Origin of the sequence: Chitinophaga sp. CCNWYY40 (genome assembly GCF_037483205.1) — a bacterium.
Classification (GTDB): domain Bacteria; phylum Bacteroidota; class Bacteroidia; order Chitinophagales; family Chitinophagaceae; genus Chitinophaga; species Chitinophaga ginsengisegetis.
On the sequence record NZ_JBBHLF010000006.1, the window covers coordinates 115,344 to 173,014 of the forward strand.

The window sequence follows — 57,671 nt, forward strand, 5'->3', positions numbered from 1 at the left end:
ACTAATAATAACAGGAACAATAAAAAATTTCTTAAAACTATAACAACCAGATGTATCAAGACACGCGACTACTTTCGCCTTTTCCTTAAACAGCTGTCTTTTGTCAAAAAAATCAACTCTTTGTCCATTCTTTAATACGTGGATTCCTTTGGGTCCTTCCAACTTATTCAAGCCAAGTGTGTCTGAGGGATAGAAAAAATCATGAAAACCCAGGAGTTTAATTTCATTCCTAGTTCCACCATAATCATACATATAGTTATATGCAGATAAGAATAAAAAGCCTTGCTGCTCTTTTACAACTACAGTGTCTATTTGTGCTGAACACTTTATAGAAACAAGTAAATTAAATAGTATTAAAAACACTTTGCTGCTTCTCATGTTTAGAATTATTATTTCATAGGTATTGTCAATAATCCAAAGATTCTGTTATTGGATTGGAGATCTCCAAAAATCTATTCTGATTTGCCTTATAATGTAATTCTAAAACTCCGACTTTCCTCCCCTAATAGAAAACCGTAACCCTTAAATAGCTCACTCTATTAACATCCGTTGTTGTGTAATCAAAAAAGCCAATAGCCTTCCCGGAAAATCTTTTCCGTAAATTCTTACTTAAAAGATGGGTAGTTCTATTTTCTGCATGAGCCAAATCTATATGCCAATTTAGTGGCAAGTCAATATTAAATCGGTTTTGCTCCACTGATTTAAATTCGTAGCTTTTATACAAAAAAATGATTTGTCATTGTATAATTCTGTAGTGATTTTTTTGTATTGCCCTTTACAACTGCCCATTATTATTAGTATATCATTAAGAAGAATTCCTTCTTCGGCAATATTATTCATGATCAAAGCTGCCTTAAACGGTTTCCAACTAGTTTAAATTTTCGCTTGTTCATAACGACATAATTCCTGATGGGAATATCAGTCAGTACTGTAAGTGCTACTTTCTTTTCATTGAATTTAACTGGAATCCATTCTGAAGACATACCATTCTCAAAAACAATTTTTACTCTATCTATCTTCTCAAATGAGCTATTACATTTTCCAATCATTGGAAGACATTTTATAGTGTCATTGTTAACTACTACAAAAGCATCCGTCAGAAGTTCATGTTTGATATTTTCCACAACGGCAATATCACAACTATCAACAAATCTTCTATCCCCTCCGTAATTTACCTCTGCCGGAATATTATCCATTTGAAATGCACTTTCCAATATTAAAAGACCTTTACTCATTTTCCATTTACCCTCACTTATTTCATGAGTTGCAAGAGTATTTGCACGATAAGAAAAAGTGCTATCCCTTTTCAGTATTAAGCTAATAACACTATGACTGTCTTTAGCTGAAAAGTTGAACTTAAGGAAAACACCATTCATCCTATCACTTTTAGCAACAGGTTCTTTTTTTAGTGTTTGGCAGTTGCCATATATTGAAAAGAGGATTATAATGACAACTATAAAAATTGTTCTCATATTATATGCTTAAACGCCTGAACGATATTGCTGGTTTCCCGGAAGAAGACAAACAACATATTTTATATACACCGGATGCTCTTATTAAAAGTGATAAACTTAACAGATGTAAATAATCCGTAGGCAATGCCTGCGGATTATTTACATCTGTTTTTATATTTTTATATCAAATCTATTTTTTTTATTATTCTTATAGCTATATCAATAATCTAAAGATTCTGTTATTAGATTAGCTATCTTCAAAAACATATCCTGATTAACTCTATGATGCAATTCCAAAACTCCGATTTTCTTTCTCTGAAAAAAAACCAGGAACCTTGAATAATCCAGCCTATTAGCATTCTTTGTTGTAAAGTCAAAATAACCAATAACCTTCCCTGAAGACCGCTTGTTTACATTCTTACTTAAAAGATGGGTAGCTTTATTTTCTGTTTGAGCTAAGTTTATCTGCCAGCTTAGTATTGAATCAATATTAAATCTGCTTTGCTCCACCGATTTAAATTCATAGACACGTAATACCATCCATGATGAAGTGTCTTTTGCCCCTTTATATTTTGGAATATAAAATCTTCATCTAAAAACGCACGTATTCCTTTATAGTCCGACCATTCTTCAGGGAGCTGGGCTTTTATGCAAAAACCCGATTTGTCATTAAATAATTCTCTAGCAACCTTTTCTTTTTGCCCTGTGCAACCTGCTATTGCTATTAATATACTTATTAGAATACTTTTTTTTCATAGGATTAATCTTATTCTGTAGATTAATTCAGGAGCAGGTGTGTTATTACCAAATCTTCGAATTTCAACGAATAACTACCCCCTTTAAAGCATTCAAAGATATCCCGCTCATGGTAAGTCCAAACGGATGATAATAATGCGTCTCTTCCAAAAATATTCGATGCCCCAAATTACTGCCCGACAATTATTCTCCTCCTATCCACTTCACTTTTCAACCATCCATTCATAGTTCCCTTATAATGAATTATATAATTGATAAAAAGTGAATCATTACGTCGAAAGAATGAATCCGCTGCTTGCGAAGTAACAGGTTTATCATAAGTAAAATTCCCACCAATAGTATAGCGTACCCTCCCATCCACTGTAGCGATTCCAATATAGTCATCTGGCTCTATCAAATATATTTCGGAGGGCTCTCTGCTATAACTTAAAAAGTAATATTCAGAGGTATCTTTTATTCTCACAATTTTCCGTAATCGAAGGTCACATTCAATCGACTTCAATTTAGAATTACTGTGAATATAATGTCTGGCGTTATATTCATAATTCAAACTATAAAATATCCATTTTAATGAGTCTATAACCTCTTTTCTCTCAGTTTTACCAAATTCATCACTCACATAAGCCTGGGGAGTTCTTTGGGAATCCGAATCAATTTTATGTTTTTCATTAGCTATATTACATCCACTGAGGCAAGTCAGTATAACTAAAATCCATTTCATTCTTTAGTCTTTTTAAAAATATGACCATTTCTGTTTATAATTATTTTAACGCCGCTACTATTATATAACCTAACCTGACCCTGAGTTACAACAATATTGAAATAGCCTGATCCTGGTTTTTGAGTTGTCTTCCATAGATCAGTTTCCATTCCACTTTCACCCACTCCGTAAGATCCAACACCTGAATTCTTTCTAACTCGTCGGCCTTCATTGGGGTGAGTATGTAGGGTTGCCGCGGCATCACCTTGATCCACGATGCTAAGACCAGGAGTACCATCATTATCAGAATTCCCACGCGCTGTCATATCTCCGTTATCATCAAATACTTGAATCTTGAATTCCTTATACAAAGGTCCTTTCCCATCAACTGGCACTTCGTCTTTCCCATTATACTTATCCTGATGCTCATCATATAATTTGAAATATTGATCGGCTGAATAACTCTTCCCAGTTTTTCTTAAAACTTCATTTAAACTATTATTATTCTTATACTTTGCTCCATGCTTTGTGTTTAAAAAAGCTAAGATTAAGGCAAAACCTCCACTATTTTGTTCAGGTATAACTGTTAGTGCATTAGGAAGATTATCATTTGATACGTAAAGTGAGTTCCCATTATGATCCATGTACTGGGTCGTATCTCCTAACGGATCTACCATTCCAATCGGATTATTACTCATTGACGCATATGGGCTTTCAACATGATTGGGCTTACTATCTATTTGCCACCATTTACCTATCTGTGGATCAAGGTTCCTATAAAACGCATCATATTGATTCAAATCTAGATCTGTTGTGTGCTCCATCCCGTTAAACTCTTTTCTATTTTTCGGATAATTCGATCCCTTCAACGCATTGGAACTAATCCCCGCCATCGTCAACCCAAACGGATAATAATGCGTTTCCTCCAGCAACGGCCCACTCGCCTGCGCTACTACTACATTATCAAAGAACACCTCCTGCGGACTTTCATTACTTGTGTAAACATACAGGAACCCACTCTTCTCCATCACCATTTTATCCTGGGCTAATGTTTGTAACTGATCCGGTTCTGCTTTTACCTGCTTTACTCCACTATTCCCCTCTACTAATTTAAACTGATCATCAAACAAAACAAAATTAAGATAGGCCTTGGGCCTGTCGGGGTTCTGCTGATCAGGTTCCTTTTCCTTTAAACGTTGGTAATCATTGTTGTAAAAACTGCTGTTAAACGGCGTTGCCTGCTCAGAGGATGCCACACCGTGAGTACCGTCTGCTGAAGTGCTGCCATTAAATACCTGCACCAGGTCCGCCAGCATACTTTCCGCAGGCGCTGTTGGGGTATTCTTATTCTGAGGCCCCGTGGATTTATAGAAGGCTTTTGCTCCAATCTGGATCGTATCTCCAGCCATGACCCTGAGTACAAGGGAAGGACCTATTTTCTTACCACCATTGGCTGCTGTCAATTTAGATACAGAAGCATTACTGCCAGCACTTTCGTCTGATGGATACCCTGCAGGTTTAGCTGAACGGGTGTTATCAATATTACTGAACAAAGCGGTTTCTGTTGCCGCCGCGGATGTTTCCATTGTGGCTGCGTACATCGAAAGATCTGTTTGCTCTGTCAACACCATCCGTACATTTCCGAGATGATCCTTTACGAAGTAATCGTATGCAAATGCAGGTGGTTGGCCTGATTCAAAAACGGCACGCACCCGCCCCTCCTCATGAGCCAAAAACTGCAGGGTATCATTCTGGTAAACAAATCCGTTAATATAATCCGTCGTGGTAGTTTTGACCGGGGTAAGGGTATTATCTACAACTATCTTTCTTAGTTTATTTCCAGCGGCATCGTATTGATATTTAATGAGGCCCTTACCTGTGATAGCTATGCTATCCGGCAGATTGAGATGGTTATAGCGAATAGCGGCTATATTCTTATTGGCGTCTTTAGTGAGATTACCATTGACATCATAAATATAATCCGCTGTTTCATTGTTATTGATCTCTTTAAAATCGCCCAGCTGGCTTTGCGTATTGTTTTTCCTGTCTGTTACAAATGATAGTTTATTACTTCCTGCAACATAACCATATTTTAAGCTGTCAATGGTTTGCACTACGGCGCCATTCAACCCTTTCTGGTTCATGTACAGGATATTGCCGTTGGCATCATATGATAATCCGCTTACAGAGAAATTTGCCAGATTATCAGTCCAGTTGGTACTGCCCGTATTCTGTTGGGTAAACTGTGCCTCCGTCAGGCGATTACCCTTATCATAACTGTATCCATAGGCCCGTGCAATCCCATTACTACGGCTTTTCCATTTCGCGCCTGCAATGTTTCCATTGAATTGAGCTGTGGTGAAACCGTAATCATAACTAAGCTCCTGCCCAAACCAGTTTGTTATGCTACCGGCTGCAGGAATAAAATCCTTATTAATTCCCTTCAGCCAGCCCCGGATATTGTAGTCGTAATTTAACGTTTCCACCGGAGCGCCGGTTCCGTTTATACCTAAACGCTTTTTCTTTAGCTGACCAAGCTCATCATACTCATTTACGGCTATCGTCCTTTCCAGATCTGCGTCATTATTCAGCTTCTTTTTGATGTTAAGCAGACGCCCGCCGGCATCGTATGTCAACATGGTTAGTACGTCCGTTTGAGGACGGGTACCACTGCGCTGATTCCTGTGACTGAGATAAGTGCTTAACAGCTTTCCATTAAAATCATACAGGTTAGTGGTCACGTCCTGCCCTCTGCTGACATTGTCCGATATCGTCTGGATCAGTCGTCCTTTGTCGTTGTAATAGTTGGTGGTGGTCAGCCATTGGTCGGTATCCAGCACTTTTACTTTAGTGCCTGTAACCAGCCCTTTTATCATAGTGCTGGCAGTGGCAGGTAGCGCTTCTGCATTTAAGTTACTACCGGCTTGCGGTTTAGTAATATCTGTACTAGCGTAGTTTTGCTTACCGGCAAATCCATAACTCTCGTAAAAGGTGTAAGTCAGCGGTGTTAGTGCACCGATGGGTATATTAGGCAGCGGATTAGTAACAGTAACACTGGCGGTACCATTACTGGCTGCGGTATTGATCTCTGCGATCACCTCCGTTCCTGTTCCGGTGTCAAAACCATCTGTAAGAGTAATACTGTTGGTAGCCACGTAGGAGTTACTCCCATTATGAAACGCCAGTACCAGGTCCGCTGTTCCCGGAAAGTTATACGACAGGCTTTGCGTATTGCTGGTTGCCGTATTCATAGTTGCCTGCAATATGGCCCGGTCGGTGGCAACGTTGTAGAGGGCTGTCATTGTAGGACGATTCAGCCCATCATAGAAAGTCACCAGCCAGCTTTCACCCTTCATATTGCCATCCCGGGAAAAAGTCAGCCTATCCCGCACATCATAGACCATCTCTGTAGAGTCGGCGCCGGGTACTTTTTTTACGATCATACGGTTGCGACCATCATAACGATAGATAAAACAAAGTTCGGCTGCGATGGCTGTACTGATTGTCCAGTTACTGATAATGGCTTCCACTGCTTTGGGAGGTATTACAAAACGCAGGTTACCCAGATCATCATAGGCATAATAAGTGCATAACCAGCCCATATGACCAGTGCCTGGACTCGTACCCAGTTGTACTTTTTTAAGCAGAACCTTACCTTCTTTATCCTTGTATTCAACTACCTGGCTACCTGCTTCATCGATTGATATATTTTTATACAGCTGGCCGGCGGCATATATGCGCCCAGCTGCACTCGTAGGAATGATGGCTCCGGCAGCGAAGTCCCAGATGCGCACTGAATCTGTCACGGCATTTATCAGGTATTGGTTTTCCACCGGGTGGTTTCCTCCCCTTTCCACCGTGGCAGGATCATTCTTTGCCCAGCTGTTACCAGGGGCATAAGTTTTCAGCACCCGGTTCAAAGGCGATGCTTCATAATCAACACGACTATAATACACACTATCTCCGCTAGCGCCAGGCACCTGTGTCTTGTAGAAACTCTTCTGTGCGTTAAATGGATCTGTTTTAAACTTGCCATCTTTCACACCCTGCGGAACATAGGGCAAATATTTAGTCTGTTCTCTTCCAAATTGATCATAAACTACAGGAGATACAATATCGTTACCACCAAAGCTCATTGCTTTTGCTACCGTTTGTAACGGCCGGCCAAGTCCATCTATGTAGGCTGTTGTTTGCCTCACCTCAGTAACCGATCGACTGGCTGATGCCACATATGCGGTATCGGTAGTTGGTAACGCTGGTTCCCAGGTACGGACGTAGTTGATGAGTGGGTTGGTATAGGCAGAAGGCAAGCCGACAGGGGTGGCTGTTGGCAATTGTGTTCCGCCGGGTATTTGAGCTTGAAGGTCAGCCACAGTTAGAAACAGGGATATATAAGGTATTATTTTCAACGTACGGGTTGACAGATGAACCATGAAAATTATTTTACTCGTAATTATTGAAATCAATGACAAAAATCAATCAGGTTGAACCAAAAGTGCCTGCCGCTATTCTTTCATTTACTGACTACCCAATTTTTGATATTGATAATCGTATTGTTTTAATATTTTGCCATTCTGATCCAGTATCACTTTCAATCTATTTAAATCATCATACTGATAATACGATGTTTTCCCTGTAGGATCAGTGACACTGGTAATACCTATCATGGGCGCATAGGTATAAGTGGTAACCATCACAGATTCCGCCAACAATTTGGTGCGAATCAAATTTAACTCGTCGCGTAATTGTTGTTCTACCGGATCTTTAAGTAAGGCGGGTCTTATATATGACAAGGCTTTGGTATAATCACAACCCGTAATTTCTGCTACCGGATAATTGTTATTATACCCCCAAATAAAAGAATGGACCACCCCGTCTTTAGCGTAGTATTCCAGTAGATTACCATTTTCATCATATTTTGCATACACGATTTCCGTATCAAGATTATTGGTATACAAAGCCTGCTGAACACTTGACGGAGCTAAAATATCTGCTGAAGTCCGTGTATAATTCGTCTGTTTTCGAAGTAGTATCTTATTGCCAGTGTTATTAAATTGAGTTTGCTGAATAACAGGCGTAATGACATTACGAGCCACCATGGTATCGTATACCGCAGTACCCTTATAATCATTGGGATAAGTATTGAGGGTACTTACCTGCTCATTTTTACTATTAACCATTTTCACCTCTGTTGGTTGTAAACTCAATCCGTTCTTGTATTTATAGGAAGTAGTTGTTTTTAACTGGTCGGCAGAACTGGGTGAAAATTGCGTAACAACCGAGGAATCCAGATGAAGCCAGGCAGAGATATAATGATAGTCATTAAAATCAAAACGTGGTGGCTTTACAGTTACCCCAGTTGACATTTCAGGTACGATTTCACGTACAGTAACACCAATACCCTTTAAATGTGCAGGTGGTTCAGGCACGTTATACATCAAACGCCAGTATACCGAATCCGGTCCTACGCCATATTTATTTTCTGTAGTTTGAAGCAATTTATAAGTACCATCGTTTTTTTTAACAAAGTCGTCCTGTTTCAAAAGGGAGCCACATAGCCAGTCGAAATTGCTGGAAGGGGCAAATGGGTATCCATAGTATCCTCCCACATTGGCCGCATAGGAAAAATTATACACTGTTTTACCATTCGCACCGTTATCCCCATTATATACAGTTACTGATGGGTAGAAAATATGTCCGTGGTCATTCCAGAGTGGCAATAAGCTATTGGCCGATTGTACTGCTACCAGGCAGGACTGTTCTATAATCTCCGGCCCCGAAAACTCCCCTGTTCCTTGAATTATTTTGCGCAAAGTCAGGTTACGGAGATACTCATACTGCGGTTTTGATGTCGGCAATGTGCCACTTGAATGTGACGGAACTAAATCTGGTATTGTATAGGAATAATTATACACCTTATCCCCTGCAGGAGTAAACGGATCTTTATATGCCAGCTTCTTTATCCTCCATCCGCCTACAATTTTATTACCGGTGTAATACGAAGTATCGTACTTCTCATATTTCAGTTCAAAAAAAGATCTTGAATTATCGCCGTAAGTATCTACCACAACTGTGTACTGACCAGGTCCCCAGTTAACAGCTTCTCCATTTGGATTTGAATTACTGCCTAAATAGTCTAAAGGTGGTAATCCATTAGGTCTTATCACTGTTATATTACAAGTCCCTTCGTCTTCCCCGGGCGGATCTTCTATTCCACCACCACCTCCTCCCGTTGAAGGGGGTGAGGCATAAGTGTTATAAAATATTTTCTTTGATTGCGTTCCAGGAGGAATCGTAAAAGTCCGCTCCCTACGCGTAAAAGGCGTACCGTATACACCTTCTGTTACGGCACTATATGTAATCGTTTGCTCATTCTCCACCCAGACGTCATTGGGCTCATAAGTAAAATCAGTACTTCCTCCTGTGGGATATTGCAGCCTTGTCATAATGCCAGCTTTTGATTTACTGGTATCCTGCTCCCTGTTTGCCGATACCGGGTCTAACGGCCAATAAATATCATTTTTCGGTAAGCGGGTACTTCCCCCACCGCTGTTTGCATAACCCCAGTGATCCTGTCCGTTACTAAGTCTTGGGGGTAATGCACTAGGATCATAAAAAAATTTGTATGGTGCTACCTTCATCCCGTTTTTCCCTTCCTCATAAACTTCTGATAACCACAATCTGCACAAGTCCGGTCTAGTTGAATCTCCCCGGTATTCCTGTTTCAGTACAAACTTTTTAATAAAGCCTGTTTTATAATAAAGAGAAATATCCTTTAGAGCATTTGTTCCCGGCAAATCCTTACGGCTAGTTGTGAGGTAAGAAAAATTCACATTCGTACCATTTGTGCAGTTAATCGCCTTAATCCGCCACCCTGTTACCCGTATACTATCATAGCTATTTAGGTGCGCAATCACATCTCCCGCCTGTGCAAGCAATTCCGGACTATTAACCCCGGATATAAATTTCACACGAGACTCACCAAAATAGCTTTTATAGGTATAATTGCTGGCTTCATAAACATAGTCAACTGTGTCTCTTGATGGTGTAATGATACGGGTCAGATAATAATTATCGTTTGCCGACCCGGCCATAGTTGCATAGCTGATTTCACGTTTATTGAAATAATAAACAACCCCTTTTTCGCCGACTATTTTAATTCCATCTCCATCATAAAGTTTCACTTTCACCGGTTGTACAGGAACTACATGAGCAGCTCCTTCTAATCCGAGGAAAAATTTACCGCTGATGCCTGGCGCGTTAAAATTAAACATATCTGGTTCAGGATCCGAAAGCCCTGCAGCAATATCTCTACACCATAGGAATGAAACACCACCCTCGGGTTGGTTTATATCGTACTGCCCATGTCCTGCATAAATCTGATCGGTAATAGGCAAATACCCAGGATAGCCATTACTCAGATCATCGTGCCCACGTATCATGGCGTTTACACTTCCCCCAGCAGATAAGTTCCAGTTCATTCCAACGGTGGATGCTACCTCATCTATCTTTACCCCTCCGGTGTGATATTGCAATGTAACAGGAATCGTCAGGTCTTTTAGCTTTATCTCAAACATGGAGATACTCACATTAGGTAACCCAGTGTACAATGTTACCGGCAATTCACTGAATTTAAACAGTGAAGCCACTTCCGGGGAAGGAGGAACAGGCCTGGGGGGTGTTATTTTAGAATCAGCTGATTGAGCTAATAATGGCATTACGCAAACACAGCGCAGGGCAATCTGTAAACCAATCTGGCGAATGACACTACGCCTGGAAAATGAACACTTCATTCTTGAACAAAAGTATAGGTCTTTAATACTAGTTCTATCTCTAAAAATTATACCCCCGCCTCACCTTCACCGGGTCTATCCGCAGCACGTACTGGTTGTACAAAGTTTAAAACCCGGCATTTCTGCAACTGGCCGGATCTGGTAATTTACTATTCCTCTCCTTTAACTTCTCCAACTCCCTCCGTTGTTCCACACTTTCTTTCTTCAGGTCAATAATATACAACGTCAGCTCTTCAATCTTCTGCAATAACTTCTTATTCATCTCTCCTACATCCAGTCCTTCTTTCTCCACTTCTTTCTCTGAAGGAATCTCCGGCAAATGCTTATTCACCTTAATAAAGCGTTCGACCTCCTGCAATGATGGTAACTCATAATCCGGATGAAATACAAAATCCGCCCAGCCACTCTGTGTAACCTTCACTTTCTGGGCAAAAATATCTCCCTTCACTGCCAGTTTTGCCTGGGGAGCATTCGTACCTATACCTACATTACCATCACCTCTAACATATAATAGTGGTTTACCTCCACCGGTGGCGCCGGATCCATCTGTATTGGCATTATTTAAAACGGCAAATGAATAGTTGGCAGCCGTTGCATTCAAGGTACCTACCGCCACGCCATAGTTTTCTCCCCATAAATAAGCAGATGGCTTTGTATTACCCTGTGCAACTGTATGCAGCGTATATCCCGGCACAGTGCCTATTCCCATTTTCCCCATATTTGTGGTATTTCCCTGCACATCTTCATAGGACAATTGATAGTACTGATTATTATCAAAATCGCATTTCAGGCCATAAGTGCTGGTACTTGCCACAAAACCTACCGGGGCTGTGACGGTCTGATCAAAAGGAGCTGTATTTATAGGGCTCGTAGTCAGATAGTCAATAGTGCGATAATAAATACTTCCCCATTGATAATTGGATCTTACCCATAAAGCATCATTAAAAACATAAAAAGTGGCAGCGGACGGATTACCGGATATAGAGCGAATCTCCAATCCATCGAATCTCCCGGTAGTATTTTCATATTTGTTGATACGGATACGATAGGTACCCTGCATATAATAGGCATTGGCATCTCCCTCTATATCCAACTCAATAGTGGTAGCATAGCGATGTCCATCACTATTAATTTTAGCTACTTTGTAATAGTAAAAGTTGTAGGGAGATACACCGGTATTGGTACTACCTATTGTGAGCCAGTCACCCGGTCCGTTTCCACGGGCGGCTTCTACACTTAAACAGGAAATGATTAAAATGATACTGGTTAACAAGCGGTACAGGCGAAAAAAAGAATGCATTCAGAAATAATTTTTGAGTAATAAAAAAATTAAAAATTATACCCCAGCCTCACCTTCACCGGGTCCGTGCGCGGCACATGCTGGTTATACAAAAAATCAAACAGCACCATCATATTGCCTTTCAGCTTACTATTGATCTTGTACTTCTTACTGATACCAATCAACCCGCTCTGAGTCCACTTCTGCCCTACTCCTTCCGGCACGCCGGCGTAATCTGGCTGATAATTCTGCTCATAGCCGCCATTCAGGAAAAAGGTGCCTTTCAGCTTCCAGTCGATGAACGAGCGGATCCCCATACCCTGACCGGAGAATTGGATATTGTCAAAGCCGGTGCCCATGCCCAGTTTGTAGGAAAGCCCAAGACCGGCGCTTCCATTTTTATGAAACTTATAGGCGGCTTGTCCGGCGAGGTCACCGGTGGTAGGAAAGAATTTATTGCTGCGCTGGAACTGTATATTGCTTCCAAACTCCAATCGTTGCAGGAAACTTTTTGTTTTCATTTCCTTTGGCTTGAAATCCGGCATCTCTGCGGCATTATCAAGATCAGGGAACTTGCTTTTCAGTTCATCAAATTTGCTGCGGGCTTCGGCCATTTGCTGACTTACAGCGGCGCTGGCATTGGGACCGCTACCTAAGCGTTGCTGGATGAGCTGTTCCACCTGGTTGCGGGTTTGCAGTCCTTCGAGGTTTGGGGCTGAGGCAGTGGCGCCTTGTATATTAAACAGGCTGGCGAGCTGGGAATGTTTCTGCATGAAGTCATTGAAAGCAGGTATCTTCTTAATCACTTCCATCGCTTTTTGCTCCGCCTTCTTTTTATCTTTAAAAACCTCTTTATACTCTTTCAGTTGCTGTGCATAATAGTAGGCTTCCTTATTCATTTTCTGCAGATCTTTGGTGAAGCCGGTATACTGACTTAACTGTTCTTTCAGCAGCTGTTTACGCTCACGGATATACGCTTTGATCTGCTCTGCCTGGGCCAGCTTGTCTTTCAGGTTATCGACAGACTTTAACGAACCATTCAATTTGTCGGTAATCCCTTTGGATTGTTCCAGTAAACCTTTGGAGTCTTTCAGAAAGGATAGTGAATTACTGAGGCTATCGAGGTAAGGACCACCGGACTGGGTTAAAGCACCGGAATACTTCCCAAGCTTGCCTTTCATACGGGATTTCAGGCTTCCGAGGGAATCGATCGAATGTGCAAAAAGATTATTGGCTTTCAGGGAGTCGATACGACCCAGCCTGCGTTTCAGCTTCTCTTCCTGCTTCATAAACCGGCTCAGGGCTTTTTCGCTGCGCTGGGTGATTTGCCGTTCCATTTTATCGGACTTTTGTTTTACCTGCGACAGGTATTTACCCGGAATGGCATTCGCTTTTTGCAACAGGCTGTCCTGGGCCTGGGCAGTACACAGGCAGGCGAACAATAGTAAGGTCAGTTGATAAATAGTTTTCATGGCAAATCAGGGGGTTATTTCGTGGCGATCTTCTGTTTAAGCACTTCCACTTCTTTTGAAAGAGTGGCGAGTTGCTTATTCATCTCTATAATATACAACATTTGTTCCTCAACTTTCTGCAATAATTGTTTGTTCATTTCTCCTACATCCACTCCATCTTTTTCTACTTCGCTGGCAGATGGAATACCGGGAAGATGCTGATTCTTTACAACAAACTGCTCCACTTCAGACAGGGTTGGTAATTTGTAATCCGGGTGGAAAACGAAATCGGGCCAATTGGCATAGGATTTCACCACTACTTTTGTAAAGATGCCGCTGCCGTTCACAGCCAGCTTATATCCTTTGGTATCCGTAGTGCCTATGCCCACACTGCCGTTGGCTTTTACCAGCATCAGGTTTACGCCTCCGCTGTTAACCGCCAGAACATTACTGGTTGTCAGCCTCGCCCCTGTTTTACTTCTGCTGTCAAGTATCATCCCACCATAGGCAATATCAGAAGCTGGAAGTACGTCCTCTACATCGGCTATAAGATAAAGACCCAACGAACGACCTGGTATATAACTCCGTCCGTTGATAACGGGAATATAATTCCCTGTGCTACCAGTGCCATTCATAAAACTCAGTGCGCCATCCGCCGCGGAAACATCTGTTTGTGTAAATCTGGCAAATACAGTTCCAGGCGAACCATCAACATGCAGCCTGGCAGACGGTGAGGTTTCTCCAATCCCTACAAATCCATTATTCACAATCCTCATCGTTTCAAATTCACCCCCACTACCCCGCACAAAAAACTTCATGGCGGACATCCTTCCTGAAGCGTCAGTTCTCTCTACTTCCAGTCTTCCCAAGTCGGAACCAGACATATTAAATTTGAGCGCGCCCACCACGCCTAATACGTCCGCGGTATGCGTTAGTTTAATGTTTGAAGAACCGTTGGAAGATATTTCCAGCTTTTCAGTAGGCGCAGTAGTGCCAATACCCGCATTGCCGGTGGCTTCCAGTTTATTCTGGGCATAACTGCTTAACGCAACAAAAGAAAGAAGCAGGGAACAAGAATATTTCATAAATAAAGGATAAAACAATTAAACAAACTTATCAGGTATATGACTATGACTTACTATCAGGGTAAACAGTTACATTCCTACTGGGTTGAACACTACAGTTAATTCTGACGCAAAATAGTAAAAATCAATTAAATCCAAGGCCAAAAGTAATTAACTTATCATTAACCGGATCATCCCACATTCGTGGTATTTTGCCAGGTACTTTAATATTAACTTCACATTAAAATAAATAGTAAATAATGCCCGACCTGAATCTGCTCGTTATAAAAACCAGCCAACTTGCCGAACATGCTGCATTCTATGCTAAGCTTGGTTTTCAGTTTGATTATCACCGGCATGGTACAGGACCTTATCATTATGCAAGCATCAATGGGAACATCGTACTGGAAATCTATCCCTTGCCCAAAGGGATTACCGTTGCAGATAATACCACCAGGTTGGGCTTCAAAATTGCCGATCTTGATAACCTGATAAAAGAACTCCCTGAAGAAAATATCCTCACCGCACCTGCATTAACAGCATGGGGATATACCGCCATTATCCAGGACCCCGACGGAAGAAAGATTGAACTGGTACAACCATAAAAAAAACCGCTCCCACTTACGCAGGAACGGTTCTATATCTCAAACAAAAAACTACAGCGTTTTCACCCTGATATTCCTGAACCTTACAATCGATCCATGTCCCAGGAAGCCGATATGACCGGTTTCCCTGTTCAGACCAGGATGTTTTTTATGATCCAGCGTACCGTTTTTACGGGCGTCTGCAATGTCACCGTCGAGGATAACGGTGCCATTCAGTATTATTTTGATGTGAGTGCCATCTACAATCGCTTCTTCTGTATTCCATTCTCCAACGGGTTTCAGGAAACCACGTTTGGCAGGGATTACACCATATACGGAGCCATGATATTGATACACTTGCAGGTCTTTATAGATATCTGCTTCGTTATCGAGGATCTGTAACTCCATACCTTCGTAGGCAGCATCGCCTTCAAGTGGCGCGCGGATACCCAGACCGTTGTTGGCGCCGGGTGTGAGTTGGAATTCGAAACGGAAAGAGAAGTTTTTGTATTCATCTTTCGTATAGAGGTTACCGTGACCACCATTGGTTGGATAGATAACGAGATTACCGTTATCGATCACATAATCTTTGGTGTTGCCTGTCCATTCGTGCATGTTGGTACCGTCGAACAACATTTTGTAGCCGGCTTTCCTTTCTTCATCGCTCAGTACATAAGGCTTCGGACGCGGAATTTCGCGGATGTAAAGATCGCGGTATGCTACATAGGTGCCATGTGCCTGCAATTCGATCTGCTCTTCGGAGAAGATCGGCAATCCGCGGTTCCAGTAGTTTTCCAGGATGGTGTTATCTGTTACGAGTTCGCCATTGAGATATACCGTTACGCGATCGCCTTGCATGAGGATGCGGAAATGATTCCATTCGCCGATAGCGTTGTCTGCAAGTTTCAGTGGTTTGCTTTCATGTTGCTGGTTATTGTATAAACCACCGGATCCAACCTGTGCGCCCACATCTGTGCGGGAGGTATCCCAGATCTGCACCTGCGGGGAGCCACGGAGGTAAATACCGGCGTCGCCCTGTGAGGTAATTTTCCAGTCTACCAGCATTTCAAAGTCGCCGTATTTCTTTTCGGTGCAGAGGTTATCGCCGCTACCACTAAATACAAGCAAACCATCTTTCGCTGACCAGCCTTTGCGCATGTTGTCGTTTGCTTTGTCTTGCGCTTTGCCGAGTGCTTTGGCATCCATTTTACCGCGTGCTACGGGGTTCTCCACCAATCCTTTCCAGCCGGTAAGGTCTTTACCATTAAAGAGCGGAACGAATCCTTCGCCGGCGGGCATTTCCGCGAGGTACTTGCGGATCGACTGCCGTTGATAATCGGCATCGGGTCCGTTCAGTACTTTGGATGTTTTCTCTAACAGAGAGCGTACGATGGCGCCATTGTAACTTTTATCCGCCAGTGCGATGTTCATTACAGCATTGGCAGCGGCTTGTTGCACCGGTGCATTGTCGAGGTAGTTACCCGCAAATAGTAATGCAGGCAATGTTTTGCAACGCTCCACGCCTTCCAGCACTTTCTGCTGTATAGTGGTTGAGGGCGACAGCTCCATTGCGTTGCGGAACATCAGCAGTTGCTGATCGGCAGGCAAAGCGGAGCGACGGGTAAGCGCTACATAGCCGGCAAGCGCTTCATCACGATAGGTAGCATCTTCACGGGCTATTTTTAAGAGCGCAGGTGTGGCGGCAATATCTTTCCAGGAAGACAATGCCCTTACTGCTGCTTTTTTCGTAGCAGCGTCACCGTTATTAAAGGAGGCCACTACAGGTGACAAGGCATCTTTTTCACCAATACCTGCCAATACAGGAAGGTAGCGGGATTGCTGACCGGCGGGCGCCTGCTTCATCTGTGCAAGCACATCGTTGCTGGTGGCGCCTGCGCTGATGAGCGCTTCCTGTATGCTGGCGATATCCGTTTCGCTGGTGGTGTTATTGAGTAACGTAAATAGTTCAGGAAGATTTGCCTTTGTAGCCACATCCTTCAATGCGGCGATGGCCGCGCTGCGGGTAGCGGCGTCTGTGCTGGCGGTGAGCGGCAATACATCGTTTACGCGGTTGTCTGCTTTACGTGCAGCCAGTACCGTTAGTAAAGCCGTTTGTGCTGCTGCCGGCATAGTTGCCAGCGAGGCGCCCGACTGTGCAGCAACTTCGTCACCCGGCATAATCAGAAGCGCCTCTTTTACCGCTTCCACGGTAGCAGCATCTCCTGTTTTCATGGTTTGCAGCAGGGAAGGCAAGGCAGCGGCGCCGCCGGTTTTGCCGGCCGCTTTGATGGCAGCCAGTTTTACGCGCTCCTCTTTGCTACCCAGTAATTTCTGGATGGCAGGTAAAGCAGCGGCCACTTTATTATCTCCCAACATACCTATTACAGCGGCTTTATTGGCATTATCGGAACCCGACAGTTTCTTCAGCCACAGTGCATTGTTTGCCAGGCCGTATTGACCAGCAAATTTCAGCGCAGCATCACGGTACTCCGCATTCTTATCATCTGCAGCAGCTAACAGCAGCGGCATATTTTTTTCACCACGGATGGCGGTGAGCAGTTTTAATGCTGCTGTACGGGTGTGTACCTGTGCGTCTGTTTTTGTTTGCTTCAGCAGGTTCTCTGCTATTTTTGCAGCAGCTGCTTTATCAGTGATATTGGCGGCGTAGTACAGATAGGAAGCAGTAGCGTCGGTTACATCGTAGGAATAACCGCTGTTGGCGGCAGCAGTGGCTAATACCGGTGCAGAAGCCGGTGCGCCGATCTGCGCCAGTGCATATAACGCTACTTTAGCGAGTTTTTTATCTGCATTGGTTGCCAGTGGCGCAATAGCGGCAGCAGCGGCAGTATAACGGCTATCACCCAACGCTTCTGTAAGGGTGATGCGGTTGTTGCCGGAAGCTGCGCTGAGCGCCTGTAACAGGGCCTGCTGTGCGGCGGGCGTATTAACTTTTACCAGCGCGCGTGCAGCAGGATCACACAAACGGTTATCTGTGAGATATGATTGCAACGTGCTGACAGCATTATCATCTGCCAGTGTTTCCAGCTGGGTGATCAGGAAAAATTTATTTTCCGGTTCCGCTGTTTTTGCCAATGCTTTGCAAAGCGCAGCAGAAGCCTGTTTGCGGGCGGTTTCTTTTCCCGGTTGGGTAACATAATAAGCATATCCTGCCAGCGCATATTCCAACTGCGTGTTATTGCCCTTTCCGGGCGCTGCCAGCATACCGGCAATAGTAGTAAGCCCTTCTTCCCCCAGCGCCGCAATCGACTCCATACTGGTATTAAACTGCGTTTTATTGGGGGCCGGCATCAACGCCAGCACATCGGCTATTTTGGTATGAAACGCACGCTGGTCTGATGGCCCCTGTGCGGAAACCAGGCTACTCCAGCCAACCAGTAATGCAACGAGTAAGTATTGTATCTTTTTCATAATTCGTTTACTTGATTGTTTAGATAGTCCACGGTCCGCGCATTGGCTGATAGATCAGCGCATTAGCGCCTGCATCATCTATAAATTCCTGTTTCACCGGATCGAATTTCAACGAGCGGTTCAGGCGCAGGGCAATCTTACCCATATTCACGAGGGTAGCGGAACGATGACCATTTTCTTCATTCAGCGCAAATTTCCGGCGGTTCTTTACGGCGTCCACAAAATCTGTTTGCTGTGGCGCAGGGTCAGGGAATGCAGCCAGTTTCTTTTCCAGGTCCTGGATATCTGAACGGAAACCGGGGTACAGTTTTCCTTTTGGTCCTTCTATATAAGCGGCCTTTTCATCGGCGCCATCACCATCCAGGATGATCTGGCAACCATCTGCATAAGTGTAAGTAATTCTTCTCCAGGTGCCCACTGCATCAGGGTGTTGTTGTGGTGCATCTACTTCTACACTTACAGGGCTGGTGTCATCTTTCCCCAGGAAATACTGGATAGGATCCAGGTAATGCTGGCCCATATCTCCCAAACCACCACCATCATAATCCCAATAACCACGGAAGGTCTGGTGCACACGGTGCGGGTTATACGGGCGATAAGGCGCAGGCCCCAGCCACATATCATAATCCAGTTCTTTCGGCACCGGCATTGCTTCCAGGTTGGTTTTACCTACCCAGTAAAATTTCCAGTCGAAGCCGGTATGCTTACTCACGGTCACTTTCAGCGGCCAGCCAAGCAGACCGCTGTCTACCAGTTTTTTAATCGGCTTCACCGTGGTGCCCATTCCATAAAAACGGTCTTCAAAGCGGAACCAGGTATTCAGGCGGAAAATCCTTCCATGTTGCTGCACTGCTTCCACGAGGCGTTTGCCTTCGCCAATGGTGGCGGTCATCGGCTTTTCACACCAGATGTCTTTGCCGGCGCGTGCAGCGTCTGCGGCAATGATACCGTGCCAGTGCGGCGGGGTAGCCACGTGTACAATATCTACCTCCGGTAAGGTGATCACTTCGCGGTAGTCGGCAAAGGTTTTTACACCTTTACTTTTATCACCCAGCTGGTCCATCGCCAGTTTCAGGTGACTGCGGTCTACGTCGCAGAGCGCCACTACCCGTGTGCCGGCGTAGCCAAAGTGGCCACGTCCCATGCCACCGGTGCCTATAACGGCTTTGGTCAGCTGGTCGCTGGGCGCCAGGTAACCGCGGCCCAGCACATGCCTGGGCACAATTGTAAATGCAGCAAGCGCTCCCAGGGAATTTTTGAGAAATGCCCGCCTTGAATCGCTGTTTTGTTTCGCCATAATTCAGTTTAATTGAATGCCTGGATTTGTTTTGATTGATAGTATTAGTTCACTGTATGATGATATATTCACTGTTTTGTCACATCGTGGTTCGTCTGGATGGTAAGATATAATCTAACTAGCTGATATGCAAATACAGTAACGGAAATTTGATAAACGGTAAGAAATTAATACCCGGGGTTCTGTGTCATTTCAGGGTTAGATAACATTTCCTTTTCCGGTATAGGCCAGAGATAATCCCGGTCGATATACGAACGGTCCTGCACCTTTACAGCAATACCCGTTTCCGGATTGGTGGCGCCGAATACCTGCCCGTTCATTACCTGCTTAACCAGTCCCCATCTCCGGATATCAAAATAACGCTGTCCTTCAAATGCCAGCTCCGCCTGCCGTTCCCGGCGCACCAGCTGCCGCAGCGTGGCTGCACTGTTATACCGCTGCTGGTCTACTACCGGCATACCTGCCCGGGTACGAACGTCATTCAAATATTGTATGATCAGTGGATCCTGCCAGTTGCCCAGCTCAATCACGGCTTCTGCATAGGATAACAATATCTCACTGTAACGGATATACATAAAATCGAGTGAGCCACTTCTGCCCTGCCGGTCGCGCGGATCGAGGTATTTCCGGATCCAGTAACCGGTAGCGGTAGATTTCTGCACACCTATCTTATCGGTGTTGTTGGTAGAATTATCAAAGGGAGAAAGAATATAATTAGCATCTAAATACGACTGGCCGGGATATAGAACAGACACGGCTAACCGGGGATCACGGTTATTTTTGTAGTTGGGATCCTTGCGGTATACCGCCACAGAATCCGCTCCCAGCTCCGCCGGCGTTTTACCCTGCTTTGTTTCAAAGTTATCTACTACCTGCGCGGTGGGCGATACATAAGTTTCTCCGCCAATACCATAAGGCGCAAAGGTGGTCCATGCGTTATCGCAACCATTGGTTTTGAAAAAAATACGCTCTTTATTCAGCTCACCGGTATAACTGAACAATTCCGCATAACTGTTTACACCCGCTTTTTCGCTGCGGTGTAATTTATAAACCCCGGTGCCGATGATCTTTGCCGCTGCGTCCCTGGCCACATCATAATGATGAAAAAATAAAGCCAGCCGCACAATCAGTGCATTACAGGCGCCGGCAGAAATACGCCAGGTTTCATCGCTGTCATATTCTTTCGGCAAATTTTCCGCACACTCTTTTAATTCGCTCAAAATAAATTCATACACTTTCTCTGCCGGATCTCTTTTCAGGTGATTCTCCAGCGGGGTAACCGACTTCGTTACAATGGGGATGTCACCAAAAAACAACATGATCTCCATATGATAAAAAGCACGCAATGCGCGGGCTTCATACTTCATACGGGTACGCAGCTGGTCGTCCATAAAACATTTATCTACGTTTTCAAGAAAGCGACAGGCACGGCGTACATCTATATAATCATCCCGCCAGATCCATTCCGCCACATCCCAGGTAGGGTTCTGCAAGCCACGTGTATAAATATCATAGTTGCCCCTGAAGTCGCCGCGGCAAACAGCTTCATCGCTCAGCCCCGACCAGAACATTACATTCCTGCCGCTGGAACCTGCAGGTACACCTGCATAAATAGAGCCGAGCGCACTATAGGCATGACTCTCCGTTTTCCACCATTCCTCATCGGTTACACCGGACGGGTTATCGTGGGTGAGAAATTTTTTGCAGGCCGGTGAACACAGTAATATCAGGCCCAGTATCATTGTTATGTTGAATTTCATTTTCATCGTGAAAAAGTTGAATGGTTATAGTTGAATACTTACCCCTGCCGTATACATTTTCATAATGCCATAAGTCCATTGGTTACCCTGGCTTTCGGGGTCTACCAGCTTCATGGAAGTGAATACAAACGGATTCTGTGCATTCACATACACCCGGGCACCGTTAACGCCTATACGCTTTAATGTGGTACTGCTGAAATTGTAACCCAGCTGGATATATTTCATCCTGATATATGCGCCGTTCTGTATCCAGAAATCGGACGATAACTTGTTGATATCCGGTGTAGTGGTTAAGCGCGGAAAGCGTGCATTGGTGCGTTCCGGCGTCCAGTAGTTATCTGCATAGTACTTCGTAGGAACGCCGCCATCAAAAGACATGTCCAACGGATAAGCCAGCATACCTGCCAGTACTGCGTCGTTTTTGCTCACACCCTGCAGCAGCATTTCCAGCTCCCATTTTTTATAGGTAATGCGGAAGTTGGCAAAGAAATCGGCACGGGGCGTAGGGTTGCCGATCACCGTTTGATCATTGCCATCAATGATATTATCGCCGTTCTGATCCAGGTAGCGGATATCTCCTGGTTTGGCGTTGGCGATCACCGGCACCAGTGGCGTACCATCCGGCTTAAAATCTGCTGCCTGCAACAAACCATTTGTTTTATATCCATACAAACTATTCAGCGAGTACCCTTCCTTGTTAATTTTTTTGCCATCGATATAAGGACCACCCAATACCGTGAGGAAGGTGTTATTGTTATAGGAAACGCCGGGGCGTACAGAGACGGTGATGTCCTTACCAATGCGACCATTATAATTCAGTGACAACTCCACGCCCTTATTCCGTAACCGGCCTGCATTGATAGGAGGAATTCCCATACCGCCCACATAAGATACCGGCGGCCAGAGAATGATACCATTGGTGGTTTTGTTATAGAAGTCGAAAGTGAGTTCCAGTTTGCTCCGGAGCAAAGCCAGGTCCAGACCGAGATCCAGCATATCTACCGTTTCCCAGGTGATATCCGGGTTACCGAATACGGACTCCACGCCATCGGTAGCACTGATCATATTCTGATACTGGTAAAGCGCTATATTCTCATTGCCCAGCCGGCCGTAAGATGCACGGAGTTTCATGCTATTAATGAAAGACACCGGCGCCATAAAGGGCTCTTTATGTATATTCCAGCCCAATGCCACGGAAGGGAAAGTACCGTACTTATGACCGGGACCAAAACGCGATGAACCATCGGTACGAATGGCTCCTTCCAGCAGGTATTTATCTTTATAAGAATAATTTACTTTTCCATAAAACGACAGCAGGGAATTTACATCCCAGAATCTACTATTATTCTCTTCCTGCGAATAACCACCCATCAGGTAAAAATGATGCTCTTTCAGATCATAGGTATAGTCAGCTGTTACGCCGGCATAATAGTAAGTAGTCCTATCCATTTCAGCAGATCGCTGCACACCCCATGTTTGCACCAGTTTACCGGTATAATAATCGAAGAAGTAATAATTATCGCGGGTGGTGCGGGTTACATCACTGTTCAGCCGGAAGCTGAATTGTCCGCGGAGATTCAGTCCGGGTAATACTTCCCACTTAGGCTGTAAATTGATACTGGATTGCCCGTACTCATTGGCGGCCTTACCACCGTGTTCTGCATAAGCCACCGGGTTTACAATATCCACGTAGCGCCCGTATATTACCGGGGCGCCGTCTTTTGCCGGGTATTTGGGAAGAATAGTGGGCGGTACCCGGAAAATATCTTCCAGTATCCTGTTTCCATTGCTGCCATTGGGGCGGTTAGGATAAAAAGTATTCCGCTTGATGGCCAGCATGTCCATGTATACCAGGAACTTTTTGGTAAGGGTAATGGAGGTGTTGGCGCGGATATTATATTTATTAGAGTGGTTGAGTGGGATCATCCCCTGCTGGTTCTGATAATTGGCGGTTAGGGCAAAACGTGCGAGGCTGTTACCGCCGCTCACGCCCACCGAGTGACTGGTAATAGGCGCTGCGCGGTTCAGGATTTCTTTCTGCCAGTCGGTGTTGGGATACTTTACCGGGTCGTCGCCGGCTTCGGTATGTTGAATATCTTCTTCGGAATAAAACGGTGCATTGCCCGCGTTCACCTGTGCTTCATTAAACATGCGCATGTATTCCGGCGCTTCTACAAGTTTGGGCATGGAGGATGGCGATTGCACGCCATAATAACCATCATAGGTAACGGCTACCCTTCCGGCTACGCCGCGTTTGGTAGTTACCAGTATTACGCCGTTGGCGGCACGGGCACCGTACACAGCAGCAGCGGCGGCATCCTTCAGGATCGTTACGCTTTCTACGGTAACGGGATCTATATAGTTCATGTCCATCGGCACGCCATCCACCATTACGAGCGGATTAGAAGCATTGAGCGTGCTGATGCCACGGATCTTTATCACGGCGGCATCGCCACCGGGCAGGCCGGAGTTCTGCGTTACCTGTAAACCGGTAACGCCACCCTGCAACGCCTGTGATAATGCAGTAATGGGCTTGCCATTGGTTTGCTGCGCAATATTTACAGAGCTGATGGAGCTGGCAATGTGTTTGCGTTGCTGCTCTGAAAGGCCCACCACCACTACTTCATCCAGTGCGGCTACGTTTTCTTTCAGGGAAATATTCAGCGCGTTATGGCTGCGGATAATGGTGTATTCCTGCGGGAGATAACCCATTTGCGTAAAAACAAGCACGGCGTTTTTCTTAGCATGGAAGGTGAAATAGCCATCGGCGTCGGTAGTGGTACCAAGACTGTTATTGTCTTTCACCCGTATAGTCACGCCTGGTAATGCCTGCGGCGGTTCATGCGTATCGTATACCCGTCCACGTATGAGGTAGGTACTATCTTCCGATGGCGAGGCGGACAGGCGCTGATCGGGTTTACTTTTTTCTTTCGGGATGATGGCTACCTGGTTGCGCATGATGCGGTAGCTGAGGCCTGTATTTAACAGGGCTTTGTCCAGCACTTCGTTGATCTTTTTGTCCTGCAGTTCGAGGGTCAGCGGTTGTTCCCTGTTTACCAGTTCATCTTTATAAAAGATACGCCAGCGGCTTTGCGACTGGATCTGGTTAAACAGCTGGGGTAAAGTGCCCTGGTGCAGTTTAATGTTGAGGTGTTCGTCCTGCGACTTACCCGTAGCAGAAACCCCAAGAATAGCGGCGAACAGTAAAATTACAGTCAGTTTCATTGTTCTCACGAGTTTAATGGCAAAAACATTGCCTGGCGGTACGCGCCATTGTGCATAGATTTTTTTCATAACTTCACTACAGTTTTTTTAGTTAAACAAAAAGACAAGCCCGTCCCCGCTTCCGGCGGGGCAGTGCAACCGGAAGATGTCCCACCATCTTCCGGTTTTTTTTGGCGATATATATGGTATTTAGTCTTTCTCTTTCAAGATGATGCGCTGTCCGTGGCGCTCATAGCGCAGCGAGTTGGTGGCGCAGATCACATCCAATACGTTTTCAAGATTATCTTCCAGGTCAAGGTCACCGGAACAGGTTTCCAGTCCGGGTTGTGTTGATGCAAGGTCCAGCTGTATATTATAGTAACGCGTTAGTTTTTTCAGGATCTCTTTCAACGGCGTGCTGTAAAACAACAGGCGTCCGTCTTTCCAGGCGGTATAAGTACTTACGTTTACGGTGCTTACCTGCAGGTCTTCGCTTTCCATGCTTACCGTAGCCATCTCGTTGGGTTGCAGCTTACGGGAATGTTTTCCAAAAAGATGTTGTGACGGCAGCTGCATACGTACACTGCCCGAAGCCAGCACCAGGCTTTGTTGCCGGTCGTCCGGATAAGCGCTGATATTAAAGGAGGTACCGAGTACCTCTGTTTCTATACGTGAAGCATATACGAAAAAAGGAGCATGGGCATCAGGGGCCACTTCAAAAAAGGCTTCTCCTTCCAGGTATACTTCCCGTTTCTTTTGCCGGAAGGTAGCGGGATAAACAAGGCGGGAGCCGGCATTCAGCAATACGATGGTCCCGTCTTCCAGCTGCAGGCGGGCGCGGCGGCCGTAAGGCACCAACAGCGTGTTGTACGGGGCTGCTGACGACAGGGTGCTGTCTGCATTGATGGTTACTCCTTTGCCTCCGTATACAAGCGATGCGTTTTTCCCGGATACCACAATGGCCTGTTGTTGTCCGAGGATCAGGCGGGTATCGGTGGCGCTTTCCACGTGTTGTTGCCGGGCAAACTGTACCAGTGAGTGCGTGGGCCGGGGCCAGAACAACCAGGCGCCTACCGACAGCAATAATAATATGGCGGCGGCGATTTTTAGGAACAGGTACCTGTGTATGGATGGTTTGGACACTAAACCCGCCGCAATGTCCTGCCATAGCAGGGCTTTATCGGCCGGGTCCCATGTTTCTGCGCCGGCGTTTGTGATCATGCGCTGCACGGCATCTGCCATCTGTTGCTGCACGGGATCGTCGCTCTGTACAGGCGGTTCATGGTCATTACCAAGCAGGTCTTCCAATTTCAGCTGTTTCTTATCAGGCATCTTGCGGCATCTTTGCTATATAGAGCAACAAACAAACAGGATATAGACTCCGGAACGAAACTTTTTTTTATTCAGGGATGCTCCCGGGAAATCCAGGACATTAAGAGGATGATTAACGGCAGCACCGGCACTTTTTCCATGTTGGCGCGCAGTTGCCGGAAGGCTCTGTAGGCAAGGGTGCGGCAGGTAGGCACACTTATTTTCATGATACCGGCCACTTCTTCGTACGACAGGTTGCAGTTAAACTTAAGGAAAAGGACTTCTTTCTGCCGGGCAGGTAATTCATTGAGTTCACGGGCCAGCAACCGCAGCATTTCCTGCTGTTGTTCGGCCGCAATCAACAGCTGTTCGGCATCCGGTTCATAAACGATGGAGAAATAGTCCTCCGCATTAACGGTATGGAGAATGGTGGCATTCTTTTTTACGGCCTGGTGGATCTTCCTGCGGAACGACCGGAGCAGGTAAAACCGGATGTTCACGTCGTGGGCGAGGTTATTCCTGTAGTGATAAAGACTGGTAAAAAGCTCCTGGATACAATCTTTTATAGTGCTGGTATCTTTTATATATCTTAAGCCATACCGGAAAAGCATATCCGCATACATCTCATACAATTCCCTGTAGGCTTGCTGATCCCCCAGGATGACATTGTTCCACAAAATATTATCAGCTGCAATTAGGCGGTCTTTCAAACAGTAAATATTTAGAAGTGGTTGATGCCCCTAATATAAAGGAAAAAGCAGAAAGGTTAAAGCATTAAACAAAAAGCTATTGGCACAAACACCGGAGCGGGTATTTTTTCCGGAGATGGATATGCCCGGAATCTACCTGCTTTGGTTGTTGCGCCAATAGCTTCTTTTAAATTTATGTTTTCGCTGAACAGGTTGTGCTTATGCTTCCTGGAAGGCATGCCATAAGCTGGCTGCACCGATCAGGGCAGCGGCCTCACCGAGGGTAGCGGTAACTACCGGAACGGTGATCTGTTGTTTTTCCAGTTCCTTTTTCAGTTGAGGAAAAAAGAGGTCTGCCGCGTTGGCAATGTTGCCGCCGATCACTACAATTTCGGGTTGTTCTTCTTTAATAAAGGCAGTAAGTAAAGTGCCGAGGTTTACGGCAAACTCGTTGAACAGTTGCGGTATTCTATCGTCAACGCCTATACGAGCTACCAGTGCTTTTACATCTGCTACTGTTTCGCCGCTTATTTCTTCATAGCGTTTTACAAACCAGCGGGTAGAAAGATAGTCTTCCGCCATGCCATCTTTAAAGGGGGAACACCAGCGGTTGGCATCATTGGCTACTCCATCGCGGTAAATGGCCGAACCCAGGCCCGTGCCCAGTGTAAGCCCGATCACGCATTGGTGGTTTCTGCCGGCGCCACTGAACACTTCGCCCTGCAGGAAGCAGCCGGCATCGTTGATAAAGCGGATCTGTTCCGGTGAAATTCCGAGGCTTGTTGCCAGCAATTCTTTTACGTTCAGGTTGTATAATGCGTCATATTTATGTTGCCCTTTCATGAGGCTGATCCCGTGCTCATAGTCGAACGGACCCGGCATGCCGATACCAATATGCCGGACATCTGCTGAGGCGTGGGTAAATACTTCCCCGATAACAGCCGCCCAGCCATCGATGATATCCGCTACTTCGCCCTGTGAGTTAATGCGGGTGCGGTTCCATGTGCCTTCTATGATCGATCTTGTGTTAAGATCTACCAGTGCTGCGGTAATGTGGGAGCCGCCGATATCTATTCCTAACGCCGTGGAATTTGTCATAAATTCAATAAATAGAATGTTTGCTAAATCGTTAAAGCTATACAAATATAAAAAACTATTTGGTTGACATGCTCAGAAAAATCGTTTTAGCAAAGTGAAAAACAGTTAAACAGCTCTCAATATAGGGCGTTTTTCCAAAAATCAAAAAAAACGGGAAATTTTTCAATAGTTCTCAAAGAAACCTCTCCGCCATTATCTGAAATAATCAGCAAAGATCATCCGGAAACATTTATCTGAAATTCCCGGCTAACCTCCATGATCATCTGCCGGAAATTATTTTGACAGATGAAAAATAATCATCACTTTTACGTCCGAAATTCATTTTTCAATGGAATCTGATCATTGCTCCGGCAACAACATCCTGATAGCTTATATCGCTACGAACTTCAACACTTCGCCCCCACTTTTCTGAAATAGATATGCATGGCCCAAACCCTGAAGTGACACGTCCGTCAGCAGTATCGCTGTGCATTTAAATTCATCTTTACAAACACACATACCTTAACAACAACCCTACAAATGGAAAACACATTTCTCAGATGGGCTTTGCTTATTGGCCTGCCCATTCTATGCCTTGTACTGTACAAAGTAATTCTTCGTATATGCTTTGGCGTAGTCATTGTACCGGAAGACCGTATCGGTCTGGTTACTAAAAAATTTGTACTGATCGGTAAACAGGAACTGCCCGAAGGCCGCATCCTCGCCACCAATGGCGAAGCAGGCTTCCAGGCGCAAACACTCGCTCCCGGCGTATACTTCTGGAAATGGATCTGGCAGTACAGCGTTACCTTTCAACCGTTTACCATCATCCCCACCGGTAAAATCGGACTGGTACTGGCGAAAGACGGTTCAGAACTGGAAACAGGTTCCATCCTGGCCCGCAAGGTTCCCTGCGACTCCTTCCAGGACGCCGTGGCCTTCCTGCAGAACGGTGGCCGCAAAGGCCGGCAAACCGCCATTATCACGCCCGGATCGTACCGTATCAATACCTTCCTGTTTGAAGTGGAAATCACCGACATGCTATCCATCCCCGATAATGCCGTGGGAATTGTTACCACCCTCGAAGGACAGGCCATTGAAACCGGCTCCATTGCGGGTAAAACCATCGAAAACCACAACAACTTCCAGGATGTGGATGCCTTCCTCGAAAAAGGCGGCTACAAAGGCTTACAGGAACAGGTGATCCTGGCCGGTTCCTACTTTATTAATCCCTGGTTCGCCAAACTGGAAATGGTGCGTATGACGGAAATCGCCATCGGCCACGTAGGCGTGGTGATCTCCTTCGTGGGTAATGATGGCGTGGATCTCAGCGGCGCAGAATTCAAACACGGTAACATCGTGGCCAAAGGCACCAAAGGCGTATGGGCCGAGCCGCTGGGACCGGGTAAGTATCCTGTTAATCCCTATATCATGAAAGTAGAACTGGTGCCTACCACCAACCTGGTGCTGAACTGGGCCACCGCCAGAAGTGAGGCCCACCAGCTGGATAAAAACCTCTCTACCATCACCGTGAGAAGCCGTGACGGTTTTACTTTTAATCTCGACGTAGCGCAGATCATCCACATCCCAACTACTGAAGCCCCTAAAGTAATTGCCCGCTTCGGTAACATGAGCAACCTGGTAACGCAGGTACTGGAACCTACCATCGGTAACTATTTCCGTAACTCCGCCCAGGGATCAGATGTGATCAGTTTCCTCACCAGCCGTAAGGAACGGCAAACCTCCGCGAAGGAACATATCGGCCAGGTACTGGATCAGTACAATGTGTTCGGGGTAGATACCCTTATCGGCGACATTGTGCCACCGGAAACACTGATGAAAACACTGACCGACCGTAAAATTGCAGAAGAACAGAAAATTACCTATGATACAGAGCGACTGGCACAGGAAACCCGTCAGACGCTGGAAAAAGAAACCGCCATTGCAGAAATGCAGAAGGAAATTGTAAAAGCCGACCAGGGCGTTTGGATTGCGGAAAGACATGCAGACGCCTCCGTGAAAAAAGCCACCGGTGACGCCAACAGCGTGCGGCTGCAAGCCAACGCGGAAAGCGACCGGATGAAATTACTGGCCGGCGGTGAAGCGGAAAAAGTACGCCTGCTGGCCAAAGCAGAAGCGGAACGCACCGAATGGATCGCAAAAGCCGATGCGGAAAAAATTGCCCTCACCGGTAAAGCAGAAGCAGAAAAGATCCTGGCCATTGGTCAGTCCAGCGCGGAATCCTACAAACTGGCAGTAGAAGCAATGGGTGGCAACAACTTTACCCAACTGAAAGTAATGGAAGCCATCGGATCACAGCAGATCCGCATCATGCCGGATGTGCTCATCAGCGGCGGAGACGGCGCCAACGGTCCGATCAGCGGATTGCTCGGACTCAAATTACTGGAAGATGTGGCAAAGAAAAACGAAGCCGGAAAACAGGCAGAATAACACTGCAAGAAGCATAACAAAAGGGGAAGGTGTGCGCCTTCCCCTTTTTGCTTTATGCCCTGCGGTTATCAATACTGTAAGGCACCAGAGAACAGGGTTACCAAAAGGATAGCGGTATCCTTCACTATAGCAGTGCATTGCGTATCTTTATACCCGGAAAGAAAAAATGAACGTATGCGAAAAGAAAATTCCTCTAATGCCATCAACGGAAAACAGCTGCGCGGCGACTGTGGAACAGCGTATACCCTGTCGTTGATCGGCGGACGCTGGAAACCCAGCATACTGTGGCGCTTACTGGATGGTAAACTACGCTATAATGAACTAAAAAAGTCGATCACCGGCATCTCTGAAAGAGTGCTGGTACTGCAGTTGAGGGAACTGGAAAACGATCACCTTGTTAAACGGATCGTGTACCCGGAAGTTCCTCCACGGGTGGAATATGAACTCACCCCGCTGGGATGGAGCATGGAAAGTATGTTGCAGCATATCTCCGACTGGGGCACTATGCACCGGGAAGATGCCATAGCGCGCCAGGCATCCAAAGAAAAAACCGTGGCGGCTATGGCTGATAAAGGTTAAACTGCCAGTCCGGCGTCCTCCAGCGCACCGGAAGCCAGCGCTGTCCAGTCGGCATCATGTATATCCTTCGCCAGGATAGTAGTGAGCCGGTTCTGCACCAGGTTAGCCAGCGGCATCGGCGTATACGATTTCCGCGCCGTTTGCAATACCAGGTCCATATCTTTCAACCCTAATTCCGCACTGAAAGAAGGATTACCGGTAAATTTACGATCCAGGATCATAGCGCCATAATTCCTGAAAATAGGGCCCGAAAATAACGTAGTGGTGAGCATTTCATACGCCACCCTAGGATCTACCCCGTTTTTCTCTGCCAGCGCAAAAGCCTCTGCCATCAGTTCCAGCGCCCCGGCAATCATAAAATTACCCATCAGCTTCAGCACATTGGCGCTGCCGGCATCTTCTCCAAGATCAAAAATATTACGGGCAAACCCTGCCTCCAATAAAGGGCGTATCCTTTCTTTAGCCGCAGCAGGACCGGAAATCACCGAATTACCTGCTTTCGCCGCTGCCGCCTCCGGCCGCGCAAATACCGGCGCACCTACAAACAACACGCCGTGCTTGCCGTGCCGCCCCGACAATTCCCTCGATATATCCGGCGAAACAGTGCTCATAGACACATGGATGCCGCCTTCTCCAAGCGCCTGCACCAACGCATCGGTGGCCACTGCTTCCAGTGCCTTGTCATCCGCCACCAGGCTCAGAACAACCCCTCCTTTCACAGCGGTTTCCTCCGGGCTGTTCACCAGTATGGCACCCAGCTGTTCCAGCGGCAATGCCTTCTCCCGGGTACGGTTATAAATTCTTAAAGTATAACCTGCCTTCAGCAGGTTCTCTGCAATGGGATAGCCCAAATGGCCTGTGCCGATAAATCCAATGGTTTCCATATTTCTTCAGTTATCTTGTTGGTTCAAATCTATCATTTCAAAATGATTATATAAAGATATGTGGATTTTTAGTTTCCCTTCTTTTCCTTAAATTCAGCATATAATCCTTATACCTTGAAAAGAATTTCATTGTTTCTGCTGTGCTTATGTAGCATCACAGCCAGCGCCCAGCAATACATCTCCCAAAGTAAAACCACCAGTGAAAGAAATAACATCTATAAAATAACAGATAAGGAAGCGCTCCGGATATTTGAGCTGAGCAGAGCATCCAAACCCTGGGCGGATGAAAAATACCTGCATACCGCAGCCGGCACTTATCCGTTTGGCGCCAGCTTCCCTGCGGGTACCGCCCCCGGAAATTATGTAGTGGTAACCGGCCTGCAGAATAACCTGGCGTATGAATACAAACCCGTACAGAATGTAATCCTGAAGGTAGTTACCAATAACTACGATCTGGCATTGCTGTTACATGATAAAAATGGAAAACCGATTTCCAATGCCAGCGTGCGGATCAACCAACGGACCATTCCCTGGGATGCACGCACACAAACCTATCGCATTCCGCGCTACAAAAAAGGCGGTATCATACAGGTGTATCATAACCAGGTGCTGAACCTTTTTAACCTGACGGTCCCCAACCGTAAGGGCAGGCTCCTCTTCTGGAAAAAACTGTTCCCCCGCAAAAAAAATTATTATCATAATGAACCCAGGTTTTCGCAGTCTACTTCTACCGAAAAAAAATACAAAGGCTTCATGGCCTTCAGTAAAGCGAAATACAGGCCCGGCGATACCCTGCGGATGAAGGCATTCATCATTAATCGCCATACAAAGCCGGTAAATGAACCCCTGCTGTTACGACTTTACAGTGAAGACATGGATATCGATACGATCCTCACCACTATCCGTCCTTACCGGCCGGGAGGCTATGATTACGAAATGGTGCTCAGTGACAGCCTGGACCTCGATCTGGACACAGACTACCTGTTTACCCTGGAAACCCTGGACAGCAGGAAATATACCTCCGACAATAACGAAACCGACCTGGATGATGATGAATACTTTGCCAGACGGAAAGTATTGATGCGCGGTACGTTTGAATATGAAGAGTATGAGCTGAAATCGATCCGTTTTACCGCCCGCACCGATGTGAAAGAACATACCCGTGGCACGCCGGTATCCCTGTTCCTGAAGGCCACCGATGAAAACGACCTCCCGGTAATGGATGGGCGTGTAACCATCACCGTTACCCCTAACAACATTTCACAATATCACGCGCCGGTGGTATTTATACCCCACCAGTTATGGAAACATGAAGTAGCGCTGGATATGACCGGGGAAACCAAAGTAACGCTGCCGGACAGCATTTTTCCGGCCGCTTCTTTTTCCTATAACATCAGCACACAGTTTCTGAACAGCAACAATGAAAGCCAAAGCAGCCGCATTTCCCAGCAATATTATTATGATACGGATGAAATCAGTTTCACACCAAAAGGCGATAGCTTATCTGTTGACTTTAAACGCTCCGGCCACGTCATACCTTCACAAGCCACGCTGCTGTTGCTGAATGCAAAGCGTGATACGGTTGCTCTTTCTGCTATCTCATTACCCGCCGTATTGCCGCTGCATCCTTATGTAAATACCTACCGGGTAACAGCAGGCAACGTCACTAAAAGCTACCTGTCATCCGGCGAAAATGGCATGATCCAGTGCAATGCCAGCCGGACCCGTGATTCCGTATTTGCAGATATTGTGAATCCAAAAAAATTGTACTTCTGGTACAGCATCTTTGCCGGCAACAAACTGGTGGCGCAGGGCTACGACCGGCAGCTGTCGTGGAAAGCCGCTTCCGCCACCCGCGGATATTATTTTGTTTCCCTGCAATATATCTGGAATGACCAGGTGAAAGATGATCACTTCATCATCCCTTATCTTGAAAAACAATTACAGGTAACCATCAATAACCCGGTAGCCGTGTACCCGGGGCAAACAGTTCGTATAGGCATCACAGTTACTGATGCAGAAGGCCGGCCTGTAAAAGATGCAGATGTCACGGCTTATGCGATGACTGCCAGGTTTAACTATACCATGCCTAACCTGCCCAATCTTGATAAAAGGCATCCTATGCGGAAAGCATATAGCCAGCAGCGGTTATCTGATAGAAAAACCGTCTCCGGCAAACAGATCATGAACTGGGACCGGTGGAAAAACGAAATGACGCTGGATAGCAACGCGTACTACCGCTTCCTGCATCCGGATGGAATACGTTACAGCACGGAACCTGCGAAGAATGATATTACACAGATATCCCCGTTTGTTACAGAAAATGGCGCTGTACAGTTTATCAGTCATGTGAAGATAGATGAACAACCGGTGTTCTTTGCCAATACAGACCTCCGGCCAGCCTATAGCTTTGCGGTATGGCCCGGCAAACACAAACTGGAAATCCGTACTTCTGATAAGAAAATTATCATCGACAGCATCTACGCCGAAGAAGGACTTAAAACCTTTATCAGCATCGCTGCCGATAAACCCGATGAACGGATACGCATCACCAAAATGCCAACGGAACTTACCCCGCTGGAAGTAAATCTATATAAGCGTTACGTGGTACCATTTCTCACGGATAACAATGACGGGTATACGTATATTAACCAGAATGGAAATATACAATGGTTTAACCCCGGCAATGGTTACAGCAAAAGCATCCAGCTGGCCGGACCACTGAAAAACAATGATGCCGACTACATTGTGAAAGGCAGGTTCATACAATCTTTTGTACCTGAACCGGGTTATACATTTGAGATCCGGCAAGGGTTAGTGAAAGAAACGAGTACCAGCGATCAGCGACTCAGATTCTATTTGCCGAAAGAAGTGGATCAGCCACGGCTATATGATCGTGTGATCACAGAAAGTGAAATGGACAGTATCTGGAATGATCACCTGGATGGCCTGCAGATAAACCAGGAGCTATACTCCAATGCAAGAGGCGATGGGAATACCTCTAACCTCATCATTTCGCCGGATACTGCCTTCAAAGGGAATGAACCGCGGCAGCTGTTCCTTTACCGCTACGATGATCCCACCTATATCCGTATTTACCGCGGACAAACCACCTGGTTTTATAACCTCGAGCCAGGCAATTACCGCCTGCTGGTATTGCTGAAGAAAAATAAATACTACGTGGCCGATAGCCTGAAAGCCAATGCCGGCGGTAATACCTATTACCGGTTACACGCCCGGAAAGTAATGGAAAAAGACTCCACAAGCGCTGCATTATCAAAAGCGATACTGGACTGGAGAGGTTATGAAACACAACAGATGTCGTCCAACGCGACGACCGACTTTACCACGCCGTTCAACAACCAATACCTGGATACTTCCGGCTTCACCCGTCGTATATCCGGGGTGATAACAACAGATGCGAACGGCCCCGTACCCGGCGCCTCCATCATTCTGAAGGGAACAAGGTATGGCACCCTAAGCAATGCAAAAGGATACTTCTCCTTAGCCGTTACAGAAAAAGGACAGCTCACCGTTAATGCTATTGGGTATAACGCCGAAACTGTTACTTTAAAGGACCAGGATTTTATTGAGATAAAATTAAAACCGGTAATACAATCCCTGAGTGAAACGGTGGTAGTGGGTTACGGCACGCAACGCAAAAGGGATCTGACTGCCACTTCTTCGCACTTCATTACCGGCAATCTTAATGGCGTAGTGGCAGGCGTCACTATACGGGGCACCAACAGCGTTAACGCGCCGCCACTGATTATCATTGATGGTGTTCCCTATGAAGGTTTACTGGAAAGCCTAGATCCGTCTCTTATTAAAAATATGTCGGTGCTGAAAGATGCCGCCGCCACCGCTATTTATGGCGCCAGGGCCGCCAATGGAGTAATCCTCATCACCAGCAGCAAAGCGGGTCTTATAGCGGCCAGCCAGGAAACCCTGCCGGCAGAAGCCAATAGCCTGCGCAGCAACTTCCGGGATGATGCATTTTGGCAACCACGGTTACGTACCAACGAAAAAGGAGAAACCTCTTTTAAGGTAACCTTCCCGGATGATATCACCAACTGGAAATCCTATGCACTGGCATTCACTGACCAGGGACAAACCGGCAGTGCACAGGTACAGATCAAATCATATAAACCGCTGAGCGCAAACTTGTCGCTACCGGTGTTTGCCGTTGAAGGCGACAGTGTAAACATTATCGGTAAGGTATTGAACTATGGCACCGACAGCGCTACTGTCAGCCGCAGCTTCTACACCAACCAGGTACTCACCAACACCCGTTCCATTGGCGTGCGCAACAGCCTGATTGATACCTTCCCGGTGCATGTTCCCCTATCGGGCGACAGCATCTCCTTTAAATATACCATCACCGGTAACCAGGATTACTTCGACGGAGAATACCGCGCTATTCCTGTCTTTAAAAAAGGCGTAACAGAAACCAAAGGCTTCTTTGCCGCACTGCCAGCTGATACCAGCTTCTCCCTGTCTTTTGCAGACGATACCGCTGCTGTTCACCTGTATGCCTGCACCGGCATGCTACCGGTACTGCTGGATGAAATAGATTATCTCCGGCGTTATGAATATCTATGCAATGAACAACTGGCCTCCAAACTCACCGGCCTGCTGCTGGAGAAACAAGCCCGTAAATTCCTTGCGCTACCGTTTAAGGATCTGAAAAAGATCTCTGAGCTGATCCGTAAACTGGAACAGAATGAAAATAAAGATGGTGGCTGGGGCTGGTGGAATAAAAGCACTTCTGTGTACTGGGTTTCACAACATGTAACAAAAGCCTTGCTGATGGCTGAAAAAGAAGGCTTTAAGCCCAACATCAACAAAGCAGCGCTGATCGATTACTCCGTATTCCAGCTGAATGGTTCCGTACACACCAGGGATGCGTACACCAATAATTTAACCCTTTTGGAAACATTGTACGAGCTGGGCGCCAAAATTAATTTCCCGGCTTACCTCGATACCATACATGCAAACAAAGGCAGTAAGTATGACCAGTTCCGTTTATTATACCTGAAACAACAGACAGGCATACACGTAAATACAGCCTCACTGATGGCTGCGCGGCAAACCACCATGATGGGCAATAGTTACTGGGGGGAAGATAGTTACCAGTTCTTTAACAATGATGTACAACTCACCTTGCTGGCATATAAAATATTACGGGCAGAGGGTGGTCATGATGCCCTGTTACGCACCATCCGCGACTGGTTCATGGAAAAGCGGCGCAGCGGCAACTGGCGCAATACCTACGAATCTGCCACTATCCTGGCTACCATCCTGCCCGATGCGTTGCAAACTTCGGAGATGCAAACGCCGGGGCTTAGTATTAACGGGGAACAGGTGAGCGCCTTTCCTTATACGCATATTTTTACAGCCGGTAAGCCATTAAACGTCGTTAAGCAGGGCGGCTCCACCGTATATTTTACCGGCTGGCAACAGCACTGGAATCCGGCGCCGCTGCCTGCAGCACACCAGTTCAGCGTGAGCAGCCAGTTTCTGCAGCAGGATACAGCTGTAAACTTCCTCACCGCAGGCCGCGCTGTTACCCTGGAAGTAACCGTGGAAGTAAAAGCAGATGCGGATTACGTGATGGTGGAAATACCGGTGCCTGCTGGCTGTTCCTATGAAGAGAAAAACAGTCAGTGGTCGAACCATGAAGTACACCGCGAGTACTTTAAAAACAAGGTAAGCATCTTCAGTGATTACTTAAACAAAGGTACTTACCGCTTTACGGTGTCATTGATGCCGCGCTATACGGGGTATTACCACCTGAACCCGGCCAAAGCAGAAATGATGTATTTCCCGGTATTTTTTGGGAGAGAAGGCATGAAAAAGGTGGCAATCAGGGGCAAATAAAATCATCACTCATTTTGGGTTATTTAACGTATTTTAATAGCAGCACTTTATAAACCGCCACCGCTATGAGAACAATCCATCAATGGCTGGACGAGTACGGCAGCAGCCACCGTAACCACACCAACAAACTGATTCACTGGATTTGTGTGCCCGCTATTTTTTTCAGTATCGTCGGATTTTTATACGCAATCCCGTTGCCCATTGGTGGCGTGCGTTCTTATATTTCGGTGGCCCATGTGGCATTGCTGTTACTGATCATTTACTATCTGCGCCTCTCTCCTTCCCTGGCGGCAGGTATGCTGCTCATCGGCGTGATCTGTTTATGGCTATGGCGCCTCATAGCGGCCACTCCGCTGGTGATCTGGCAGGTGGCATTGTTTATTTTCGTAGTGGCCTGGATCGGGCAGTTTATTGGTCATAAAATAGAAGGCGCCAAACCTTCTTTCTTCAAGGATTTACAATTCCTGCTCATCGGGCCGGCCTGGCTGCTGAGCTTTATCTATAAAAAAGTGGGCATCCGCCTGTAAAAGCCCTCATGTGGCGGCCGACAAATAAAGCCGCAGCACATAGCTCATTTCGTATAGCATGAATATAATGACCAGCGCCCCGTGAAAGGTGCGGTTACTGATCCTGATGGCCAACAGGCAAAGGACAAAGTGAATGATATTGCGGATCGGGTATTCTATCCCGAAATGATGAAAGTAGTCCTGTCCTTTTATCAGCGTATCTATTACATCTGCAATAAACGAAAATGCCAGTACCCCGAAGAACCACTTTCGCCGTGAATAAAAGTAGTCCTGGTATCCTTTATAATCTTTCAGATCATCCGGGTACAACAGTGCGCAGAGCAGGAAAAAGGTAGTAATAAAGGAGATGATAAAGATATATTCCGGGAAAGTCCATTTCTTCAATGCGTGCAATGGCATTTCCCACCACCAGAAATGTACCAGCAGCACAAAGATGTAAGCTACCCATGAAAGGTGTACCCAGTAAGGTTTTTCCCGGTTGGGATGCTGGATGAATTTAGCAGTGCCTTTGAGCAGATGGGCAATGCTGAGGCTCAGGATAAATCCTATCACCATTCTTACATGGCCGAATGTTTCCATAGCGGGGTGTTTCTATGAATTTAATTCATTGCTTCTGAAAAAACAAAAGCCCCGATTAAAATCGGGGCTTATTTACCTAAACCTACAACTGTTACACTGTTATTGCAACAATAATTTATCTTGAAAAACTGTTTCCGTTAGTGCATAGCAGACGGATCGAGTTTTGCAGCTTTCTTAGCTTTTACCATGAGTACAAACGGTACACAAATCAGGAATATCAGGCCCAGGTACAGGAACACATCCATATAGGATAATATGGCGGCCTGTTTGGTAACACTGTAATCCAGTAATTTATAACCCGAATTCAGTGCCTGGTGAGGGTCCATTCCTTTGGCGCCGAAGCTTTGCTGTAACCCGTTCACCCGGTTAATTACATCGGGGTTATTGGTATCCAGCTTTGATACCAGGTCGCTCCGGTGCAGCATATTCTGACGGGCCATAAACGTAGTGATCAAAGCCACCCCAAATGAACCTCCCAGCTGACGCATCATACCGGTGAAGGCTGCGCCCTGGCCAATCTGTTGTCCTTTCAAACCAGACAGCGACAACGTGGTAATAGGAATAAAGAGTAAACCCATACCTATACCGCGAACAATCAGCATCCAGAAGAAAGCATCTGAACCGGTATCTGCCGGTGTGATAATTTTATATCCCCAGAAGCAGAACACAAAGAACAGGAACATACCACTTGCCACCAGGTATTGTTGTGGAATACCTCTTTCCAGCATCTTACCGATGAGCGGCATCATCACCGCGGTAGTTAACGCTGCAGGGATCATCAGCATACCGGATTGGGTAGCGGTCCATCCCAGCGAACCTTGTGTGTACAGCGGGATGATGAAGGTAGATCCGTATAATCCAAAGCCCATGATGAACGACAGGATGGTACCTACCCGGAGGTTTCCGTTTTTGAGCACCCTCAGCTCCACGATGGGGTTCTTATAGGTAAGCTCACGCCATACAAAGAAGAACAGGGCCAATACACTTGTTACGGTCAGGGCTGTAATGGTAGAGTCGTTAAACCAGTCGTCTTCCTGTCCGCGTTCCAATACAAATTGCAAACACCCTACCATCACCGCCAGGAGTCCTATACCGAGGAAATCTATCTCCGACATTGCTCTTTTTTCACCATATTTCGGGCTGCGTACAAACTGCAAAGTGAGCAGGGTAGCGATTACACCGATCGGGATGTTGATGTAAAAGATATAAGGCCAGGAATAGTTATCGGTGATGTAACCGCCTAACGGGGGGCCTAACGTTGGACCGATAATTACACCCAATCCATAAATGGCCTGGGCGATACCGCGTTTTTCAGGCGGATAACTTTCAGTGATAATCGTTTGAGAGGTCACCAGCAATGCACCTCCACCCAAACCCTGTATGAAGCGGAATATGATCAGCTCCCACATGGCAGTTGCGTTACCGCAGAGGAAAGAGGAAACGGTGAATATAATAATAGACGCCGCGAAATAGTTACGACGACCAAATTGCTGTGATAACCAGCTGGTCATCGGTACTATGATTACGTTACCGATAGCGTATGCGGTGATGACCCATCCGATTTCACTGAGTGTGGCGCCCATGTTACCACGCATGTCATTCAACGCCACATTTACGATAGTGGTATCCACTATCTCCAGCAAAGCGCAGAATATAGCGGTGATCGTAATGATCACCCTGCGCGAGCCGTATTCTATCAATGATTCTTGTTGCATGCAGCACTTATATTTTGAATGAAAACAACACTACCCGGAGTTAATAATTAATGACGAACATGACCTTTCTGTTGATGATCTGTTGTTTATACTAATCGATTATGCCTGTCTGTTAATTATTGCATGGTTCCCACTAATTATTAACTCCGGATACGTTGCTGTTCATGTATATGATTAGTTGAGATGCACGTCTACCAGTACGTTCATACCCGGGCGTAACTGTTTTACCAGTTCATCGTTAGGGTTATCGAACTCAATTTTTACCGGTAAGCGCTGCACTACTTTTACGAAGTTACCGGAAGCGTTATCCGCAGGCAGCAGGGCGAATTTGGAGCCGGTAGCCGGAGCGAAGGAAGTTACTTTACCTTCCAGTCCTTTTTCAGGATAAGCATCAATGTGTACCGTTACTTTCTGACCCAGTTTCATTTTATCCAGCTGTGTTTCCTTGAAGTTGGCCACTACCCACGGAGTAGTGCTTAGTACCACGCTGAATAAAGACTGACCCGCAGTAACAAACTGTCCCGGCTGTACGAAGATTTTTGACAGTACGCCATCTTCCGGAGCAAGGATCACGGAATAAGACAGGTTCAGCTTCGCATCTTCCACATCTGTTTCACGTTGTTTGATACCTGCATTCGCTACGTTAATTTGTTTGGAAGTTGCACCGCTCTGGGAACTCACTACGTTTGTCTGACGGCTGGCAGCCGCTTTTTGACGGGCCAGTACATCAAGCTGACGTTCAGCAGTTTGTTTGGCAGCAGAAGCCTGCTCAAATTCCTGTTGGGTAATAGAATGATCTTTGATCAGGTTAGCGTAACGGTCGTAATCCTGGCTGGCTCTCCAGAGGTTTACTTTGGCGGCTTCGATCTGTGCATCGATAGTACCTACCTGCGCCTGTGCGGTGCTGATACCTGCTTCTGCAGCAGCAGTGCTGGCCTGTGCAGCGCCCAGGTTAGCCTGTGCAGCATAAAGGGCGTTTTCTGCCTGTTGTACTTTTATGGCCAGGTCGCGGTCGTCCAGGATTACTAATGTATCTCCTTTCTTCACCACCTGGTTATCTTTCACTCTTACTTCTTTCACATAACCGGATACGCGGGGTATAACCGGGCTCACATTAGCATCGATCTGCGCATTATCAGTTTCTTCATGGTGCTGACCATGAACATACTTGGTGATACCAAATGCACCGCCACCCAGCACCAGCACTGCCAGCACTATAACGAATCCTTTGCTTTTCTTTTTAGGCGCGGTTGTTTCCTGCATGTTTATATTGTTAGTAGGTTTTGTTTGAGTTTGCGTTTCCACGGCTTTGATATTTATTGGTTTGTTGGTATTATTTGTTGTTGGATTCCAGTATACCTGCAGACTGTAACAGTTTGTTATATGCTACCAGTGCATCTGCCTTTGCGTACGCATAGTTGAGATGCGCCTGCAGATTTGCAACGTCGGCATCCAACAGATCTGTTGTAGTAGCCAGGTTGTTATCGTGCTTGTTCTTCGTAATCCGGTAATTTTCTTCCGACTGTTCTATCGCTTTGATATAAGTATCCATTTTCTTGTGGCTCAGAAGGTAATTTTCGTAAGATTGGTATACGTCCAGGTGAATACCATCCACGAGCTTCGCCTCATTGGCCTGTACTTCTGCCAGTTGCGCCTTAGCATTACTTACTTTTGATCCTGTTTTCCAGAGGGAAGAAAGATTGTATTTCAGCCCTACTCCTGCATTTACGGCATTGGTAATGGTGATCACATTAGGAATGTAAGCAGCCACATATCCGCCGGTTACAGCGAGTGATGGGAAATAATCCGCTTTAGCTCCTTTTATTCCTGCATTCGCTGCTTTTTCACGTGCAGTGAGAGAAGCTGCATCCTTACGGTTCTGGTAAGCCAGTTGCTCAAACTCTGCTACTCCGCGGCCATCTACCTTATCATCTACTTTGAATACGGTGCTGTCTACCTGGATCATGGTGTTATCCGGCAGGCCCAGCATGATATCCATATTCAGATTGGCAATTTTCAGGTTGTTTTCAGCGTCCATCAGTGCCAGCTGATAATTAGATTGCTGTAATTCTGCTTTTAAGAGATCGTTGCGGGCAAGGAGACCATTCTTTTCCTTGTTGGAAAATTCTTTCACCCTTTCGTCCGACTGCCGGATGTTTTCCTGTACCAGTGCTACCGCGGCTTTTGCCTTATAAAGATTGCTGTAGGCGGCGATGGTGTTCTGGATCACATCTTCACGGTCTTTATCAACATCCAGTCGCGCAGCTTCTGCCAGGTAACGGGCAGATTCTTTACCGCTTTGTATCAATCCACCTGCAAAGATGGGTACGGATACACTGGCGATACCATAAGCTGCTGAATTCACCTTGGGGCTTTCACTTTTGGTGCCACCGTTGCTATCATCTCCCAGTTTAAGTTTCATGTCGATATTAGGCTGTGTAAGCCTGAGATAAGAACCGGAAACACTTACATCCGGTAACTGGCGTTCATTGGCTTCTTTCAGTGAGGCAGTAGCCTGATCCACTTTAGCATGACTCACCTTTAATTGTTTGCTGTTTTGTATACTCAGCGATATGGCTTCATTTAACGAAAGCGGTTTTACGCTCTGTTGTGCGGATGCTGTCTGAAAGAAAAAAGTCAGCAGGATTCCCGATGCAAGCGCATATAATCGTGTGTATATGCTTTTAGAATTCATGTGTTAGGATTGCTTTGAACAATTTTTTTAAATGTGTACTTACTCTGTTTTTCAAATACTCCCTGTATTCATCGTCGTTCAGATCCTTTGCTTCAGGGTTCGTTCTTAATATATGCTTGGCAGGTATTACCTGATGGATAGTCCCGAATAAAGAAGTCATCAGCATTTCCACATCTACATCTTTATAAAAGATGCCCGCTTCCTGGGCATTTGTAACGATGGGGCGCATCAGACCAAGCATTTCCCCTTTCAGTTGCCAGATCAGATCCCTGACCGGACTTTGCTGGCTGTTCAGCTGTTCGCGGCTCATAATGCACTGGAAATACTGCTCCCCAAGCATTTTATTGATGAACCGGTCGATCAGGCTGTTTATCTTCTCCAGTGGCTCCATCGTGTCGTTCTCCAGTAATTCATTAATGAACTTCCGGGAAGCCTCCATTCTATACTTGAAAATAGATTCCAGCAATTTGTCCTTTGAACCGAAATAATAGGAGATCATGGCGATGTTCACATCCGCCTCCTGTGCTATATCTCTCACCGATGTGCCATGAAAGCCCTGATCGGCAAATAGCCGCTCCGCAACCGTTAAAATTGAGAGCTGTTTTTCACTATACTCTTCCATGTTCCTTTTTTAGATTTGACAGGACAAAGTTAAACAAACGTTTAATTTAAACAAGCGTTTATTTAACTGTTTGTTTAAATTTTGAATATTTAAAACTGTATATAATTGATAATGAACAAAATTGTTTAAAATTTTAAGCTATTTTTAATATTTCTTAATAATAGCTTAATAAAAAAGAAGAAAATCCTACCGATAGCGAGGTTTTTATAGCAGAATTTTATAATTTAAGAGATATACTCATACCGCCCTGTTTTACCATATAAAAACAAATTACATGCGTCCTTTTTCCTCCTTTCCGGGAACTGTTTTACTGGCCGGCCTCATTACCGGTACGCTGGACATCCTTTCTGCGTTTGTGTATTTTTCGATTGTTAGTCATGGTCAGCCTGTCAGCAAAATACTGGTATACATCAGCAGCGGTGTATTTGGTAAAGCGGCCTTTAGCGGGGGGCCGGCCATGATGTGGTGGGGGTTACTGTTTCATTATCTTATTGCGCTGGCGTGGTCGTTTGTTTTCTTTGTCCTCTATCCGAAGATAGCAGGGCTGCACAAACACCCGGTGACCACCGGGCTTGTTTATGGTTTACTGGTATGGTGTGTAATGAACCTGGTGGTAGTGCCGTTAAGCCAGGTACCGCATGGGCCGCTGCGTTTAGTCAACTCCGTTATTAATATACTTATACTGATGGCGATGATCGGATTACCACTTTCTTTCATGGCGCGTAAATACTACACAAGATAAAAAGCGGAGGGCATGCCCTCCGCTTTTTATCTTTAATATTTTACTCCCGGAAATTCTTTCTGCGCCTGCAGGAACTCCTCCTCCCAACTGGCGGGCCAGCCAAAAGCAATAGTGGCTTGTGGTTTCAGGTTTACACCCGCGGCGCCGCTCCAGAAATGGATAAACTCTCCCCAGTTCAAATCCCGCGTATATGCGTTGCCGTTACGGGGGAAGTTGGCGGCCAGTAATGTAAAGAAATTGTTCAGCACTTTGGCCCCGCCGTACTGATGGTAAATCGGGTAAAACCAGTTTTTGAACCACTGTGTTCCCGGCCGCGGAAAATTGTCCGTACCCTTCATCTGCATATCAAACCAGCGCCTGGCTTCTGCATCCCAGCCCAATGCCTGGTATACATCATACTGATAGATCTCCATCCACTTGCTGTCTTTCCAGATCGGGAAAGCCGGCGACCCGTGCACGCCTTTGGCCGCGCCTTCCACAATATGCCCTACCTCATGCACGGCTGCATCCAGGTTCCAGCCGGTATTGCTCACCCAATCGCCTTCATGCCCTACATCAATTACATTGCGGTAGTCGTGGCTGCCGTCGAAATAGGTAGACGGATGCCCGCCGCCATATTTGCCGGTATGCAGCAATACAAAGAGGCGGTTATCCTTGCCAAAGGCGCCATAAGTTTTAGTGGTGTAGTTCCATACCTTCGTTAACAGCGTATCCGGCCAGGTAATACTCTCAGGCGTTTCTTTGTCGTAATACACCGTTACCGACGAATTGCTGAACACCCGGCGCATTACCTGCGCATGCTCAAACCAATGCTCCTTCCAGGTAAGTGGTGGTGCAGCCGTGGTATCCTTCACCACCGGCGCCATCCACGCGGTATTTTTCGAAGCAAAGGTGGCAAGGGTAAAAAGACTGCCACCAACTAATAATACATAGCATAAATATCTCTTCATACAGGGATTTTATAAAAAATGCTAAATCGATTTTCTAATACCAAAAAAGTAGTATCTTAATGGTGAAAATAGCCAACAGGAATCGAATCAATTTTAAAAAATCCCTAACGGATTGTAAACAAAACTTAAAAGTATCAGGAGCGGACGTCGTTATCAATTGATGAACAGGAAAGGTCAACCAAAAGTAACAAAGCGAAGCATGAGGCATTCTATCAAGCTGTATATCCTGACAGCTGTTATCTGTATTATCGCGTTGGCTATTGTACAGTTTTTCCTGATATATAATACTTATCAGTTGCTGGACAGTCGTTTTAACTACGTGGAAAAAGGGAGGATCGGTGAAGCCTACAACCTGGCTATCGCCAACGATAAACTGTTCCCGGGAGGACAACCCCTGCTGGACAGCATCATTGTGCCACAGTACTCTTACCTGGAACAGCTGTATAACACTAACCGCCACGGCTTCGACACCGCCGCACAGCACCTCGTGAACCGCATTATCCGCGAACTGGTAAAGCACGAGAATACCGACAGCATGCTGAAAGCCATTAAAGCCAACGACGGGATCAAGGATTCCCTGCTGTTTGCCTTATGCATTCACCGGCTGGATATCAAGTTTAAAGACAGTCAGTATGTGAACGTATACAACCGCTTTAAAAAGTACCCGCTCATCCCGGCCAACAGGCAAAAGGAAATGGGGCTCTTTATTTGCGGCAACCTGCCGCAGCTCAATGAAAACAGCGCGGCATCCTCGCTGGTGGCCAATTCGCCCCTGCCCTACTCCTATTCCCTGTCGTTCTCATTTTATGCAGACCCCTATAACCGCCGTGCCCTTGTACTCCGGCAAATGAAATATACCATCCTGCCCGGCATACTTACCCTGCTGGCGGTGATTACACTGTTTGCCATCACCCTGTTCAAATGGATCCGGCAAAAACACCTGTCTGATATGAAATCAGACTTTATCAATAACATCACCCACGAGTTTAATACGCCTATCACGGCTATTATCGTTGCCAATAAAAATATCCAGAATGAAAAAACGCTGGATAACAAACAAAGCGTTACCGCACTTTCCGAGATTATCCACCGGCAGGCGGAACGCCTGAAACTACTGGTGGAAAAGGTGATCAATATTGCAGCTACGGAAAAACTGGCGCTCAAAACCACTACCACAGATCTGAATGAACTGATCAGCGGAATACTGGCGGTGTATAGTCTTAATACCATGAAGCAGGCCATCCGCTTCACTTTCCACAACAGCGGCCACCCGGTGATGATTGAAGCAGATACCTTTCATTTTACCACCCTGCTGCAAAACATCCTGGATAACGCCGTGAAGTACAACGACCAGCCGGAGAAGATCATCACCATTACTACCCTGCAGGAAAAAGAATCTATTGCATTGATCATACAAGACAATGGTATCGGCATGAACGCCGCTACCCTCCGCCATATCTTTGAGAAATTTTACCGGCACCAGCCCAATCTGTCCAGGCCCACGAAGGGCCTGGGGCTTGGGCTTTATTATGTAAAACAGTGCGTGGATGCACATGGCTGGAGCATTAAAGTGAGCAGCGAACCCGGTGCAGGCAGTACTTTCGTAATTACCATACCTTCAAAAATATAACGCTATGAAACATCACATTCTGCTGGTAGAAGATGAAACGGATCTCGGTAACGTTGTAAAACAATACCTGGAACTGATGGATTTCACTGTCGACTGGCAACAAAACGGGCGGGCGGCGTTGGAGGCTTTTGCCGCCACTCCCACGGCCTGGCATATCATCCTGATAGATATCAACCTCCCCGAAATGGATGGCTTTGAACTGGCGCAGGAACTGGTAAAAATACAACCAAGCGTTCCGTTCCTCTTCCTCACAGCACGTGGTGAAAAGAAAGACCGTCTGTACGGCCTGAAGATCGGGGCAGACGATTACATCGTAAAACCGTTTGATGTAGATGAACTGGTGCTTCGCATAAAAAACATCCTGAAAAGAAACCAGATCGTAAACAGCATAGCCGCCAGCAACGCTATTGAACTTGGAGGGATGCGTTTTCACAAAGATTCGCTGAAGCTTATCGGCAATGGCAAGGAAACCATTCTCACACCGCTGGAAAGCGATCTGCTGCTGCACTTCTATCACAACAGCAATAAGGTGATCCGGCGGGAAGATATCCTGCACCAGGTATGGGGAGCGAATGATTATTTTGTAGGAAGAAGTTTAGATGTATTTGTATCCCGCTTCCGCAAATACTTCCAGGGGAATGAAAATATCAGTATCCGGAATATTTATGGGATCGGGTTCATGTTCAGCCTTACCTAAATAAAAAAGGGCGGGCGCTACATCGCTTAAGGGCCCGCCCCTGCACATCTTTTACAAGATGTTGTGCCTGTTTATCAACCGTATCTTCATCATTTCAGTAAAATCATGTAAGGGAAAAACAAATACAGGAGGGCTTTGCCGCTATAGGTGTTTTTCATAGTAATACATAGTTAACAGGGGTAAGCGGAAAAAGTTCACCAGCGGGTGGTTGTCTTTCAGAAAAGGGCCTGGCTTTAGGGTGCTGGCCAGCGGGTGGTCAGGAGTAGGGCTGACCATTGCTTTTTGGTCAGCCCGGGAATTTTATCTGCAAATTGCGTTGCGAGGATACTTACTAGAACCTGTCCGGATAGAAAAACAAACGGGACTGCTCTAACTGCCAGGAGCCGGGCGTAATAAAATAAGGCAACACCAAACCTTTTTCACCGGCAAGGGGGAAACCCATTCCCATTGCCGGCACTTTACTCATGGTTTCATTATCCTGAAAGGCCCATTGATCTGTGGTACCTGCCTTCGTAAAACAAACACTGCTATTGCTCAGGGCATTTTTATTATCAAAATCAGCGGAAGGAATATAATCTATATAAATCCATGATTTTCGTTTTACCTGCTTTGCCAGGTATTCCCGGTATTCCTGCCCGGTGGTGTTATCAATTCTGTACAGGAAAATATCAAAGGGGGCATCGCTATCCGCATAGTGAATATAAAATCCCAATTTATTGGTGGTGGCTTCGGCGGCTGGTGGATTTACTTCTACCACCTTACCATCTAAATAGATGTAATTAAAACAGGCTTTTGTGCCTGATGCAGGAAGTGGTTTACTAAAGACTATTTCCCCGGTAGCAGGATCAGTCAGGGTAACCTTCGAACGTAACGCCGGGTCACGGTAGGTATATACTGCGTTAAAGCCTATTAAAGAGGCTGGCTGGAGTATAAATTTTCCGTTGGCCAAACTCTTGTCGTACCTGGTGGTATCTATTGATACTTCCAGTTCGTTCGCACTGCCATTGTAGCCACTGATGATCACCTGTATTGCTTTTTCCGGATTGAGCTCCTCTTTGTTGCACGCAGCAAGCACGTTAATAAGCATGGCAATGATACCGGCTATTTTCATGTATTGTATTAATTGCTTCATTGGTTCGTTTATTAGTTATAGTTCAAATAGTTTGGTAAACCTTATACTATTTCCTGCAGTGCTTTCATTGAATATATACAAATTGGAAGATGCCACTGATGCAGATGGTGTAGGGGCACTGGAGGAAGTGGCATGCCAGGTATATCCCGTTCCCTCCGTGTAAAATTCATTTGTACCTGCTTTGTAGATATAAGCCTTAAACAGCACACTGGTAGGCTGTCCATTATATTCTTGCCCCGAAGTTGGAAAGCTGGAAATAGTGACAGGCTCACTGCATTCATAAGGCTTTACATTTTTAATCCGGATGATCTCCTCAAAAGCCTTGGGTGTGAAATAATATTTTATCAGCACAATATCTACAGGTGCTGTATAATTAGTAAGCGTTGGCATGAACAGGTAACTGATTTTTATTTTTCCCTGTTCAACCAGCGGTTTTTCCGGCAGATCATTTACTTTACCATTCAGATAAAGAAATTTGAGGTTGGTAGGGCCGTCTCCCCTTTTTATTTCCTTCTCCAGCACCACTTTTCCCGTTCCTGTTTCTGTTAATGACAGCTTTACTTTATTGGTATTGCCATAGAACGTATACGCATCGATAAGATCAAAGGCACTATTGGGTGATAATGGATAATTGATCTTAAAAGTATCCAGTTTTATTTCCAATGTTTCATTGCTGCTATTATAGCCTTTCAACATCACAGGCGCTATCGTTTCCTTGTATAAAAAATCGTCTTTCCCTTTGTTGCAGGCAGCCAGTATTAACAGGAAGGCACCTGTCAGTATGGTATAAGATATCTTTATTGTCTTCATGACGCTACGGTTTTATTATAATCAGATGAAATCTAAAGGGAATAAGAAACGGATAAACTGAAAGAGGTGCCAATCTTACGAATGAAGGTATCCTTGTCGCCAATCCGGGTTTTAGTTTTCCCGTCTGCTGATGTTTCATAATAACCTTCTTCATATTTCTGGGAGAAGCCATATTTCCATTCGTAGATATCACTCCATTCTGTGGCTCCGGTAGAAGAAATTTCTGACATAGGGAGACCTTTCCATTTATCAAGCAGCTTATACGTGTCAGTACTGTTAATATAAAAGCGGTAAGGAGTATTTAGCAGGTTGCTGATGTTCAGCTTTGCCTTCAGCTTTTTGTTTTTCAGAAAACTATAGCTTAATTGGGCATCCAGCTGATCGCGTGGACGTTCATACTCTACAATATTCGGCGTAATGCCTGTGGAGAAGGTTTTGTAGCCCATGTGATTAAAGGCCATATTGACCCCTAAACGGTTGCCATCATATTGCAATCCTATATTGTACAGCACAGGCACCTGTCCATATAATGGTCTTTTTTCCCTCTGGAATACTTTGCTGCGGTATTCATAGCTTCTGCCGTATTTGTCTTCAATCATACTCTTTCCTACAAACATAGCAGCCTGTACTTCGGAACGCTGTAAAGTAAAGTTACCACTCAGGTAAATATTATCAAGCAATTTCCACTGCGGATAGATAAAACCCAGGCTTTTACGCAGGTCAAATTCCCACCCGTTCACCTTTGCCCAATCAGAGTTTTGGGTAGATACATATACGCGCATAGTGGCATCCGGTTGTATACGGTACAGCTCTACGGGCTTGTCAAAATACTTATAGAAATAACCAACAGAAATCACCTCACCAGGTTTGGGATACCATTCCAGTCGTAAGTCATAGTGGTCAATCAAGGTAGAAAGCACACCTTCATTCCGGCGAAAAGCACCTATGGCCGGATCATAGCGGATCATCCGGGAGTTTTCGATCAGTGCTGGTCTTACCACCGATTGTGAATAAGCAGCCCGTATATTAAAATCCTTCAATGGTGTGGCAGTAAGGCTTGCTGAAGGCAGGTAACGCCATTTTTTTTCTTCAGTTTCCGGATCAGCTGTAGGTGTTACGATTTTTCCGGTTTCAGGGTCCACGAACCTGTATTTTTCGCCCCGTTCTATGAGTGTACTGATAGATAGGTCATTGGCACCGCTCCTGATCCTTTCGTAATCGTAGTATTCAGCCCGAATACCCCATACCAAACGCAGCCAGTTGGTAAAACGGTTATCCATCATACCATAAACTGCCTGATTGGTATTCTTTCCTTCATATCCGTTCCGGGAAAAACTGGCAGGATAATATAACAAGTCTTTCATGGGATCTTTGAATTCCAGGAATTGTCCCCATTCCTGTACAGGAACATGCGCATATATGCTACCTATTGTTCGTACGGTACTGATCGGCAATAGGGTCCAGTCGTAAAGACCGTGGCGCTCCATATACTGATAGCCGGACTTTACTATCTGCTTTTTTCCAAGTACGTTGAAATGATAGCTCAGGGACCCTTCTGCTATTTTATTGGTTTCCTCATACAGGTATTGCGCCCTGTTAAATGTTCCGCCACCTGGATTGGTAACGCCACTGGGTGTTATATTGTAACTGCTTCCATTAAGCGTACTTGCAGGCATCAGCCAGGCTTCCACGGCATCTTTTTCGAGGTTGGTGAGTTTGTTCCGGGCCACATTCCAATCAAAACGGAAAGCACCAAAGGTGTGTTCACCATTGATACGGTTTTGCAACAGGTCAATAAACTTTGGACGGTCGTATTCCCGGATGGCAGGATGTTCGCCATAACCAATGTCATTACCATATCCCACGATACGGGAAAACTGGTTGTTAAATACCCGTGAATAGAAATTGCGGAAAGTGATTTTGTGATGCTTTGATTGCCACCCCAGGTTGACCAGGGCGCCCCAGGTGGTATTGAAATTATACTGGTTGGAAAAAGTAGGGTCGATTTCTTCCCCGGTAGCTACGTTGTAAACGCGATTGCCGATCTTCTCCCAGTCGCCCCGTTCAAAATGGGAAATATCATCAATAGATTGCTCATTGCGGTAGCTGAGTGAAGCCACAAAACCGAAACGGCTATCTTTAATGTTGTAGCTACGTCCCAGGCTGAACTGGTAGTTTTGTCCCGGTAATGCCTTGTAGGTCCTGGTGCCTATCCGTTCCAAACCACCTATTCTTTTGTTCTGCGCTGCAATCATTTCAGGTGTTATTGCCGGAATATCTTTGGGAGGAAGATCATACGGCTTGATAGGATTATAGTTTTGATTGGTAAAGATCAGCAGGTCTTTGGGGAAATGCTCCCTGCTGCCGTCATCAAAGCCGAGGTAGTCATTTTTTCCACGGCCATAACCCAGGAAGTCTTTTCCTGTGCTCCCACTTGTATATTTTCCGCCAATACCTATTGTTGTAAAGTTTTGATCAGGAATCGCAAACGTGTTGATTTGTACCAAACCGCCGCCAAAGCCAAAGCTCATATCAGGCGTTGCCGTTTTAGATACGATCACATTGTCGATCAGGTTACTGGGAACAATATCGAACTCAAAGTCGCGCACCTGTACATCCGTACTTGGTAATGTGGCGCCGTCCATCATAGCAAGGTTGTAGCGCTCTGCAATACCTCGTATCACCACACGCCGGTTGTCGTTAGTGCTCACCCCCGAAATCCGCTTTAATGTTTCCCCTATGTTTTTGTCGGGCAACGCTGCAATCTGTTCCCTGCTTATACCGTTGGAGATACCTGCTTCGTTCTTTTGGCGGGCATAGAGCGCTTTGATACTTTCTTTTTTTGCAGAAGAGGTAATCACTACGCCACTCAGTGTATGCTTCGTTCTTTTAAGCGTTACGTTTAATGCAAAAATCTGATTGTCCTTTACTTCGATATCGGTGACCTGTTTGGTACCATAACCTAAGGACGAGATTTCTGCCTGATAGGCCCCCTTTGGCAGCGCAATACTAAAAGAACCATCTGTACTGGTGGTTGTTCCATTATTGCCAATGCGGATGCTGACACCTGGTATAGGATCACCGTTTTCTTCATCAATGATTTTCCCGCTGATTTTTCCGGGAGCTTTTTGAGGAGTGGCAGATGGCGTTTGTTTATCCGCGGATTTTTTAACCAGCCAGGCAGTGCCTCTTCTTTCTATAGTAAACGGAATGTTGGTGACCAGCCCGCTTAAAATCTGCTCCACCGTTTTGTTGTTGTATTCCGCTGGTTTTATCACAACCCCATTTACCTCTTCTTTACTAAAGGCAATACTCATACCCGTTGTTTTACGGAGTACACCCAGCGCCTGTTCTAAACTGCCTTGTTGAAATTTTACCGAATACTTCGTTTCCTGCGCCAGCATTACCATAGGTGACAGTAACAATAATAGGATCAGGGCAGGCGGGATAAATAATTTCCCTCCAGGTTGCTTCAACCATGTTAGTAGCATAACTTTGTTTTTTACTTTTTTTATTTTAACGAATGAAAAAATGGCATTGGCCCTGTTCACAGCAGGGCTTTTGCTTTTATAGCGGTTAATAGATCTCTATTTCAGCAGGGGTGATGATCCGGAACCGGCATCCGGTTAAACTGCAAAACACTTCCACGATTTCACTGGCCGATTGCTCCTTATTAAAATTGACATTGACATTGGTTTGCAGCTGATGCGGATTCCGCCGCGTATGGAGGGCAACACCATATTGATTTTGCAGTAGCACCACCAGATCATTGAACCGGACATTTTCATAATCCCATTCGCCCTTTGCCCAGCTGGTCAGGCTTTCCACAGATACAGCATGTTGGATGGTATAATCCCGGCTGGCCTTATTGTAATGGATGGCCTGTGCCCGGGTAAGGATATCCGGTGCGCTGCCCGGCTTACTGACCTGCACCTTACCGGATACAACGGAGATCTGTATATCTTCTCCCTGGGCGTAGCTGCTGATATTGAACTGTGTGCCCAGTACCAAAGTGGCCAGGCTGTCGGCAGTTTGCACGGTAAAAGGATGTTTGTCGTCATGGGTTACGGTAAACAATGCTTCACCCGAAAGCTGCACCTGTCGGTGACGGGCAAAGTCGGAGTGATAATGCAATGTGGAACCGGCATTAAGCAGCACCACTGAACTATCGGGTAATACCACCTGCTTTATTTCTCCTTTACCAGTTGCTATTTCTTTGAACACCACCGCAGTTTGTGCGGGAGTAGCTGCGTATTGGATTGTTCCTGCCTTCCATATACCAGCGCCTGCGGTAATCAGCACCCCCATCCACACAGCTGCGGCACGCCAGCTGGATAATGGCCTCAGCAGCTTACTCCTGTGCACCGGGAGGCTATCAGGAACGGTCGTTTTATCCTGCAAGCGATGAATGTTATTTAGTAACAGCGCTTCATCTTCCGCACTTAACTGAAGGTCTGCTTTCTTCATGTCGCCCCCTTTTTCAAACCATTCTTCCATAATGGCTTTTTCCTGAGAAGTGCAGGTACCTGCTATATACCGGTCTAAAAGTTCCCTGAAGCGTTGTTCTGTTTGCATAGCTTTTTATTTAAGGAAGGAGGGCTATAAATACTATTTATAGTACCCCTTACAGGATAGAGCCTAAAAACGAAAAGCAGACTACTCCGGAAAATGGAGTTAATAATTTGGTAATATTGCGAGGGGGATTAAATCACCAGCCATCTTGCTGCGGTGAGCAAAACAATAAAAAACATAAAGAAGAGGAAAGTTAACCGTGATACAGCCTGGCGGAGGCGCTTGCGCACTTTGGAAAGATGGTTTTTAACCGTGTTGGGAGAAATCAGCAGCAATTCAGCTATTTCAGGTACGCTCATACCAGCTTCCTGATTCAAGTGATACACCTTTTTCATTTGTGCAGGCAGCCCGGCAATTTCATTGGCTACAGAGGATTCCATCGTGCGGATGACAGATGCAGAATAAGCCTCCTGGAAAACCAGTGGCATGCCTTGTTCATTCAGTAGTTCCTGCAGCAGGTCCAGGCTTTCCGGACGGGCAGCATTACGTTTTATATATCTGAGTGTTCTGTTACGGGCTATGCTGTATAAGTAATTGAAAAGGGAACTTTGTATAGTAATATCCGCTTTCTTATCCCACAAATCCATAAAAACTTCCTGTGTAATATCTCCTGCATCGGCCCGGCTACGGATATGCTTGTACACCATACTAAAAATAGGAGCGGCATACAAATGATACACCTGGTCAAAAGCGGTGCGGTCTCCCTGTTTTACCTGTTGCCATAATGCAGCGTGATCGTGGATGCCTGAAGCCATGTACTGATTTGTCCTTATGCAGGGCAAATATAATCTTGCAATATTATCATAAAGTTAACGGTTATGGTATGGGTAAGATCACAAAGGAATATCGTGGACGAGAGGGAGCGTGAAAATAATCTACAAAAACATATGGCCCGCCTTGGCGGGCCATATGTTTTTCTTTTTTGCGGGTACAAGCCTTTCGGCTCAGCCCCATTATTACGTTATTGACTTATTTCAGTGAATTGATCCACATAGCTATTTTCGTGGCATCTGCCTGCGGTACCTGTGGGAATGGCGGCATTGGCGTAGCATAGCCGGGCCAGTTTTCTGCCTGCGGATTTTTAATCAGCGACAGGATCTTGGCTACCGAGTAATTCCTTTTGGCTACATCGCGGAAACCAGGTCCCACCTGTTTTTTATCAGGATTGTGGCAGGAAGAACAGGTATACTTGTTCAGCAACGGTTTGATCTGCTCATAAGTCAGCGCCTTTGCAGGAGCTGCTTTGGCTGCTGTGGAAGCGGCTTTTGCATCTGCTATTTTCGTGGCAGTGGTAGCTGGTTTGGCAGCAGAGTTTTTAGTGCTCAGTGCGGAAACCGCCAGCTTTGCGCCGTCAGGAATGTTATTCAGGGTGTAGTACACATCAGGATGTACCAGTGAATAGGAATTTTCCTGGGTACGGATACCATTCAGCGACAGCTTATGGATGTAGTATTGACGCAGTCCGTCGATCACGAGGCGCACCTTCATACCGTCAGGAGATACCTGTACACCTTTGATGGTCAGCTTTTCTGAGTTAACAGTAGGACTGCCATATACCGGGTGATATTTATAGATAAAGCTTTCTACATTGTAAGAAGCAATATCTTCTGCATACTTTTTATCTACCGGTAAGGTGAAGGTAATTTCAAAACCATCGGGCATAGCGCTTACCGTTCTCATTTCAAACGGCACTTTGTTGTTCCATACCAAACGTTGCAGGCCCTGGTTGGCATCACCGGCAGAACCCCATCCACGGTTGGTTTCACCTACAAAGAGGGAACCGTCTTTACCCCAGGCGAGGCGCAGTACGCCCGACTGAAAGCCGCTTCTGAAATCCCAGGCAGCGCCCTGGTACTCACCGTTTACTTTCTCCAGGTATACACGTACAATTTTGCTCTGTCCCTGGTCGCCGATCAGCACCTGTTTGGCAAACGGGCCAAAGGCTCCTTCGGGGATGGTGGTAAGCTGTGCATTGGAAATACCCAGGATACCGTGTGGCAGCCAAACTGCCGGCAGCTGTACTTCCGGGAAATATTTCTTCATATCAAACAGCGTCACAAACTTTTCATTCTCTACGTTTTCCGGTTTGATAGCACGGCCGTTGGCATCTTTGCGGAAGCGTGGATCTACTTTGCTGTAGAGCGCTTCTGTGGTGAGTTTTACCGGGGAATTAGGCAGGTTGGTCCAGCGTAAACCTGCAGGGTGACCAACAAAGCTACCTTTTTTCACGTGGGTTAAGCCACCGGAACCCATCCAGTCGCCCTGGTTCTCCGTATAGAACAGTTCTCCATCGATTGTACCAAGTCCGCACGGAGAGCGGAAACCGGTCGCAAATGGTTCCATTTTACCATCTTCTGTAATGTGCATCATCCAACCTCTCCAGGGTACCCGGCTTTCACCGCGCCACCATTCTTCATCGCCAAAGGCCACGTTGCCTGAAACAAAGAAAGAGCCATCTGTGCCCAGTACCGGGCCAAAGCTGTATTCATGATAATGACCGGACAAAGGCCATGAGTACACGGTTTCAAACAGGTCCATTTTACCGTCCATATTGGTATCGGTCATTTTGGTGAGTTCACCGCGTTGTGCGCAGTAGAGGGAACCGTTTTTGTAGGCCAGTCCCAGTACTTCATGCAGCCCGGAGGCCACTTTCCTGAAGTAAGGTGTTTTGCTGGTAGGATTCTCTACTATAAATATATCGCCGCGGCGGGTGGCTACGCCCAGGTCGCCGTTAGGAAGGGTGCATAAACCACCTACTTCCAGCAGGGTGCCTTCGGGTGAGCTGATACGCGCGATGCGGAAAAAGTCCTCTTCCTTCGGGGACTCCTGTGCTTTTACAGGCGTGATGGCCGTTGTCATCAGGAACATACCTGCGGCTATTCCTGCTGTAATACTTTTATAATTCAGTTTCATAATAGTCATTAGTGTTGCTGCTTAGAAGATAACCGCATAACCTGTTTTCGCCTGTACCGGCACTATCAGCTCCGCGCGGCCGTTCTGGTTGCGGATAATAGGATTCGCTTTGGCATCATCCATCTTCACATAATAAGATTTGTCGCCGATCACATATAATCCCGGAGACACCTGCTCAATACTATCCCCTACGGCTATACGCAAATACAGGTCGGAAGCAGGTTGCTGCACCGTAACAGTACGGTGGATTCCCTGGTTTTCCGGAAGCACGCTGATATCGTCTGTTACAGCAGTACCATAGATATTATAACGGAAAGTTGGCTTGCCGCTTTCATCGAGTGCATAGCCGGTTGGACGGAAGCCGGTACCGGCAGTATCCGTGCTCCAGGCAGTTTCTTTAGTGGCCAGTTTACCGATGGCCAGCGCAGGCTGATTGGTGAGTACC

37 protein-coding genes (2 of these 37 cut by a window edge) are annotated in these 57,671 nt (G+C 46.0%); 8 read left to right on the forward strand and 29 right to left on the reverse strand.

The window, feature by feature from the left end; translation table 11 throughout:
* From V7S65_RS23225 to V7S65_RS23260, 8 genes are all read right to left on the reverse strand, one after another.
* Positions 1 to 378, reverse strand: partial view of a hypothetical protein gene (locus V7S65_RS23225; RefSeq protein ID WP_336387956.1) — the 5' portion only. Its footprint begins 171 nt before the window's first position; only the first 378 of its 549 coding nucleotides appear in the window; the start codon lies at positions 376 to 378; its stop codon lies beyond the left edge, outside the window.
* 464 nt (positions 379 to 842) lie between these two features.
* Positions 843 to 1,472 (reverse strand): hypothetical protein, encoded by a 630-nt coding sequence (locus V7S65_RS23230; RefSeq protein ID WP_111579355.1) that lies wholly within the window; start codon positions 1,470 to 1,472, stop codon positions 843 to 845.
* A 907-nt stretch (positions 1,473 to 2,379) separates the two neighbouring features.
* Positions 2,380 to 2,931 (reverse strand): hypothetical protein, encoded by a 552-nt coding sequence (locus V7S65_RS23235; protein WP_111579353.1) that lies wholly within the window; start codon positions 2,929 to 2,931, stop codon positions 2,380 to 2,382.
* Positions 2,928 to 7,343, reverse strand: coding sequence for a DUF6443 domain-containing protein (locus tag V7S65_RS23240; protein WP_336387957.1), 4,416 nt, complete (start codon positions 7,341 to 7,343; stop codon positions 2,928 to 2,930). Before V7S65_RS23240 ends, V7S65_RS23235 begins: the two co-directional genes overlap by 4 nt.
* Before the next feature lie 84 nt (positions 7,344 to 7,427).
* The gene (locus V7S65_RS23245) at positions 7,428 to 10,703 is read right to left on the reverse strand and encodes a hypothetical protein (protein WP_336387958.1); all 3,276 of its coding nucleotides are present in this window, start codon (positions 10,701 to 10,703) and stop codon (positions 7,428 to 7,430) included.
* A 106-nt stretch (positions 10,704 to 10,809) separates the two neighbouring features.
* Positions 10,810 to 12,003: a hypothetical protein gene (locus V7S65_RS23250; RefSeq protein ID WP_336387959.1), complete on the reverse strand. Its 1,194-nt coding sequence runs from the start codon at positions 12,001 to 12,003 to the stop codon at positions 10,810 to 10,812.
* A 29-nt stretch (positions 12,004 to 12,032) separates the two neighbouring features.
* Positions 12,033 to 13,454 (reverse strand): hypothetical protein, encoded by a 1,422-nt coding sequence (locus V7S65_RS23255; RefSeq protein ID WP_111579348.1) that lies wholly within the window; start codon positions 13,452 to 13,454, stop codon positions 12,033 to 12,035.
* A gap of 14 nt (positions 13,455 to 13,468) precedes the next feature.
* Positions 13,469 to 14,518 carry a hypothetical protein gene (locus V7S65_RS23260; protein WP_336387960.1) on the reverse strand — a complete coding sequence of 350 codons (1,050 nt, stop codon included), beginning with the start codon at positions 14,516 to 14,518 and terminating at the stop codon, positions 13,469 to 13,471.
* 239 nt (positions 14,519 to 14,757) lie between these two features.
* Between V7S65_RS23260 and V7S65_RS23265 the strand changes: the two genes are divergently transcribed.
* Positions 14,758 to 15,102, forward strand: a complete 345-nt coding sequence (locus V7S65_RS23265) for a VOC family protein (RefSeq protein WP_079472775.1) — start codon at positions 14,758 to 14,760, stop codon at positions 15,100 to 15,102.
* A gap of 51 nt (positions 15,103 to 15,153) precedes the next feature.
* On the opposite strand, the gene V7S65_RS23270 is transcribed toward V7S65_RS23265, so the two are convergent.
* The 7 genes from V7S65_RS23270 to V7S65_RS23300 all read right to left on the reverse strand — a co-directional run bounded on the left by V7S65_RS23270 (position 15,154) and on the right by V7S65_RS23300 (position 27,869).
* The gene (locus tag V7S65_RS23270) at positions 15,154 to 18,510 is read right to left on the reverse strand and encodes a DUF1080 domain-containing protein (RefSeq protein WP_336387961.1); all 3,357 of its coding nucleotides are present in this window, start codon (positions 18,508 to 18,510) and stop codon (positions 15,154 to 15,156) included.
* 19 nt (positions 18,511 to 18,529) lie between these two features.
* Positions 18,530 to 19,807, reverse strand: coding sequence for a Gfo/Idh/MocA family oxidoreductase (locus V7S65_RS23275; RefSeq protein ID WP_079472773.1), 1,278 nt, complete (start codon positions 19,805 to 19,807; stop codon positions 18,530 to 18,532).
* A gap of 167 nt (positions 19,808 to 19,974) precedes the next feature.
* Positions 19,975 to 21,573: a RagB/SusD family nutrient uptake outer membrane protein gene (locus V7S65_RS23280; RefSeq protein WP_336387962.1), complete on the reverse strand. Its 1,599-nt coding sequence runs from the start codon at positions 21,571 to 21,573 to the stop codon at positions 19,975 to 19,977.
* 18 nt (positions 21,574 to 21,591) lie between these two features.
* Positions 21,592 to 24,861 carry a TonB-dependent receptor gene (locus V7S65_RS23285; RefSeq protein WP_336387963.1) on the reverse strand — a complete coding sequence of 1,090 codons (3,270 nt, stop codon included), beginning with the start codon at positions 24,859 to 24,861 and terminating at the stop codon, positions 21,592 to 21,594.
* A 120-nt stretch (positions 24,862 to 24,981) separates the two neighbouring features.
* The gene (locus V7S65_RS23290; protein ID WP_336387964.1) at positions 24,982 to 26,103 is read right to left on the reverse strand and encodes a FecR family protein; all 1,122 of its coding nucleotides are present in this window, start codon (positions 26,101 to 26,103) and stop codon (positions 24,982 to 24,984) included.
* A 71-nt stretch (positions 26,104 to 26,174) separates the two neighbouring features.
* Positions 26,175 to 26,792 carry an RNA polymerase sigma factor gene (locus V7S65_RS23295; RefSeq protein ID WP_336387965.1) on the reverse strand — a complete coding sequence of 206 codons (618 nt, stop codon included), beginning with the start codon at positions 26,790 to 26,792 and terminating at the stop codon, positions 26,175 to 26,177.
* 198 nt (positions 26,793 to 26,990) lie between these two features.
* Positions 26,991 to 27,869, reverse strand: a complete 879-nt coding sequence (locus tag V7S65_RS23300) for an ROK family protein (protein ID WP_336387966.1) — start codon at positions 27,867 to 27,869, stop codon at positions 26,991 to 26,993.
* Between the two features lie 519 nt (positions 27,870 to 28,388).
* Between V7S65_RS23300 and V7S65_RS23305 the strand changes: the two genes are divergently transcribed.
* Together V7S65_RS23305 and V7S65_RS23310 are read left to right on the forward strand one after the other, a co-directional pair.
* Positions 28,389 to 30,299 carry an SPFH domain-containing protein gene (locus V7S65_RS23305; RefSeq protein ID WP_079472768.1) on the forward strand — a complete coding sequence of 637 codons (1,911 nt, stop codon included), beginning with the start codon at positions 28,389 to 28,391 and terminating at the stop codon, positions 30,297 to 30,299.
* 174 nt (positions 30,300 to 30,473) lie between these two features.
* A complete protein-coding gene (locus V7S65_RS23310; RefSeq protein ID WP_079472767.1) occupies positions 30,474 to 30,878 on the forward strand; it encodes a winged helix-turn-helix transcriptional regulator in 405 nt (134 codons plus the stop codon).
* On the opposite strand, the gene V7S65_RS23315 is transcribed toward V7S65_RS23310, so the two are convergent.
* A complete protein-coding gene (locus V7S65_RS23315; protein ID WP_227024638.1) occupies positions 30,875 to 31,762 on the reverse strand; it encodes an NAD(P)-dependent oxidoreductase in 888 nt (295 codons plus the stop codon). The two genes, V7S65_RS23310 and V7S65_RS23315, sit on opposite strands and share 4 nt — an antisense overlap.
* A 114-nt stretch (positions 31,763 to 31,876) precedes the next feature.
* On the opposite strand from V7S65_RS23315, the gene V7S65_RS23320 reads away from it, so the two are divergent.
* Both V7S65_RS23320 and V7S65_RS23325 read left to right on the forward strand, forming a co-directional pair.
* Complete coding sequence (locus V7S65_RS23320) at positions 31,877 to 37,642, forward strand: alpha-2-macroglobulin family protein (RefSeq protein WP_336387967.1); 5,766 nt, start codon at positions 31,877 to 31,879, stop codon at positions 37,640 to 37,642.
* Positions 37,643 to 37,707: 65 nt separating this feature from the next.
* On the forward strand, positions 37,708 to 38,169 hold the full coding sequence (locus tag V7S65_RS23325) for an Mpo1 family 2-hydroxy fatty acid dioxygenase (RefSeq protein ID WP_079472764.1): 462 nt from the start codon (positions 37,708 to 37,710) through the stop codon (positions 38,167 to 38,169).
* 6 nt (positions 38,170 to 38,175) lie between these two features.
* Here the strand turns inward: V7S65_RS23325 and V7S65_RS23330 are convergent, their stop codons facing one another.
* The 5 genes from V7S65_RS23330 to V7S65_RS23350 form a co-directional block, all read right to left on the reverse strand.
* Positions 38,176 to 38,748 carry a hypothetical protein gene (locus V7S65_RS23330; RefSeq protein ID WP_079472763.1) on the reverse strand — a complete coding sequence of 191 codons (573 nt, stop codon included), beginning with the start codon at positions 38,746 to 38,748 and terminating at the stop codon, positions 38,176 to 38,178.
* A 137-nt stretch (positions 38,749 to 38,885) separates the two neighbouring features.
* Positions 38,886 to 40,463: a DHA2 family efflux MFS transporter permease subunit gene (locus tag V7S65_RS23335; RefSeq protein ID WP_111579339.1), complete on the reverse strand. Its 1,578-nt coding sequence runs from the start codon at positions 40,461 to 40,463 to the stop codon at positions 38,886 to 38,888.
* Positions 40,464 to 40,637: 174 nt separating this feature from the next.
* Positions 40,638 to 41,726 (reverse strand): HlyD family secretion protein, encoded by a 1,089-nt coding sequence (locus V7S65_RS23340; protein ID WP_079472761.1) that lies wholly within the window; start codon positions 41,724 to 41,726, stop codon positions 40,638 to 40,640.
* A 70-nt stretch (positions 41,727 to 41,796) separates the two neighbouring features.
* On the reverse strand, positions 41,797 to 43,158 hold the full coding sequence (locus V7S65_RS23345) for a TolC family protein (RefSeq protein WP_079472760.1): 1,362 nt from the start codon (positions 43,156 to 43,158) through the stop codon (positions 41,797 to 41,799).
* The gene (locus tag V7S65_RS23350) at positions 43,148 to 43,780 is read right to left on the reverse strand and encodes a TetR/AcrR family transcriptional regulator (RefSeq protein WP_079472759.1); all 633 of its coding nucleotides are present in this window, start codon (positions 43,778 to 43,780) and stop codon (positions 43,148 to 43,150) included. The genes V7S65_RS23345 and V7S65_RS23350 overlap by 11 nt, the downstream gene beginning before the upstream one ends.
* 274 nt (positions 43,781 to 44,054) lie before the next feature.
* Between V7S65_RS23350 and V7S65_RS23355 the strand changes: the two genes are divergently transcribed.
* Positions 44,055 to 44,522 (forward strand): hypothetical protein, encoded by a 468-nt coding sequence (locus tag V7S65_RS23355; protein ID WP_336387968.1) that lies wholly within the window; start codon positions 44,055 to 44,057, stop codon positions 44,520 to 44,522.
* A gap of 32 nt (positions 44,523 to 44,554) precedes the next feature.
* On the opposite strand, the gene V7S65_RS23360 is transcribed toward V7S65_RS23355, so the two are convergent.
* Positions 44,555 to 45,472, reverse strand: a complete 918-nt coding sequence (locus tag V7S65_RS23360) for a hypothetical protein (protein WP_336387969.1) — start codon at positions 45,470 to 45,472, stop codon at positions 44,555 to 44,557.
* Positions 45,473 to 45,671: 199 nt separating this feature from the next.
* On the opposite strand from V7S65_RS23360, the gene V7S65_RS23365 reads away from it, so the two are divergent.
* The gene (locus tag V7S65_RS23365; protein ID WP_336387970.1) at positions 45,672 to 47,102 is read left to right on the forward strand and encodes a sensor histidine kinase; all 1,431 of its coding nucleotides are present in this window, start codon (positions 45,672 to 45,674) and stop codon (positions 47,100 to 47,102) included.
* A gap of 4 nt (positions 47,103 to 47,106) precedes the next feature.
* Positions 47,107 to 47,799 carry a response regulator transcription factor gene (locus tag V7S65_RS23370; RefSeq protein WP_079472755.1) on the forward strand — a complete coding sequence of 231 codons (693 nt, stop codon included), beginning with the start codon at positions 47,107 to 47,109 and terminating at the stop codon, positions 47,797 to 47,799.
* Positions 47,800 to 48,130: 331 nt separating this feature from the next.
* On the opposite strand, the gene V7S65_RS23375 is transcribed toward V7S65_RS23370, so the two are convergent.
* The 7 genes from V7S65_RS23375 to V7S65_RS23405 all read right to left on the reverse strand — a co-directional run.
* Positions 48,131 to 48,931 carry a hypothetical protein gene (locus V7S65_RS23375; RefSeq protein WP_336387971.1) on the reverse strand — a complete coding sequence of 267 codons (801 nt, stop codon included), beginning with the start codon at positions 48,929 to 48,931 and terminating at the stop codon, positions 48,131 to 48,133.
* Between the two features lie 15 nt (positions 48,932 to 48,946).
* Entirely contained in the window at positions 48,947 to 49,741 is a 795-nt protein-coding gene (locus V7S65_RS23380; RefSeq protein ID WP_079472753.1) for a hypothetical protein, read from the reverse strand.
* A 32-nt stretch (positions 49,742 to 49,773) separates the two neighbouring features.
* Positions 49,774 to 53,232 carry a TonB-dependent receptor gene (locus tag V7S65_RS23385; RefSeq protein WP_336387972.1) on the reverse strand — a complete coding sequence of 1,153 codons (3,459 nt, stop codon included), beginning with the start codon at positions 53,230 to 53,232 and terminating at the stop codon, positions 49,774 to 49,776.
* 85 nt (positions 53,233 to 53,317) lie between these two features.
* Complete coding sequence (locus V7S65_RS23390; RefSeq protein WP_336387973.1) at positions 53,318 to 54,316, reverse strand: FecR family protein; 999 nt, start codon at positions 54,314 to 54,316, stop codon at positions 53,318 to 53,320.
* Between the two features lie 128 nt (positions 54,317 to 54,444).
* Positions 54,445 to 55,068, reverse strand: a complete 624-nt coding sequence (locus tag V7S65_RS23395; RefSeq protein WP_079472751.1) for an RNA polymerase sigma factor — start codon at positions 55,066 to 55,068, stop codon at positions 54,445 to 54,447.
* Positions 55,069 to 55,282: 214 nt separating this feature from the next.
* Complete coding sequence (locus V7S65_RS23400; RefSeq protein ID WP_079473114.1) at positions 55,283 to 57,226, reverse strand: hypothetical protein; 1,944 nt, start codon at positions 57,224 to 57,226, stop codon at positions 55,283 to 55,285.
* Between the two features lie 21 nt (positions 57,227 to 57,247).
* Positions 57,248 to 57,671, reverse strand: partial view of a family 16 glycoside hydrolase gene (locus V7S65_RS23405; protein WP_336387974.1) — the end only. It continues 1,436 nt past the right edge of the window; only the last 424 of its 1,860 coding nucleotides appear in the window; its start codon lies off the right edge, out of view; its stop codon occupies positions 57,248 to 57,250.

What these genes read in the sequence shown, in the direction of transcription:
- V7S65_RS23230 (WP_111579355.1), bottom strand. Translation starts at nt 1,472, where the DNA reads ATGAGAACAATTTTTATAGTTGTCATTATAATCCTCTTTTCAATATAT.
- V7S65_RS23235 (WP_111579353.1), bottom strand. Translation starts at nt 2,931, where the DNA reads ATGAAATGGATTTTAGTTATACTGACTTGCCTCAGTGGATGTAATATA.
- V7S65_RS23240 (WP_336387957.1), bottom strand. Translation starts at nt 7,343, where the DNA reads ATGGTTCATCTGTCAACCCGTACGTTGAAAATAATACCTTATATATCC.
- V7S65_RS23245 (WP_336387958.1), bottom strand. Translation starts at nt 10,703, where the DNA reads ATGAAGTGTTCATTTTCCAGGCGTAGTGTCATTCGCCAGATTGGTTTA.
- V7S65_RS23250 (WP_336387959.1), bottom strand. Translation starts at nt 12,003, where the DNA reads ATGCATTCTTTTTTTCGCCTGTACCGCTTGTTAACCAGTATCATTTTA.
- V7S65_RS23255 (WP_111579348.1), bottom strand. Translation starts at nt 13,454, where the DNA reads ATGAAAACTATTTATCAACTGACCTTACTATTGTTCGCCTGCCTGTGT.
- V7S65_RS23260 (WP_336387960.1), bottom strand. Translation starts at nt 14,518, where the DNA reads ATGAAATATTCTTGTTCCCTGCTTCTTTCTTTTGTTGCGTTAAGCAGT.
- V7S65_RS23265 (WP_079472775.1), top strand. Translation starts at nt 14,758, where the DNA reads ATGCCCGACCTGAATCTGCTCGTTATAAAAACCAGCCAACTTGCCGAA.
- V7S65_RS23270 (WP_336387961.1), bottom strand. Translation starts at nt 18,510, where the DNA reads ATGAAAAAGATACAATACTTACTCGTTGCATTACTGGTTGGCTGGAGT.
- V7S65_RS23275 (WP_079472773.1), bottom strand. Translation starts at nt 19,807, where the DNA reads ATGGCGAAACAAAACAGCGATTCAAGGCGGGCATTTCTCAAAAATTCC.
- V7S65_RS23280 (WP_336387962.1), bottom strand. Translation starts at nt 21,573, where the DNA reads ATGAAAATGAAATTCAACATAACAATGATACTGGGCCTGATATTACTG.
- V7S65_RS23285 (WP_336387963.1), bottom strand. Translation starts at nt 24,861, where the DNA reads ATGAAAAAAATCTATGCACAATGGCGCGTACCGCCAGGCAATGTTTTT.
- V7S65_RS23290 (WP_336387964.1), bottom strand. Translation starts at nt 26,103, where the DNA reads ATGCCTGATAAGAAACAGCTGAAATTGGAAGACCTGCTTGGTAATGAC.
- V7S65_RS23300 (WP_336387966.1), bottom strand. Translation starts at nt 27,869, where the DNA reads ATGACAAATTCCACGGCGTTAGGAATAGATATCGGCGGCTCCCACATT.
- V7S65_RS23305 (WP_079472768.1), top strand. Translation starts at nt 28,389, where the DNA reads ATGGAAAACACATTTCTCAGATGGGCTTTGCTTATTGGCCTGCCCATT.
- V7S65_RS23310 (WP_079472767.1), top strand. Translation starts at nt 30,474, where the DNA reads ATGCGAAAAGAAAATTCCTCTAATGCCATCAACGGAAAACAGCTGCGC.
- V7S65_RS23315 (WP_227024638.1), bottom strand. Translation starts at nt 31,762, where the DNA reads ATGGAAACCATTGGATTTATCGGCACAGGCCATTTGGGCTATCCCATT.
- V7S65_RS23325 (WP_079472764.1), top strand. Translation starts at nt 37,708, where the DNA reads ATGAGAACAATCCATCAATGGCTGGACGAGTACGGCAGCAGCCACCGT.
- V7S65_RS23330 (WP_079472763.1), bottom strand. Translation starts at nt 38,748, where the DNA reads ATGGAAACATTCGGCCATGTAAGAATGGTGATAGGATTTATCCTGAGC.
- V7S65_RS23335 (WP_111579339.1), bottom strand. Translation starts at nt 40,463, where the DNA reads ATGCAACAAGAATCATTGATAGAATACGGCTCGCGCAGGGTGATCATT.
- V7S65_RS23340 (WP_079472761.1), bottom strand. Translation starts at nt 41,726, where the DNA reads ATGCAGGAAACAACCGCGCCTAAAAAGAAAAGCAAAGGATTCGTTATA.
- V7S65_RS23345 (WP_079472760.1), bottom strand. Translation starts at nt 43,158, where the DNA reads ATGAATTCTAAAAGCATATACACACGATTATATGCGCTTGCATCGGGA.
- V7S65_RS23350 (WP_079472759.1), bottom strand. Translation starts at nt 43,780, where the DNA reads ATGGAAGAGTATAGTGAAAAACAGCTCTCAATTTTAACGGTTGCGGAG.
- V7S65_RS23355 (WP_336387968.1), top strand. Translation starts at nt 44,055, where the DNA reads ATGCGTCCTTTTTCCTCCTTTCCGGGAACTGTTTTACTGGCCGGCCTC.
- V7S65_RS23360 (WP_336387969.1), bottom strand. Translation starts at nt 45,472, where the DNA reads ATGAAGAGATATTTATGCTATGTATTATTAGTTGGTGGCAGTCTTTTT.
- V7S65_RS23365 (WP_336387970.1), top strand. Translation starts at nt 45,672, where the DNA reads ATGAGGCATTCTATCAAGCTGTATATCCTGACAGCTGTTATCTGTATT.
- V7S65_RS23370 (WP_079472755.1), top strand. Translation starts at nt 47,107, where the DNA reads ATGAAACATCACATTCTGCTGGTAGAAGATGAAACGGATCTCGGTAAC.
- V7S65_RS23375 (WP_336387971.1), bottom strand. Translation starts at nt 48,931, where the DNA reads ATGAAGCAATTAATACAATACATGAAAATAGCCGGTATCATTGCCATG.
- V7S65_RS23380 (WP_079472753.1), bottom strand. Translation starts at nt 49,741, where the DNA reads ATGAAGACAATAAAGATATCTTATACCATACTGACAGGTGCCTTCCTG.
- V7S65_RS23385 (WP_336387972.1), bottom strand. Translation starts at nt 53,232, where the DNA reads ATGCTACTAACATGGTTGAAGCAACCTGGAGGGAAATTATTTATCCCG.
- V7S65_RS23390 (WP_336387973.1), bottom strand. Translation starts at nt 54,316, where the DNA reads ATGCAAACAGAACAACGCTTCAGGGAACTTTTAGACCGGTATATAGCA.
- V7S65_RS23395 (WP_079472751.1), bottom strand. Translation starts at nt 55,068, where the DNA reads ATGGCTTCAGGCATCCACGATCACGCTGCATTATGGCAACAGGTAAAA.
- V7S65_RS23400 (WP_079473114.1), bottom strand. Translation starts at nt 57,226, where the DNA reads ATGAAACTGAATTATAAAAGTATTACAGCAGGAATAGCCGCAGGTATG.